Source organism: Streptomyces sp. NPDC006208 (assembly GCF_040613775.1).
GTDB lineage: Bacteria > Actinomycetota > Actinomycetes > Streptomycetales > Streptomycetaceae > Streptomyces.
In genome coordinates this window covers 1-55,862 of sequence record NZ_JBEXSW010000041.1, presented here as the reverse complement: position 1 = coordinate 55,862, position 55,862 = coordinate 1, and the positions used below count along the sequence as shown (strand labels likewise).

Here is a 55,862-nt window from a genome sequence, read left to right as displayed (position 1 = left end):
GTAACGAAAACGGCCCGGCCCGTGGCGGGCCGGGCCGGAGCCGGTCGTCAGGCGAGCGCCACCAGGTCGGCGTAGTCCGCGCCCCACAGGTCCTCCACGCCGTCCGGAAGCAGGATGATCCGCTCCGGCTCGAGCGCCTCGACCGCACCCTCGTCGTGGGTGACGAGGATGACCGCACCCTTGTAGGTGCGCAGCGCGCCGAGGATCTCCTCACGGCTGGCGGGGTCGAGGTTGTTGGTGGGCTCGTCCAGCAGCAGGACGTTGGCCGAGGAGACGACCAGGGTGGCCAGCGCCAGCCGGGTCTTCTCACCACCGGACAGCACGCCCGCCGGTTTGTCCACGTCGTCACCGGAGAACAGGAAGGAGCCGAGCGTCTTGCGCACCGCGACCAGGTCGAGGTCGGGCGCGGAGGAGCGCATGTTCTCCAGCACCGTGCGGTCCGGGTCGAGCGTCTCGTGCTCCTGCGCGTAGTAGCCGAGCTTGAGGCCGTGGCCCGGGGTGACCTCGCCCGTGTCCGGCTTCTCGACACCGGCCAGGAGCCGCAGGAGCGTGGTCTTGCCGGCGCCGTTGAGGCCGAGGATGACCACACGCGAACCCTTGTCGATCGCGAGGTCGACATCCGTGAAGATCTCGAGCGAGCCGTACGACTTGGACAGGCCCTCCGCCGTCAGCGGAGTCTTGCCGCAGGGAGCGGGCTCCGGGAAGCGCAGCTTGGCGACCTTGTCGGCGACCCGCACCTCGTCGAGCCCGGCGAGCAGGCGCTCCGCGCGCTTGGCCATGTTCTGTGCGGCGATCGTCTTGGTGGCCTTCGCGCGCATCTTGTCGGCCTGCGAGTTGAGGGCGGCAGCCTTCTTCTCGGCGTTCTGCCGCTCACGCTTGCGGCGCTTCTCATCGGCCTCGCGCTGCTGCTGGTAGAGCTTCCAGCCCATGTTGTAGACGTCGATCTGGGAGCGGTTGGCGTCCAGATAGAAGACCTTGTTGACGACCGTCTCGACCAGATCGACGTCGTGGGAGATCACGATGAAGCCGCCGCGGTAGGTCTTGAGATAGTCACGCAGCCAGACGATGGAGTCGGCGTCCAGGTGGTTGGTCGGCTCGTCGAGCAGCAGGGTGTCGGCGTCCGAGAAGAGGATGCGCGCCAGCTCGACCCGGCGGCGCTGACCGCCCGAGAGCGTATGGAGGGGCTGGCCGAGCACCCGGTCGGGCAGACCGAGCGCGGCGGCGATGGTGGAGGCCTCGGCCTCGGCGGAGTAACCGCCCTTGGTGAGGAACTCCGTCTCCTGACGCTCGTACTGCCGCAGCGCCTTTTCGCGGGTGGCTCCCTGGCCGGTCGCGATGCGCTCCTCGTTCAGGCGCATCTTGCGGATCAGGAGGTCGAGTCCGCGGGCGGAGAGGATGCGGTCGCGGGCCAGGACGTCGAGGTCGCCGGTGCGCGGGTCCTGCGGGAGGTAGCCGACCTCGCCGGAACGGGTGATGGTGCCGCCGGCGGGGACACCTTCACCCGCAAGGCACTTGGTGAGGGTGGTCTTGCCGGCTCCGTTGCGGCCGACGAGGCCGACACGGTCGCCCTTGGCAATACGGAAGGAAGCGGATTCGATGAGGACGCGGGCGCCTGCGCGCAGCTCGACTCCGGATGCGGTGATCACGGGGTAATACTCCAAGGCGGTATGGACGGCGGAGGGGACGGGTGGTCGACGCTGCGACGCCGTCTAATGCACAAGGAGAATTGCCATACGGCCCAGTCTAACGGGGCGGGGCAAGTGTTTTTCCGTGGCGGCCGTCACGTCCGGCGCCGCGAACACCGCCCCTGCGGCACCACTCTGCGGCACCTGATCGCCGCGATGTGCGCTCGCCCGTCCAATGGACCCGACCGTCCGACAAAAGGGGCATACAGCGCACAGCTGGTCGATACTCGGCGACAGGGCGGCTCGTTGCCCGCGCCGCGACGGCGAGAGCGTGGAGCAAGAGGTGGTGGCCCGTGCAGTTCGACGACGACGCCGATCTGGACACGTCCGAGGTCCAGGACGTACGGGGCAGCCGTGTCCCGGGAGGCAGGGCCACGATCGGCGGCGGGATCGCCGGCATCATCGCGGTGATCCTGGGGCTGTTCTTCGGAGTGGGGCCCGAGCAGCTCGGGCTGTCCTCCGGCGACCCCGAACCGGTGGCGACCTCGTCGTCGCAGGCGGAGGTCGAGCGGGCCTGCCGGAAGGGGGTGGACGCGAACACCCGGGAGGACTGCCGGATCGTCGCGGTGGTCAACAATGTCCAGGACTTCTGGCGTGCGGAGTTCCAGCGGCGCGGGGGGCGTTACTCACCGGCGCAGACGGTGATCTTCACCGGGCAGGTGCGGACCGCCTGCGGGACGGCGACCGCGGAGGTGGGGCCGTTCTACTGCCCTGCCGACCGGAAAGTCTATCTGGACCTGGGCTTCTTCGACGATCTGCGGACCAGGTTCGGGGCGACCGGCGGCCCGTTCGCCCAGGCCTACGTGGTGGCCCACGAGTACGGGCACCACGTGCAGAACCTGCTGGGCACCCTGCAGCGGGCGCAGGACGGACAGCAGGGCGCGGGCAGCAACGCGGTACGCCTGGAACTCCAGGCGGACTGCTACGCCGGGGTGTGGGCACACCACGCGGCGACCTCGCCGGACGACAAGACGGGCAGGCTGCTGCTGACCTCGCTCACCGACCAGGACATCCGGGACGGTCTGGACGCGGCGGCGGCGGTGGGCGACGACCGCATCCAGGCGAGGTACCAGGGCCGGGTCACCCCGGAGTCCTGGACGCACGGCTCGGCGGCACAGCGCCAGGAGTGGTTCCACAACGGCTACCGCACGGGCGACATGGCCCGCTGCAACACCTTCCGCTGACCACAGGGCGCCGGAGTGCCGCGGTGCGGCCGGGCGTTGTCAGTGGTGGGTGCCAGACTGAGTGCCGGATCTGAGACACAGATCACATGCGCGTCGTCGAGCAAGTTGAGGAGTGATCGGGATGACTCAGTCGCCGAGCATCTGTCCGACGCTGGTGTACGCGGACGCCAAGGCCGCCATCCGGCAGCTCACCGAGGCCTTCGGCTTCACCGAACATGCGGTGTACGAGGACGAGCACGGCGGTGTGGTGCACGCCGAGCTCACCTACGGCAACGGAATGGTGATGCTGGGCAGCAAGGGCACCGGCAGTGAGTTCGACAAGCTGATGAAGGGGGCAGGTCCGACGGGGGTGTTCGTGCATGTCGACGACGTGGACGCGCACCACAGCCGGGCCGTGGAACAGGGGGCGGAGATCGTGATGCCGCCGACCGACCAGGACTACGGGGCGCGCGACTACATGACCCGCGATCTCGAGGGCAACATCTGGAGCTTCGGGACGTACTCCCCGGGGGCGGCGGAGTCCCCGTAAGGTCTCCCCGCCCCTGCGTCAGGAGCCTCCGGTGTGCACCTGGAAGGCGGCCCGGCGCACGGCCTTGGCGAGGGCGGGGTCCGGGTGCGCGGCGGCCAGGGCCACCAGGACCTGGACGGTGCGGGGGTGGCCGCCGGTCCGGAGCTCGTCCAGGAGTGCCGGAACCGTGCCCTGGACGGCGGAGTCGAGGTGGCGAAGCAGCAGCTGGGGCTCACCGTGGTCGGCGACGGCCGCCGCGGTGTCCACCCACAGCCAGGTCGCCTCTTCTCGGGTGAGGACGTCGGCGGCGTCCTCGGGGTCGGCGCCTTCGTACTCGGCGAGCCAGAGCAACGCATAGGGGCGCAGGGACGGCTCCGTGGCGGCGGCCCGTACCTCGGCCTCCGCCGGGGCGCCGACGACGCGCAGCGCTTCGAAGGCGAGTCCGCGCAGCAGGGCGTCCTCGCCACGGGCGACGGCGAGGAGTTCACCGACCGCACTGGAGACGGTGCGGGCGGCGAGCCAGGCGCGGTATTCGGCGCGCGCCGGTCCGGGGGTGAGCCGGGCACAGCCGAGCAGCATGTCCGAGGCGGACTGCTCGATATTGCCCGCGGGGCTCTGGGCGGCGACGCAGATCTGCTCGAGCTTGACCCATACCGCCCAGTTGCCGAGGGGGGTGAGGGTGGCGGATCGGCCGGGCTCCAGGGTCAGGGCGCCGACGGCGGACAGGCCTTCCAGGGCCCAGTCGAGCAGTACGGCCACGGGGACGTCATCAGCCGGGCCGGTCTCCGGGGCAGCGGGTCCGGTGAGGGCGGGTCCGGCAGGGACGGGTCCCGTGAGGGCTGTTCCCGTGAGGGCGGTTCCGGCTTCGGGCGATCCGGCGTACGGGACCTCGCAGCGTTCCTCGCGCAGTTCCGCGACGCGCTGCTGCAGCAGATCGAGCAGGGCCGGTACGAGCACGGGGCCGTCCGAGAGCTGAAGGAGGGAGAGCACCTGGGGCACGGCCTCGACGACCTCGGCCACCGCGGTGGGCGCGATGTCCTCGGGAGCGGGGTGGACCAGCGACCAGGCGTCGAAGAGGGCGACCCAGCCGCGCAGCACGGCCATGTCGTCGCGGTCCCAGGCGCGCAGCCGCCAGCCGGGGCGCACGGTGTCGCCGTGCAGCTCGACCAGGCCGGCGAGACGGGCGCGGTCCCAGCCGGCCCGGACCTGGTGGGGTGTCAGTTCCAAAGCGGCCGCGGCACGTTCCCGCGCGCGGTCGGTGAGCGGGGCGGTGCTGGGGTCGCGCTCGACGGCCGCCCAGCGGGCGATGCGTACGGCGTCGGCGAGGACCGCCCTGGCCTGGCGGGCCAGCTCCGCCGGGGCGGGCGTGCCCTCGGGCGGCCTGGTGGCCGGCCGGGTGCGCCGGGTCGTCACGGCCCGTCGTGCAGTGGCCAGGGACCGCGGGCGGACAAGACGGAGTCTGGAGTTGCGCGCCAATTGCTCATCAGGCTTTCGGGACGTCACGGGGTGCAGTCTTCCCGTTGACGGCCCGAAAGCCCAAACGGAACCGGCGCGGCCGGGCCCGGCAGGCGCCCCACCGGGGACGAAAGGGACAAGAGGGGAGCGTACCGGTGCCTACATCAACGGGGTGAGGAAGCGGCGCAGGGCCTCCTCGTAGCGGGTCGGCCCGGCGTTCCACATGGCGGCATGCGGGGCGTTCGGGACCGGGTGAAGGCTGACCAGCTCCGGCCGCCGGGCGGCCAGTTCCTGGGAGGGCTCCCATGGGGCGATGATGTCGTCCGGCCCGTGGAAGATCAGCGTCGGCACTCTCAGGGCGTCCGGGTCGGCCGCTTGGAGCAGCCGGTCGCCGTGCAGTCCGGTCCTGCCCTGTGCCGCTCTGACCGCGAGCGGCAGCAGCACGGCGGGGGTACGGCGGGCGGCGGCCAGAGTGCGCAGGGTGGTCTGCCAGTCGAGCACCGGGGAATCCAGGACGAGTCCGCTGATCCGGTCGCGCAGCGCCGAATTGGCCGCGGCGTACAGGGCCATCGAGGCGCCCGTGGACCAGCCGTGGACGACGACACGCTCGGCGCCGTGACGAACGGCGTGGCGGACGGCCGCGTCCAGGTCGCGCCACTCGGAGTCGCCGAGATGACCGAGCCCGTCCGGCGGCCGGGGAGCGCCGGCGTCGCCGCGATATGCCAGGTCGAGGACCGGGAACTGGTAGGAGTGCAGGAACTCGAGGAGGTTCAGGGGGTGTTCGCGGGTGGTGCCCAGACCGTGCACGGTGATGACCCAGGTGGTACGGGCGCCGGGGACGAACCAGGCAGGCAGTGCACCCAGCTCGCCGGGGACGAGGACCTCGGCGTGGTCGATGCCGAGCGCGTCGGCCGGGGCACCGCTGTGCAGCTGAGGGGTGAGGCGGACCTTGTCGCCCCGCTCGAGGCCGTCACCGGTGACGCGTACCAGGCGGCGTACGACGGTGTCCGGGGCATGGGGGACATGGTCGAGCACCTGCCCCACGACGGCGTGGACGCCGGAGCCTGCGAGTCCGTAGGTGCCGGGACGGAGCGAGGCCAGGCTGCGGGTCAGCGTGATGCGGTCACCTTCGGTCTCGTGCACGGTGAGCCGGGGGTCGCCGGGCAGGGGCTTCCCGACCGGAGCCTTGAGCGCGGCGTTGCTCGCGTAGCGGCCGGCCGCTATCGCGGCCGCGCCGACGCCGAGCAGAGTGGTGACGGCCGCTGCCGTCGCTGTTGCCGCGCGCACCCGTCCAGTGTCGGCAGCCACGGGCCACGCTGCCAGTGGAGGGGCGTGCGGGACGGCGTACGGGTGTGCCGCGGTCACGGTGCCGGCGCCGGACGGCGTACCGCTTGACGGGCCTCTGCACGGTGCCGCCGCCCCTGGCCGACGGGCCCGGCGCGCCCCCGCCCCCTCCGCCCAGCACCACCTGCCGCAAAAGCCGCCACCCGGCGACAGACCCACCCCCACCCGGCCAGCGCCACCGACCGCGAGCCCGGTCACCGCCAGAAACCCCGGCAGCCGTCAGCAGCCCCGCCCCCTCCGCCCAGCGGCACCGCCCGCAGGGCCGCCTCCCGGCGACAGACCCACCCCCACCCGGCCAGGCGCACCCGACCGCGAGGCCGGTCACCGCCAGAAACCCCTGCAGCCGTCAGCAGCCCCGCCCCCTCCGCCCAGCACCACCTGCCGCAAAGCAGCCTCCCGGCGACAGACCCGCCCCTACCCCCTTTAGCGAACGCCCGGCCCAACGCCGGCCCCTCCGGCGAGCGCCATCGGCCGCAAGGCCCCCTCCCGGCGGGTGGCCCAACCCCGCCAGGGGCACCCGACCGCGAGGCGGTCACCGTCAGAAGCCCCGCCCGGCCAGGGGCACCCGGCCGCCGACAGCACCCCGGCCCCTCCGGCAACAGGCCCGACCCGGCCAGGCGCACCCCGCCCCTCGCGTCATGGTCGCCGGGCACCGGCCGAAATCGGCCGGGCCGGGTGCTGCACCACCTTCGGCCGTCGCACCGTCGCCGTCGGCGGCAACGCGGAAGCCGCCCGGCTCGCCGGCATCGACGTACGCCGCCGACCCCCACCTCGGTCCAGGCCCCCGCCGCGAGGCCGGTCGCCGCCAGTGGTCCCGGGCGGTGTCAGCGGGGCTGGCCGTAGCCCTTCAGCTGGTCGGACACCTCACTCAGCTGCCCTTCGGACAGCAGCGTGGGCGAGAGTCCCGGCACGGACGACGCGGTCAGCCAGAGGCGGCACATCCACTCCAGCTGGGCCGTGCGGTCGTAGGCCTGGTCGAGGGAGTCGCCGTAGGTGACGGTTCCGTGGTTCTGCAGCAGGCACGCGCTCCGGTCGCGCAGGGCCTCGCGCATGTTCCGGGCGAGTTCCTCGGTGCCGTACAGGGCGTAACGGGCGACGCGTACCGGGCCGCCGAGTGCGGCGGTCATGTAGTGGATGGGCGGGAGCTCGGGGACGAGGGTGGAGACCGCGGTGGCATGCACGGCGTGGGTGTGCACCACGGCGCCCGCGTCGGTATGACGGTAGACCTCGAGATGCAGCGGCAGCTCGCTGGTGGGCGCCAGGTCGCCGAAGAGTCTGCCGCCGTGGAGATCGACACCGACGGCGTCCGCGGGGGTGAGCCTGTCGTAGGGGACCCCGCTCGGGGTGACAAGGACGGTCTCCCCGACCCGTACCGAGACATTGCCCGAGGTGCCGACCACCAGCCCCTCGGCCGCCGTCCTGCGGGCGGTTGTCATGAGGTCCCGCCATGCCCGGTCGATCGCGTCCTGCGCGTCCCGCCGCCCCTGTTCCGTCATGTGACGATCCTCTCAGTCGCCGGCAGCCGGCGACCGTGTGCACCGGGGCACCACGATCGGCCGCACGGGGCCCGTTTCGAACGGATTCCACGGGCTTTCGGCGACCGCAGCCGAGCCCCACCTCCATAAGCGGAACCACTTCTACTCACTTGCAGACACTGCAACGCCGAGCCCAGTTCACCTTCCGTTCATCCAGGTTGCCTACGGTCGGCCAGCCAATGACGCCAAACGATTGCCTGGGTTAAATGGAACACATCACACTGCTGCTCGCGATCGTGATCGTGACAGCTCTCGTGTTCGATTTCACGAACGGTTTCCACGACACCGCCAACGCGATGGCGACGACCATCTCGACCGGCGCACTGAAGCCCAAGACGGCGGTCGCCATGTCCGCCGTGCTCAACCTCGTCGGTGCTTTCATGTCGGTGGAGGTCGCCAAGACGATCTCCAGCGGTCTCGTCGACGACTCAGGCATCACGCCGGAAGTCATCTTCGCGGCGCTCGTCGGCGCCATTCTCTGGAATCTGATGACCTGGCTGGTCGGTCTGCCCTCCAGCTCGTCCCACGCCCTCATGGGCGGTCTGATCGGCGCCACGGTCGCATCGGTCGGCTTCGGTGGCGTCAACGGAAGCGTCGTCGTCACCAAGGTGCTGATACCGGCCATCGCCGCCCCGCTCGTCGCGGGCATCGGCGCGATGGTGGCCACCCGGCTGACGTACAAGCTCGGCAAGAAGGCCGACGCCGGAGCCACCGCCAAGGGCTACCGCGCCGGCCAGATCACCTCGGCCGGTCTCGTCTCCCTCGCGCACGGCACGAACGACGCACAGAAGACGATGGGCATCATCACGCTGGCCCTCGTCGCCGGCAATGTGATCGCCCCGGGTTCCAACCCCCCGCTGTGGGTCATCGTCTCCGCCGGTCTCGCGATCGCGCTCGGCACGTACCTCGGCGGCTGGCGCATCATCCGCACCATGGGCAAGGGCCTCACCGACCTCCAGCCGCAGCAGGGCTTCGCCGCCCAGACCAGCGCGGCCAGCGTCATCCTCGCCTCCTCCAACCTCGGTTTCTCCCTGTCGACCACGCACTCGTGCTCCGGCGCGGTGATGGGCGCGGGCCTCGGCCGCAAGGGCGGGGTCGTCCGCTGGTCCACCGCGACCCGGATGTTCGTCGCCTGGGGTCTGACCCTTCCGGCCGCAGGCCTCGTCGCGGCGGGCTCGGAGTTCGTCACCCAGCAGGGTGACTGGGGTGTCGCGGCCGTCGCCGCCTTCCTGATCGCCTCCTGTGTCGCGATCTGGTTCATCTCCCGCCGCCAGGTCATCGACCACAACAACGTCAACGACATGGAGGCCGACGAGCCCGCGGGCGTCGTCACCACCGCCATCGCGGCCGTCATCCCGCCCCCCGCGGGGACCCCCGCGCAGGACATCAAGACCACCATCCCCGCCCCGGCCGCTCCCCCGGCCGAGCCGGCCGGCAGCCCGGCCTCGGTGTAAGGAATCAGCAGTATGAAAATCGACTGGGCAGCTCTCGGCTCCGTCTTCGGCGTGAGTCTCCTCGCCACCGTCGCTCTGGTGGGCCTGTTCACCCTGGGCGTCGTGGGCCTGAGCAAGCAGGAGGCCGCGGCCTCCGGCGGCGGGTCCGCGGCACTGGCCCGCACCGGCGCCTATGCCTGCTTCGCACTCTGCGCCGCGGCCGTGGCGTACGGGATCTATCTGATCGTCAGCTGACGGCAGCGCACATGCAGTGAAGGCCGGTCACGGTCCACCCCCGGGTGGACCGTGACCGGCCTTTCCGTCGTCGGCGCATGCCCCGCCACCCGCCTCGGCGCGGGGGTCGGTGTGGGGCGGGGTGCAGGGCCCGGTGTGGGGCTCGGCACACTGTCCCGCCGCAGGTCAAGGGTGAGTTGACGGGCGTTCGCGCGCGTGGTGGACTGCCGGGGCCATCTACGGCGGCAGCAGAGGAAGTCCGGTGCGAATCCGGCGCGGTCCCGCCACTGTCACCCGGGGAGCAGTCCCCGGGGAGCCAGGAACTCTCACCGCCGGTCACGTCGAACCAGGGCGCGGACCCTGAGTGAGGACTCATCGCCATGCCTGGCTGCGGTTCAGCCGTGTCCGACCGGTCCCTCCGCGGGCAGATCCACAGCGCAAGGGGTCGCTGAACCCATGCGTGCCGACCGTGTATTCGTGTACGGCGCCACCGCGGGCCTCGTCGTCGATCTGCTGCTCGGCGATCCCCGCCGGGGACACCCCGTCGCCGCCTTCGGGCGCGCCGTGGGCGCCGTCGAACGTGTCCTGTGGCGTGACCACCGGGGACGCGGCGCGCTGCACACCGCGGTGTGCGCCGGAGGTGCCGTCGCCGTGGGCGCGCTGGCCGCCCGGGCCGCGCGCCGTTCCCGTGCCGCGTCCGTCGCCCTGACCGCCGCCGCCACCTGGGCCGTCGTGGGCGGCACCACGCTCGGCCGCGAGGCGCGCGCCATCGGGGGCGCGCTCGCCGCCGGGGACGTCGAGGTCGCGCGCGAGCGGCTGCCGCATCTGTGCGGACGCGACCCCCATTCCCTGGACGAGCAACAGATCGCCCGTGCCGTGGTCGAATCCGTGGCCGAGAACACCTCCGACGCGGTCGTCGGCGCCCTGGTGTGGGGCGCGCTCGCGGGAGTGCCGGGTCTGGTGGGCTTCCGGGCGGTGAACACCCTGGACGCGATGGTGGGGCACAAGTCGCCGCGGTACCTCAGGTTCGGGTGGGCGTCGGCGCGCCTGGACGATCTGGTCGGCTGGCCGGGGGCACGGCTCACCGCCGGGCTCGCGGTCGCCGCCGGCGGCGATCCGCGCGGAGCCGTGCGGGCATGGCGGGCCGACGCCGCGAAGCATCCGAGCCCCAACGCCGGCCCGGTCGAGGCGGCGTTCGCCGGGGCGCTCGGCGTACGGCTGGGCGGGACCCTGTCGTACGGCGGCCGGACCGAGCACCGTCCGGTGCTGGGCGGCTCCGGGCGGCCGGTGGAGTTCGCGGACATCGAGCGGGCGGTGCGGCTGTCGCGACGGGTCGGTGTGCTGGCCCTCGCAGTGGGCGCGGGCGTCCGCCTGGCGTACGGAGCGGTGCGGGCCGCCCGCGCCGAGAGGGCGGGGCGCCGCGGTGCCGGGAAGGGGCGGGGATGAGCGGGAGCGCACACAGAGGCGGGGGCCTGCTGGTCGCGGGCACCACGTCGGACGCGGGCAAGAGTGTCGTCACCGCCGGTATCTGCCGGTGGCTGGTGCGGCAGGGCGTGAAGGTCGCGCCCTTCAAGGGCCAGAACATGTCGCTCAATTCGTTCGTGACCCGCGAGGGGGCGGAGATCGGGCGGGCCCAGGCCATGCAGGCCCAGGCCGCGCGCGTGGAGCCCAGCGCGCTGATGAACCCGGTACTCCTGAAGCCTGGCAGCGACCGCTCCAGCCAGGTGGTGCTGATGGGCAAGCCGGTCGGCGAGCTGAGCGCCCGCGGCTACCACGGAGGCAGGCAGCGCGAGCTGTTCGAGCCCGTCATGGCGTGCCTGGAGGAGCTGCGGGGCACGTATGACGCCGTGATCTGCGAGGGGGCGGGCAGCCCGGCCGAGATCAATCTGCGGCGCACGGACATCGTGAACATGGGCATCGCGCGGGCGGCCCGGCTGCCGGTGCTGGTGGTCGGGGACATCGACCGGGGCGGGGTGTTCGCGCAGTTCTTCGGTACGACGGCGCTTTTGGCGCCGGAGGACCAGGAGCTGATCGCGGGCTATCTGGTGAACAAGTTCCGCGGTGATGTGACCCTTCTGGAGCCCGGCCTGGACATGCTGCTCGGGCTGACCGGGCGGCGGACGTTCGGTGTGCTGCCGTACGCGCACGGGCTCGGCATCGACGAGGAGGACGGGCTGCGGGTGTCCCTGCGGGGCGCCGTGCGCGAGTCGGTGGTCGCACCGCCGGTCGGCGAGGACGTGCTCCGGGTCGCCGTGTGCGCGGTGCCGTTGATGTCCAACTTCACGGACGTGGACGCGCTGGCGGCTGAACCGGGCGTGGTGGTGCGGTTCGTGGACCGTGCCGAGGAGCTCGTCGACGCCGATCTCGTGGTGGTGCCCGGCACGCGCGGGACGGTGAAGGCGCTCGGCTGGCTGCGTGAGCGGGGGCTCGCCGACGCGATCGTGCGGCGCGCGGCGGAGGGCCAGCCGGTGCTCGGCATCTGCGGCGGTTTCCAGGCGCTGGGTGAACGCATCGAGGACGACGTCGAGTCGAAGGCCGGGGAGGTCGAGGGGCTCGGACTGCTGCCGGTACGGGTGCGGTTCGCGCCCGGGAAGACCCTGGCCAGGCCGGTGGGCGAGGCGCTCGGCGAACGGGTCGAGGGGTACGAGATCCACCACGGAGTCGCCGAAGTCCTCGGCGGCGAACCCTTCTTGGACGGGTGCCGGGTGGGATCCGTGTGGGGCACCCACTGGCACGGTTCGCTGGAGAGTGACGCTTTCCGGCGGGCGTTCCTGCGGGACGTGGCCGCGGCGGCGGGGCGTCGGTTCGTGCCCGCGCCCGACACGAGCTTCGGCTCGCTGCGCGAGGAACAACTGGACCGGCTCGGCGACCTGATCGAGGAGCATGCCGACACGGACGCGCTGCTGCGGCTGATCGACCAGGGCCCCCCGGCCGGGCTGCCGTTCATTGCGCCGGGTGCGCCGTGAGGCGGGGGCGGGCCATGCGTCCCGGGGGCGCCGCCCCCGTTCGCGGTGTCCCGGCATTCGCGGGCAACGCCGAGCCCGTACGGCCGTGCTCTTCACCGTCCCGGGCACATCCGCGCCACTGCCTCGCCGTCTCCCGGCGCGGCACCCCTGACACGCCCGATCACAGCACGTCCCTCGAAGGGGGTACTCGTTAATGGCATCGGTCCCTTACCCGTTCACCGCAGTCGTCGGCATGGACGACATGCGGCTGAGTCTGCTGCTCAACGCCGTCTCACCGGCCATCGGCGGTGTACTCGTCCGCGGCGAGAAGGGCACCGCGAAGTCGACGATCGTGCGCGGGCTCACAGCACTGCTGCCTCCCATGGACGTCGTCAGCGGCTGCCGCTTCTCCTGCGACCCGGCTGCGCCCGACCTCACCTGCCCTGACGGGCCTCACGAGGTCGGATCGGGGGCGAGAAGGCCGACAGCGATGGTCGAGCTGCCGGTCGGCGCGTCGGAGGACCGGCTCGTCGGTGCGCTGGACATCGAGCGGGCGCTGGCGGACGGCGTGAAGGCTTTCGAGCCCGGCCTGCTGGCCGGCGCGCACCGCGGGATCCTGTACGTCGACGAAGTCAATCTGCTCCATGACCATCTGGTCGACCTTCTGCTGGACGCGGCTGCGATGGGCGCCTCGTACGTGGAGCGTGAAGGCGTCTCCGTACGGCACGCCTCGCGCTTCCTCCTCGTCGGGACCATGAACCCCGAAGAGGGCGAGCTGCGGCCGCAGTTGCTGGACCGGTTCGGACTGACGGTGGAGGTCGCCGCGTCGCGGGACCCGGACCAGCGGGTGGAGGTCGTGCGGCGCAGGCTCGCGTACGACGACGACTCCGCCGCCTTCGCGGCGCGCTGGGCGGACGAGGAGGCGGCGCTGCGCTCCCGCATCGTGGCCGCACGGGAGCTGCTGCCCACCGTGCGGCTCGGTGATGTGGTGCTGCGTCAGATCGCGGCGACCTGTGCGGCGTTCGAGGTGGACGGCATGCGCGCGGACATCGTGATGGCCCGGACGGCGACGGCGCTGGCCGCGTGGGCGGGGCGTACGGAGGTCGCGGAGGAGGACGTTCGCCAGGCGGCGCTGCTGGCGCTGCCGCACCGCAGGCGGCGGGCTCCGTTCGACGCACCGGGCCTCGACGAGGACAAGCTCGACGAAGCGCTCGAGCAGTTCGGCGAGGACGAGCCCGACCCGGATCCGGAGCCCGATCCGGACCCCGGTCCGGACGGAGACGGCCCGGACGGTGGCGGCGGGCTGCCCCCGCAGAGCAGCGGCCCGGACGCACCGGCGGCGACCGAGCCGCCGCCCGCGGACCCTGCGGACGCGGACGCTCCCGCCCCGCTCCCCGGTGCCGGGAGCGGTGAGCAGCAGCCCGTACGCGCCGCGGAACCGTTCCGCACGAAGGTGCTGAGTGTGCCGGGCCTCGGGGAGGGCGCGGCCGGGCGCCGCTCACGGGCGCGTACGGAGCACGGCCGCACGACCGGCGCCCGCCGGCCCCAAGGCGCGCTCACCAAGCTGCATCTGGCGGCGACGGTGCAGGCCGCCGCTCCCCATCAGCGGGCGCGCGGGCGCAGCGGTCCCGGCCTGCTGGTCCGCCGTGACGACCTGCGGCAGGCGACCCGCGAGGGGCGTGAGGGGAACCTGGTGCTGTTCGTGGTGGACGCGTCGGGGTCGATGGCGGCGCGACAGCGGATGAGCGCGGTGAAGGGCGCGGTGCTGTCGCTGCTGCTGGACGCCTACCAGCGGCGCGACAAGGTCGGTCTGATCACCTTCCGCGGAAAGGAAGCGGAACTGGCGCTGCCGCCGACGTCGTCGGTGGACGCGGCCGCGGCGCGCCTGGAGCTTCTCCCCACGGGCGGCCGCACCCCGCTCGCGGCGGGCCTGCTGAAGGCACACGACGTCCTGCGCATCGAGCGCCTGCGGGACCCGTCCCGCCGCCCGTTGCTGGTGGTGGTGACGGACGGCCGGGCCACGGCGTCGGCGGGTGCCGGGGGGCGTACGCGCGTCGCCGCAGGCACAGCGGCGGCCGGCGTCGGCCTCGGTGCACCGGGGCTGCCGACCGGCGTCACGGGCACGGACGCGCTCGCCGTCGGCGGCGGCAACGGGCTCGCGGCATTCGCCGGCCTGTCGGCCGGACCTGCGGGAGCGATGCCCGGCGGACCGGGAGGCGTGGACCCGCTCGCGGCAGCGGCAGGCCTCGGCGGCCTGCTGCCCGCCCACGGGGAGCGAGGACCGGCGGCCGGCGTGACCGGGCGTGACCGGGTCACCCGGCGGGCCGCCACCGGCGCCGGGCAGCACGGCGACGCGTTCGCTCTCGCGCTGCGGGCCGCGCGCCTGCATGCCGCCGACGGGACCGCCGCCGTCGTCGTGGACTGCGAGGCCGGGCACGTAAGGCTCGGACTGGCCGGCACGCTCGCCGGGGAACTCGGCGGCACCGCCGTCACGCTCGACGAGCTGCGCGCCGATTCGATCGCCGGGCTCGTGAAGGACGTTCGCAGCGTTCAAGCAACCAGCAGGAGGGCCGCTTAATGCCACAGGGACAGCCGTCCGTCGTACCGGACGACGGGCTCACCACCCGCCAGCGCCGCAACCGCCCGCTCGTGTTCGTCCACACCGGCATCGGCAAGGGCAAGTCGACCGCCGCGTTCGGGCTGGCGCTGCGCGCCTGGAACCAGGGGTGGCCGGTCGGGGTGTTCCAGTTCGTGAAGTCCGCGAAGTGGAAGGTGGGCGAGGAGAACGCGCTGAAGGTCCTCGGCGCGAGCGGCGAGGGCGGCACCGTCGCCTGGCACAAGATGGGCGAGGGCTGGTCATGGATCCAGCGCGCCCCCGCCGAGGGCGAGCAGTCCAACGAAGACAAGGCCCGTGAGGGCTGGGAGCAGGTCAAGCGGGACCTCGCCGCCGAGACGCACAAGCTGTACGTGCTCGACGAGTTCGCGTACCCCCTGCACTGGGGCTGGATCGACACCGACGAGGTGATCGAGGTACTGCGGAACCGTCCCGGCACCCAGCACGTGGTCATCACCGGCCGCAACGCCCCCGAGAAGCTGATCGACTTCGCCGACCTCGTCACCGACATGTCCAAGGTCAAGCACCCGATGGACGCCGGTCAGAAGGGCCAGCGGGGCATCGAGTGGTAGCACGTCTCGTCATCGCCGCCCCGGCGTCGGGCAGCGGCAAGACCACGGTCGCGACAGGCCTGATGGCGGCCTTCGTGCAGGCGGGTCTCGCCGTGTCCCCGCACAAGGTCGGTCCCGACTACATCGACCCCGGCTATCACACGCTCGCGGCGGGCCGGCCGGGCCGCAATCTCGACGCGTATCTGTGCGGCACGGAGCTCGTCACCCCGCTGTTCGCCCATGGCGCGGCGGGCTGCGACCTGGCCGTGGTCGAGGGCGTGATGGGTCTGTACGACGGCGCCTCGGGGCAGGGGGAGCTGGCGTCCACCGCGCAGATCGCCAAGCTGCTGCGCGCACCCGTGGTGCTGGTCGTGGACGCGTCGTCGCAGTCCCGTTCGGTGGCGGCGCTGGTGCACGGTTTCGCGTCGTGGGATCCGCAGGTGCGCCTCGGCGGGGTGATCCTCAACAAGGTGGGCTCGGACCGGCACGAGGCGCTGCTGCGGGAGGCACTGGAGGAGTCGGGCGTCCCGGTGCTGGGGGCGTTGCGGCGTGCGGACCGGGTCGGCACCCCCTCCCGCCATCTGGGTCTGGTGCCTGTCGCCGAGCGCCGCGCCGAGGCGCTCGATGCGGTGGCCGCCATGGCGCAGCAGGTGCGGGCGGGCTGCGACATGGAAGGGCTGCTGGCGCTGGCGCGTTCCGCTCCCCCGCTGCCGGACGCACCATGGGCGCCGGTACCCGAGCGGGCGCCCGGCGGCCGGCGGCCGGTCGTCGCCGTCGCGGGCGGGGCAGCGTTCACGTTCTCGTACGCCGAGCATGTGGAGCTGCTCGCGGCCGCGGGCGCCGAAGTGGTGACGTTCGACCCGCTGCGGGACGAGCAGCTCCCGCAGGGGACGGCCGGTCTGGTCATCGGCGGCGGTTTCCCCGAGGTGTACGCGCCCGAGCTGTCCGCCAACGAGCCGCTGCGCAAGGCGGTCGCCGAGCTGGCGCACTCCGGTGCGCCGGTCGCCGCGGAGTGCGCGGGACTGCTCTATCTGGCCCGCTCGTTGGACGGCAGGCCCATGTGCGGTGTGCTGGACGCCGATGCGCGGATGTCGGGGCGGCTGACGCTCGGCTACCGGGAGGCCGTCGCGGTCGCCGACAGCCCGCTGGCCGCGGCGGGCACCCGCCTGCGGGGCCATGAGTTCCACCGCACGGTGCTGGAGCCGGGCGCCGGGCCGGTGCCCGCGTGGGGCATGGTGCGCCCGGAGCGCCGTGTCGAGGGCTTTGTGCAGCGGGGCGTGCACGCCAGCTATCTGCACACGCACTGGGCCTCGCAGCCCCGGATCGCCGACCGGTTCGTCGAGGCCTGCGCGGGGTGAGCGCCGACGTCGCGGCCGGGCCTTCACTCGGCGAGGCCGACCACCAGCCAGACGAAGCCCACGCCGCCCGCCGTGCACAGCAGCGTGGAGCGGGCGGGGTGTTCGTGGTGTGCCTCGGGCAGGATCTCGGCGGCGGCAAGGTAGAGCAGCGCGCCGCCGAAGAATCCGAGGTAGCTGCCGAGAAGTTCCTCCGGAAGTGTGAACAGCACGGTGGACGCCGCTCCCACGACGGGGGCGAGTGCGTCGGCGATCAGCATCACGACCGCCTTGCGCCGGGTGTTCCCGTACAGGCTGGTGATCGTGTACGTGTTGAAGCCGTCGGCGAAGTCGTGGGTGATGACGGCGAGCGCCACGGTCGCGCCCATCCCGCCGCCGACCTGGAACGCGGCGCCGAGCGCGATGCCGTCCATCAGGCTGTGCGCGACCATCGCCGCGGCCGCCGTCAGCCCGACCTGGGGCACCCGGTGCTCCAGGCCGTGTGCCGCCTGCCGTACGGCCAGCAGCCGTTCCACCAGGTGGGCCGCGAGAAAGCCGCCGACGAACAGCAACAGGGCCTGCGGCACGCCGAACACCGGCCGCCCCGCCGCCTGAATCGCCTCGGGCAGCAGGTCGAGACCGACCACGCCGAGCATCAGTCCGCCGGCGAGGCCGAGGACCAGGTGCCGGCGGTCGGTGACCCGGCCGGCCGTCCAGCCGCCGAACAGCGTCATCACAAACGCGCCGAGCGCGACGAACACCGCCATGCGCCCTTGCTAGCCGATTGACCCGGCCTGCCGCACATCAGCCCATCGCCGGTACAAGCCTTCCCTGTCGCCGTGTTGACCCGAGAGGAGCCCCGCCCATGTCCGATGCCGCCCGCCATGTCGTCGGGGTCGGCGCGTCGCGGGGCGTGCCGGTCGGCGAAGTGCTGGAACTGGTCATCGCGACGCTGGCCGAGGCGGGTCTTTCGGCCATGGACGTCGTCGAGTTGGCGAGCGTCGACACGAAGGGCCGGGAGCCGGGGATCGTGGGCGCGGCGGAGCGGCTGGGTGTGCCGCTGGTGACGTACAGCGCCGCGCGGCTGGCCGGGATCGCGGTGCCCAACCCCTCGGGCGCGGCTCTGGGCGCGGTCGGATCGGCGTCGGTCGCGGAGGCCTCGGCGCTCGCGGGCGGCGGCGAACTGGTGGTGCCCAAGCGGAAGTCGAGCCCGGTGGGCAGGCCGGCGGGGGCTACCTGTGCGGTGGCGCGCCGTGGGGTTCCGCAGCCGCCGCGCCGGGAGCCGAACACCGTCTCGGACCAGTCGCTTTCACCGGCCCCGCACCGCTCCGCCGACTCGTCCTGTCCCACGGGTCAGTACGGCGGGAAGGGGACTCACGGCCCGCTGGCGGGGACGGCGTCCGCTCCCCAGGACCCGTACCGCCCCTTGCGACTGTTCGATTCCGGTCGGGGCCGGTTATGGACGGGACTGGATCAAGCCGCACCGGACATGATGACCGTCGTGAGGGCCGCCTGAGCCGCCGGGCCGCCCTCCGAGGGCACGGTTGCGCCCGTGAGTGCTCCGTGCTCACCCGCCCCCACACCCAGGAGACCGCCATGACGAGCCCACCCAGCCCCACCAGACCCGCCTGCACGGATGGACACGATCTGCGCCACCACGGCGACGCCGAGGTACGGGACGGGGCACTGGGCCTGGTCGATCTCGCCGTCAATGTCCGCACCAACACCCCGCCCGCCTGGCTGCGTGAACGCATCGCGGGTTCGCTGGGCTCGCTCGCGGCCTATCCCGACGGGCGCCCGGCCCGGGCGGCGGTCGCCGAGCGGCACGGTCTGCCCGCGGAGCGGGTGCTGCTGACGGCCGGTGCGGCGGAGGCGTTCGTGCTGCTCGCGCGGGGGCTGGAGGTCCGCAACCCGCTGGTGGTGCACCCGCAGTTCACCGAGCCGGAGGCGGCACTGCTGGACGCCGGACACACGGTGGAACGGCTGCTGCTGCGCGAGGAGGACGGGTTCCGGCTGGATCCGAAGGCTGTGCCCGAGGAGGCGGACCTGGTGGTGGTCGGCAATCCGACCAATCCCACGTCCGTGCTGCATCCCGCGGACGACATCGCCCGGCTGGCCCGTCCCGGGCGGGTGCTGGTGGTGGACGAGGCGTTCATGGACGCGGTGCCGGGCGAGAGCGAGACTCTGGCGGGCCGGACGGATGTGCCGGGCCTGGTGGTGCTGCGCAGCCTCACCAAGACCTGGGGACTGGCCGGTCTGCGCATCGGCTATGTGCTCGCGGAGCCCTCGACGGTCACGGCGCTGGAGCGGGCGCAGCCGCTGTGGCCGGTCTCCACGCCCGCGCTGGCCGCGGCCGAGGCGTGCATGGGGCACGATGCGCTGGCGGAGGCCGAACTGGCCGCGCACTGCATCGCGACGGAGCGCGCCCATCTGCTGGCGGGTCTGGCCGAGTTCGACGAGGTACGGGTGGTGGAGGCGGCCCGGGGGCCGTTCGTGCTCGTACGGGTGCGGCGCGGCGCCGAGGTGCGCGAGCGGCTGCGCGGGCTCGGGTTCGCGGCGCGGCGGGGAGACACCTTCCCGGGGCTGGACGGGGACTGGCTGCGGCTGGCGGTACGCGACCGGGCGACGACGAACCGCTTTCTGCAGGCCCTGGACCAGGCGCTGTCGATGGTCGGCCACTGACGCGACGGACTTCCGGTGACGCGCCGCGTACGCGCGGGCGCCGGGCGAGGACGTCGCCGACGATCCGTCGCTCGTGAACGCACCACGTGCGCGCGGGCGCCGGGCCCTCCCCTCCCGCGAGGGCCCGACGCCTGCGGCTGCCCCGGGTCAGCGCCGGGCGCGGACGCGGGTCAGCACCGTCGCGGAGGCGCCCGCCGCGAGCAGCAGGGCGGCACCGCCCGCGAGATACGGGGTCGCCGAAGTGCCTCCGGTCTCGGCGAGGTTCTCCTTGGCCGGCTCCTCGCCGGACTGCACCTGCACGTCCTTGGCCGGCTCCTGCGAGGGCTGCTCGGCGGCCGGTGTCTCCTCGGCGGGGGCGTCGGGCGATACGCAGCCGGCCTCGGCGAGGGTGACCGTGCCGGTGACCTCGGCGACGTTCAGCTCAAGGGGGTTCACCGACACCTTGAGCTCGAGCGCCGTGGCTGCAGCGGTACGGGAGGTGGTCCGCGTCCGGGACAGTTCGAGGCTCACCTCGCCGACTTGCGGCACCTCGACCCTGGTGGGGCCGCCGGCGGAGAGCGTGACCTTCTTGCCGAGCACGGTCACCTTGCCGAGCACGTTCGAAGTGGCCACCGGTTGCCGGCCGGCCTCGCAGACCGCGGTCGAGGTGACCTTCTCGACCTCGATCAGGGAGAGCAGCGGCAGCCCGGGCACATGCAGCTTCGCATGGGCCAGATTGCTGTGTGCCTCGGCCACCTGCCGGTCCGCGCTCGCCTTGGCCGTCGCCACGTCCGCGCGCAGCAGCTGGACGGGCCTGCTCCCCTCCACACTGTCCAACCGCACGCTCAGGGCCGTCTTCCCGGCACTCTCGGGGGCCTGTACCTCGTTGAGCGTCGCCTTGAGCGGGACATCGACCGTCTTGTCGGCAAGGGACACATCGAGGGCCGTACGGAGCACGACCGCGCTCGCCCGCCCCTCGCCGCCGGTGGCGTGCGCCGGGGCGGCCACGGCGACGGGTCCGATGACCAGCGCGGCGGCGGCCGCGGCCGCGGCGCCGCGGCGGACAGGAATGCGCGAGGTGTTGCTGTTCAAGGTGGTCGAACCCCCACAGGAGACGCGGCGTCGCCGGCCGTGCCACAGGGACGTGTGGGACGGCGGTGACCGAGACACCGGAATCTTTACGCACTGAGAGTGAACTGACTGACACCTGGCGTGAGTTCACCTTAAAGTGGGGTTTCGGTACGCGTATTCGATTCGCGCGGTACAGGCGTTCCCCTGAGCATCACGGGTGAGCCCCTGAGGGGGTGTCCGGGGTGGTCCGCGCCGGAGTGCGCGCCTGCCCGCCACCCCCTCGGGAAAAGTGTTTCAACGAGCGGCACCACAGCAGGGTCACGCCCGGTCAACGGCGTGAACACCCCGCCCCGGTCAGCCGATCACCCGGCCGTTCAGGATCACCCGCCGTGGCCCGGCCAGCGCCCTGACGTCCATGCGCGGGTCGTCGTCGTAGACCACGAGGTCCGCCGGAGCGCCCTCTTCCAGTGCCGGGCGGCCCAGCCACGCGCGGGCGCCCCAGGTGGTCGCCGACAGCGCCTGGAGCGGCGGGATGCCCGCCTTGACCAGTTCCGCCACCTCGGCGGCCACCAGGCCGTGCGCCAGCGAACCGCCCGCGTCCGTGCCGACGAAGACAGGGAGACCCGCGTCGTACGCCGACCGCACGGTGTCGTAGCGGCGCTCGTACAGCCGCTTCATATGGGCCGACCACCGGGGGAACTTGTCCTGTCCGCCGGCCGCGAGGTCCGGGAAGGTGGCGATGTTGACCAGCGTCGGCACGATGGCGACGCCGCGCTCCGCGAAGAGCGGGATGGTCTCCTCGGTGAGCCCCGTCGCGTGCTCGATGCAGTCGATGCCCGCCTCGACGAGGTCACGCAGCGAGTCCTCGGCGAAGCAGTGCGCGGTCACCCGCGCGCCCAGCCGGTGCGCCTCGGCGATCGCCGCCTCGACCGCCTCGCGCGGCCAGCACGGCGTCAGGTCTCCCGCCTCGCGGTCGATCCAGTCGCCGACCAGCTTGACCCAGCCGTCGCCGCGCCCGGCCTCCCGGGCGACATGGGCGACCAGGTCCTCGGGCTCGATCTCGTGGGCGTAGTTGCGGATGTAGCGGCGGGTGCGGGCGATGTGCCGGCCTGCCCTGATGATCTTCGGCAGATCGTCACGGTCGTCGATCCAGCGCGTGTCGGAGGGGGACCCGGCGTCGCGCAGCAGCAGCGTGCCGGCGTCCCGGTCGGTGACCGCCTGCTTCTCGCTGGTCGCCGCGTCGACGGCGCCGTGATGGTCGAGCCCGACATGGCAGTGGGCGTCGACCAGTCCGGGCAGGGCCCAGCCGCGTACGGTGACGGCTTCGGCACGCGGGCGTTCGTACGAGATCCGGCCGTCCACGACCCACAGCTCGTCCCGCGCCTCGTGGGGTCCGACGAGCACCCGTCCCTTCACATGCAGCACCGCGTGATCGCTCATGTCGAGCACTGTACGAGGCGCTCGGCAGTCTCTGCCGGGGGCCCTGACACCGGGCGCCCGGGGTCCCCGGGCCGAAGCGCGGCCGACAGGAATTCACCACGTATCCTGTCGACGGCAGGGATGCGAATTCCGTAAATGCGGGGAGTGAATTCACGTGAACAGCTCCCCGCTTTCTGCTGCCCCGGTTCTCCGCCCCTAAACACAAGAATCCGCATGGATCGGCGCGACGATTCCGGCACGTGTCAATGTGATTACCGCCATGTGACAGACACCACACGGAGTCCATTTCGCACAGAAATATCCGGGCAGAACGGTGCGACTGAGCGACACCCGACCACGGCTCTCGCGCCTGCGCGATAACACACAGAGGCAGTCCGTCCAACCCCTTCCCCCGATGCAATTTTGAAATTTGCTCGGTAAATTCAATCCCCATGACCGCCGCACAAGCAGCCATTGTTCTGGACAGCCCGCGAGTGGAGGACGGAGCCGCGATCTGGCGCATTGCCCGCGACTCCGAGGTGTTGGACCTCAATTCCTCGTACAGCTATCTGCTGTGGTGCCGCGACTTCGCTGCGACCTCCCTGGTCGCCCGCGGCGCCGACGGCGAGCCGATCGCGTTCGTCACCGGTTACATCCGGCCGGAGCGCCCGCACACCCTGCTCGTCTGGCAGGTCGCCGTCGACCGCGAGCACCGTGGTCAGGGACTGGCCGGGGTGCTGCTCGACGCGCTCACCGCGCGCCTCGCCGACCGGGGCGTGCACACGGTCGAGACGACCGTCACCCCGGACAACACCGCCTCCGACCGGCTGTTCCGTTCGTACGCCGAGCGTCACAAGGCACCGCTGAGCCGCGAAGTCCTCTTCGACGGAGTGCTGTTCCCCGAGGGAACGCACCTGCCGGAGGTGCTCTACCGCATCGGCCCCGTCAACGCCTGATCCCGGATCCGACACCCCCCACCCAGGAGAGAACGCTGTGACCATCACCCCGCCCGCCCTGAGTGTCTTCGAGACCCTGGAGTCGGAGGTGCGCAGCTACTGCCGCGGCTGGCCGGCCGTGTTCGACCGCGCGCAGGGCAGCTACCTCCACGACGAGGACGGACACACCTACCTCGACTTCTTCGCCGGTGCCGGATCACTCAACTACGGGCACAACAACCCGGTGCTGAAACGCGCGCTGATCGACTACATCGAGCGCGACGGCATCACGCACGGCCTGGACATGGCCACCACCGCGAAGCGCGCGTTCCTGGAGTCGTTCCAGAACGTGGTGCTGCGGCCGCGTGATCTGCCGTACAAGGTCATGTTCCCGGGCCCGACCGGTACCAACGCGGTCGAGTCCGCGCTGAAACTGGCCCGCAAGGTGAAGGGCCGCGAGTCGGTCGTGTCGTTCACCAACGCCTTCCACGGCATGTCGCTCGGCTCGCTCGCCGTGACCGGCAACGCCTTCAAGCGGGCCGGCGCCGGTATCCCGCTGGTGCACGGCACCCCGATGCCGTTCGACAACTACTTCGACGGCCAGGTCCCGGACTTCCTGTGGTTCGAGCGCCTCCTCGAGGACCAGGGCTCCGGGCTCAACAAGCCGGCCGCCGTCATCGTCGAGACGGTCCAGGGCGAGGGCGGCATCAACGTCGCCCGTGCCGAGTGGCTGCGCGCGCTCCAGGAGCTGTGCCACCGCCAGGACATGCTGCTGATCGTCGACGACATCCAGATGGGCTGCGGCCGCACCGGCGGATTCTTCTCCTTCGAGGAGGCGGGCATCGTCCCGGACATCGTCACGCTGTCGAAGTCCATCAGCGGGTACGGACTGCCCATGTCGCTGTGCCTGTTCAAGCCGGAGCTCGACATCTGGGAGCCGGGCGAGCACAACGGCACCTTCCGCGGCAACAACCCCGCCTTCGTCACGGCCGCCGCCGCGCTCAACACCTACTGGGTCGACGGCCAGATGGAGAAGCAGACCCTCGCCCGCGGCGAGCAGGTCGAGCGGGCGCTGCTCGCGATCGTCGACGAACTGGGCGGCGAGGGCGTGAGCTTCCGCGGCCGGGGCCTGGTGTGGGGCATGGAGTTCGAGGACAAGAAGCGCGCTTCGGCGGTCTGCGCCCGCGCCTTCGAGCTGGGTCTGCTGCTGGAGACCTCCGGCCCGGAGAGCGAGGTCGTCAAGCTGCTGCCGCCGCTGACCGTCTCCTCGGACGAGCTGGACGAGGGTCTGCGCATTCTGGCCCGTTCGGTCCGCGAGACCGCCTGACCCGCCCGCAGAACCGGCTGACCCGCCCGACAACACCGAGAAAGGCTTCAACCCACCGTGATCGTCCGATCGTTCAAGGACATCGAGAACACCGAGCGCCATGTGAAGGCCGCTTCCGGCACCTGGGAGAGCAAGCGCATCGTGCTCGCCAAGGAGAAGGTCGGCTTCTCGCTGCACGAGACCGTGCTGTACGCGGGTACGGAGACGTCGATGTGGTACGCGAACCACATCGAGGCCGTGCTCTGCGTCGAGGGCGAGGCGGAGCTGACCAACGACGAGACGGGCGAGACCCACTGGATCGAGCCCGGAACGATGTATCTGCTGGACGGCCATGAGCGCCACACCATGCGCCCCAAGACCGACTTCCGCTGTGTCTGTGTCTTCAACCCGCCCGTCACCGGACGGGAGGACCACGACGAGAACGGCGTCTACCCACTGCTGACCGAGGAGGGCTGAGAGATGACCACCGCACCCGCACGCACCGACCTGTACCCGACCCGGGGCCCGCAGGAGCTGACGACTCCGCGCCGGGACCCGGTCGTGTGGTCGGCGCCCGGCACGCCGGGACCGATCGAGACCTCCGGCCTGATGGCCTTCGAGCGCGACGGGTTCCTCACCGTCGACCAGCTCATCGGCGAGGACGAGGTGGCGGTCTACCGGGCCGAGCTGGACAGACTGGTCAACGACCCGGAGATCCGGGCCGACGAGCGCTCGATCATCGAGCCCACCTCGCAGGACGTCCGGTCGGTCTTCGAGGTGCACAAGCTCAGCGAGCTCTTCGAGGCCCTGGTGCGCGACGAGCGGGTGGTGGGCAGGGCCCGGCAGATCCTCGGCTCTGACGTCTATGTCCACCAGTCCCGTATCAACGTCAAGCCGGGCTTCGGAGCTTCGGGCTTCTACTGGCACTCGGACTTCGAGACCTGGCATGCGGAGGACGGACTGCCGAACATGCGCACCGTGTCCGTCTCGATCGCGCTGACCGAGAACCTCGACACCAACGGCGGCCTGATGATCATGCCCGGGTCGCACCGGACGTTCCTGGGCTGCGCGGGCGAGACGCCGAAGGACAACTACAAGAAGTCGCTGCAGATGCAGGACGCCGGGACGCCGTCCGACGAGGCGCTGACCGCGTTCGCGGACGAGCACGGGATCCGGCTGTTCACCGGCCGGGCAGGGTCGGCCACCTGGTTCGACTGCAACTGCATGCACGGCTCCGGGGACAACATCACCCCGTATCCGCGCAGCAATGTCTTCATCGTGTTCAACAGCGTGGAGAACACGGCGGTGGAGCCGTTCGCGGCACCGGTGCCGCGCCCTGAGTTCATCGGCGCCCGGGACTTCACCCCGGTGCGGTGACAGGCAGTCGTCCATGCGGAAGGGGCCGGTCCTCCCCCGAGGAGACCGGCCCCTTCCGCATGCCAGGACGCGTCAGGCGGTCAGCACCGGGTAGTCGATGTACCCCTTGTCGTCTCCACCGAAGAACGTGGCCGGGTCCGGGGTGTTGTAGGGACCGCCGGCCCTGAGCCGCGCCGGAAGGTCCGGGTTGGCGAGGAACATCACGCCGTAGGAGACCAGGTCGGCGATGCCGTCCTCGATAAGGGCGAGCGCGCCGGGGCCGGTCGGCCCGTCCGTCGCCGCGTTGAGGACGATCGTGCCGGAGAAGTGCTTGCGCAGCTCGACGGTGAGTTCCCGCAGCTCCGGAGCGCCCTCGAGGATGTGCAGATAGGCGAGGCCGAGCGGCTCGAGCTGGTCGACGAGCGCGGTGTAGACGGCCCCGGGCTCGGGCTCGTCGATGTCGTTGTACAGGTTGGACGGCGAGATCCGCAGCGCGGTGTGCTCCGCGCCGATCGCGTCGGCGACGGCCTTGGTGACCTCGACGGCGAAGCGGATGCGGTTCTCGTCGGTGCCGCCCCACTCGTCGGTGCGGGTGTTGGTGTTGGGGGCCAGGAACTGGTGGATGAGGTAGCCGTTGGCACCGTGCAGCTCGACGCCGTCGAAGCCGGCCTCCACGGCGTTACGGGCGGCGGCGGCGAAGTCGGCGATCGTCGCCCGTACCTCCTCGCCGGTCAGCTCCTTCGGCGTGATGAAGTCCTTGGGGCCCTCGTGCGTGAAGACCTGCCCCGCGGCGGCGACGGCGGAAGGGGCGACCGGGACGAGTCCGTCCGGCAGCAGCACGGGGTGGCCGATCCGGCCCGCGTGCATGATCTGGGCGAAGATCGTGCCGCCGGCGGCGTGCACGGCGTCGGTGACCTCGCGCCACGCGGCGATCTGCTCGTCGCTGTGCAGGCCCGGGGTGTCGGGGTAGCCCTGGCCGACGACGGAGGGCTGGATGCCCTCGGTGATGATCAGGCCGGCCGAGGCGCGCTGGGCGTAGTACTCGGCGACCGAGGGGGTCGGTGACAGGCCGGGGCCGTGGGCGCGGCTGCGGGTCATCGGGGCCATGGCGATGCGGTTGGCGAGCTTCTTGCCGCCGAGCTGGATCGGGTCGAATGCGGTGGTCATGGGAACCCCCAGAAAGATTTATGTGGTCGGCCAAGTATTGGCTCGGGAGCCACTGTAACCCATTAATTGGCCGACCAAGGTAAAATGTGGAGATGGGCTGATCGCAGTAGCTTGGGGCAGCGGCCCGCACGCCCCCGGCCTCACCTGATCCACCCGCTGCTCCACAGGACCGAGGAGGTCACGATGACCGCCGTACCCCAGGCGCAGGGCGACCCCGTCTGCGACGCCCTGCCCCATGCCGCCCGCGGCGGCCCGGTCAGCCATGCACTCTCCCGGGTCGCGCGGCTCCACCGGATCGCGGCCGGCAAGCTGCTCAAGGACCTCGGCCTCTACCCCGGCCAGGAGTTCTTGATGATGCAGCTGTGGGGTGCGGGCCCCGTGCGCCAGTCCGAGCTGATCAAGGCTGTGGACCTCGATCCTTCGACGGTCACCAAGATGCTCCAGCGCCTGGAGCAGACCGGCCACGTACGTCGCCGCCCGGACCCGGACGACCGCCGCGCCGTCGTCGTCGAGGCGACGGAACGCAGCTGCGCGCTGCTCGCGGACATGTCGGCGGCCTGGACGGAGCTGGAGCAGCACACACTGGCCGGCCTCGACGAGAACGAGCGCCGGGAGCTGGCCCGGCTACTGGGCAAGGTCGAGGCAAGTCTGTGCACGGAGACTGCGGGCTGCCCCGACCTGAAGTGCTGAAGTACGTGGGGAAGCCACAGGCGGACACGTTCGTCGTCCGACCTCTGCCGCTTGGCCAAGCCCCAGACAGCGGATGGCTGACGGGAGGGAGAAGGCCACACGCCTCTCCCCCGGCCCGGTTTCGCGGCCCGCACCCTGCTCAAAGGGTGCGGGCCGCCGTCGTTTGCGCGGGGTCACTCAAGGGGGAGCGCCGGGGACAGAAGGGCTCCCCGACGTCCGGCCTGCCGTTGACGCGGGTCGCAAGATGCCGGCTGCGCTCGTGATCGCGGTGCCTAGCCGGCCAGGCGCTCCAGGACCCGGTCCACGTCGGCCGCCGAGTTGTAGAGGTGGAACGCTGCGCGCAGGTTGCCCGCGCGGTGGGCCACGACGATGCCCGCGCGGGCCAGCTCGGGCACGCGGTCCCCGAGCCCCGGTACGGCGACGATCGCCGAGTCGCCCGGCAGCGGCTCGTGCCCCAGATCCGTGAGTCCCGCCCTGAACTGCCGGGCGAGCTCCGTGTCATGGGCGTGGACCGCCTCGATCCCGATCTCCTCCAGCAGCGTCAGGGACTGCCCGGCCGCGTGGTACGCGAGGTAGGCGGGGGACTCGTCGTAGCGGCGGGCCGAGTGCGCGAGCTCCTCGATCGGGCCGTACAGCGTCTCGCTCTCGCCGGCGAAGGGCCCGGCATGAAGGGGCGGCAGTGACTTCTGCGCCTCCTCCGTCACGGTCAGGAAGGAGACACCGCGCGGGCAGAGCAGGAATTTGAACGCGCCGGTGATCGTGAAGTCCCACGCTCCCGCGTCCAGCGGCAGCCAGCCCGCGGACTGGCTGGCGTCGACGAGCGTACGAGCCCCGTGCGCGGCCGCGGCCGCCCGTACCGCTGCCAGGTCGGCGACCCGGCCGTCGGACGACTGCACGGACGAGAAGGCCACCAGCGCGGTGCCGGGCCGTACCGCCTCGGCCAGCGCCTCCAGTGGCGCGTAGCGCAGCTTGAGGTCGCCGCGCACGGCGAACGGCGTGATCACGGAGGCGTACTCGCCCTCCGGGAACAGGACCTCCGCACCAGGTGGCAGCGAGGCCGCGATCAGTCCCACATGCACCGCGACCGAGCCGCCGCAGGCGACCCGGTCCTCGTGCACTCCGGCGATCCGGGCGAAGGACCCGCGTACGGCGTTCATCACGGCGTAGTCGCCGGCGCCGCCGGGCCGCCCGGCGGCCAGCTCCTCGGCGAGGGTGCTCACCGCCCGCACGGCCCGGCGCGGCAACCGGCCGCAGCTCGCCGTGTTCAGATACGTCGTCGTGGGCGGGAACTCGACATCGACCAGTGCCTGAAGCATCGTCATGAGATCACCCTGCGGTCCGGCCTCGCCCGGGGTCAATCGCGAATTGCTGCGGTCCACTGTTCAGCGCCGCTCAACAGTCCGCCGCCGTCAGGCCGTGGCCTGCGGTACCTCGCACGCGCCGTCGGCGTCACAGGCGGCCGCGTCCGTACCGATCGGGGTGATCACCCGGCCCTGCCATGCCTGCTCCAGTGCCTTGGTGAAGACCTCGGCGGGCTGGCCGCCCGAGACCCCGTAGCGGCGGTCCAGTACGAAGAAGGGCACCCCGGTCGCGCCGAGTTCCGCGGCCTCGCGCTCGTCGGCGCGCACCGCGTCGGCGTACGCCGTCTCGTCGGCGAGAACGTCCCGGACCTCCTGCTCGTCCAGACCGGCCTCCACCGCGAGCGTGACCAGAACCTCCGGGTCGAAGACGGACCGCTCCTCCGCGAAATTCGCCCGGTAGGCGAGGTCCAGCAGCTGGTCCTGGCGGCCACGGGCCTTGGCCAGGTGCAGCAGCCGGTGGATGTCGAAGGTGTTGCCGTGATCACGGCCCTCGGTGCGGTACGTCAGTCCCTCGGAGCGCGCGTTGGAGGCGACGTGCTCCTCCATGGCCCGCGCCTCGTCGAGCGTGCGGCCGTACTTCTTGGCCAGCATCTCGACCACCGGAGCTGTGTCGTGCTTGGCCCGGCCGGGGTCGAGCTCGAAGGAGCGGTGGACCACCTCGACGTCGTCGCGATGGGCGAATGCCGCGAGTCCCTGCTCGAAGCGTGCCTTCCCGATGTAGCACCAGGGACATGCGATGTCGCTCCAGATCTCGACGCGCATCTTCTTCATCACTCCAGGGTCGTCCGTTGCGCGGAGGCCGCCTCCGCCATGGCGTGAACGCGCACGGGGACCGCGTCATTCCGCCGCGGACGGCAGTGTGAGGTGCGGCACGAACCGGCCCAGGCACCGGGGGCGGGCGCGATGCAGGGTCCGTGCGGGTTCCCGGAATCACGGACCTGGGGGCGGCGGACGGGGTGGTGGCGACCTCGACGCAGTCGCGCGGTGACCGGGTCCCGGTCGTCCGGGACCCGGCGGAGGGGGAATCGGGACGCAGGCTGCTGCCGGCCGGGGCGCTCGCGGACCGGTGGGGCGTGAACGCCGGGCTGCCTCCCTGCAGGACGGTCCGGGCGGAACCCGATCCGTCGTCGCTGTGACCGGCACCCGGAGAGCCGGGATGCGGGGTTCCGGGAGATCCCGACCAAAGAACCCTCGGTAGAGAACCAACCAACCGGACCAAACCCGCGCGAGTCACCCACACGGGTGATCTGCTCCAACTGGGCTGGCGCATATGCCACTTCGCGAAGCAGGCTCGGCACGACAACCCCATACAGGCGACGGCACCCGGCCGGGACTCGCAATCCCGATCGAGGGCCTGACCACCCGAGGAAGTTGAGGCTTCCCTGATGGCTGAGCAGCAGCTCAACGCGCCCCCGCGCGCGCTTTCCGTCGTTCACGAAACGACGACCGGCGTGATCCAGGTGCGCGAGCACCAGCCCGACCGGTACACGATCGCCGGCAACCACCTTGCGCAGCATGCCGAGTTGTCGCTGACCGCGATCGGGCTCGCGACGTACATCCTGTCGCTGCCCGACGGGTCGCAGGTGGACATCAGGACGCTGGCGGAGAGGTTCCCCGAGGGCAGGGACCGGATCACGGCGGCACTGAAGGAGCTCGAGGAACACGGCTACCGTGCAGCAGGTCCTGGTGCGTATGCCCAGAGGGCGGCTGGTGACGCGGACGTACGCCTTCGACGACCCCGAGGCTCGGCCTGACGGTCCTGTGGCCTGCGCCCGTCGGGTCGCGCAGCAGGCGGCCCGGCGGCGCCGGCCGCCACCAGGTCGGGTACGCCCACGGGGCCGGGCGACGAGTGTCGTGAAGCGGCGTGCGAACCCGGCCCGGGAGAGTCCGGCGCGGCAGCCCAGGTCCTCGGCCGCCCAGGGGCGGACCGGTCCAGGCCTCAGCCGGGAAGTACACCCTTCACCGCGGTCAGCGGGACGACCTCGGAGGACGGCGGGGCGGACGCGGTGACCGGCTTGCCGAAGTCCGACAGGGTCATCGTCACCTCGGACTTGACGCTGCTGGTGAACGACAGGCGCACGCGTACGGCCCGCCCCTCGCCGTCGACCCACGCGTCCGCGAAGACGGGGATCTCGCTGCCGAGCAGATCGCGCATCTCGTCGGCCTTGCTCCGCGCGCTCTTCGCCAGTCGAAGCGTGAGCGTCGCATGGTCGATCGTGCCGCGGTAGTGCGTGGCCGGTACGCCGTTCACCTTCTCGTCGCCGAGCTTCGAGACCCGGCGCATCGCGGCCACCTGCTTCAGTGTGTGCTCGGGATCGTTGAGCGGCGCGCGCAGCATGTAGTGGCCCTCGGCCTTGTCACGGGGCATCGACCCCCACGTGTCCTCCAGCCCCTGCACGCCTCGCAGGTAGACGTTCCCGTCCGCGAAGACCTCGTCGAGATGGCTGATGGCCCCGCCCGGTAGGTCGACGGCGAGCCTGCCCTTGTCCGCGGCCAGGTCGAATCCGCCGGCCACGGTGATGGTGTAGGTCTTGGTGCCGTCGCCCGTCTCGATCTTTTTCTCGATCCGGGCGGTGGTCCGCCCCGTCGCGGCGATCGCCGTCCGTACCGCCCGCCCGTGGTCCGCGGCCGGGGCGGACGACTTTCCGGCACCGTCCGCGGCGTCCTCGTCCGGGTCTCCTGAACAGCCCGCGCACAGCAGTACGGCAGCGCAGAGCAGCGTGATGGAACGTCGCAACGAGTCTCCCCCGAGGAATCACGGTGTTCTCAACGGCGCATCCCCGCCCTTGCGGCGGCACGAGCCGTCCCCCGTGTCTGCTGCCATCCTAACGGGGAGCGATCACAGGGCAGTTCCGATTTTCCGTCAGGGGCGGGGTGGACCGTGCCGTTGCTCAGGACCCGTCGCGCAACCCCGCAGGCCAGCTCGGGCGGTACTCGATGCGGTCGAAGGTCACCACACACCCCTCCCCCACCGGCGACTGGGCCCCGAATCCGACCAGTGCCGCGCCCGCCTGCTCCTCGTCGCCCAGCGCGAAGATACGCACGAAGGTCCACTGCTCGCCGTCGGTCGACGCGTGGAAGGCGAACGCCTTGCCGGTGCGGCTGACCCGCAGCCACACGCTGTCGCCCTCCACCACGAAGGAATTGGCGTCGTCGGAGTGACCGCGGGTGACGACCGTGCACACGGTGGGCCTGTCCGGGGACAGCTCCAGGCAGAGTTTGGCCCACTCCCTCTCACCGACGTGCACATAGAGCACGCCGGCGTCGAAGGCGGTTGCGAAGCCGACCTTGGCCCGGGCGAGCAGCTGGAAGTCGCCCTCCGGTGCGCCGAGCAGGCGTGGCGCGTCGGAGGCCGGGTCCAGGGCGTGGCCGGTGGGAGGGACGAAACGGTCCTGCCGGGGCCCGGCCCAGGCGGTCAGTACGCCGTCCTCGTGCGTCCAGTCGGCCTCGGGCCCGTACGCCCGCAGAGGGAAGGGAAGTTCGGGCAGTTTCACATCCATGCGGTTCAGTGTTCCAGGCGCCCGTCCACGCGGCGCGGAAGTCCGAGCGGGTTGTCGTCGCGCAGCTCGGGCGGCAGCAGTGCCGCAGGGGTGGTCTGGTAGGTGACCGGGCGCAGCCAGCGCTCGATCGCGGTGGCGCCGACCGAGGTGGAGGTGGAGGTGGTGGCCGGGTAGGGGCCGCCGTGGTGCTGGGCGGGTGCGACGGCGACTCCGGTGGGCCAGCCGCCGACGAGGACACGTCCGGCGAGCGGGGTGAGTTCGGCCAGCAGCTCGGCGCCGCGGCCCTCGCCCGCCGCCTCGGCGCCCGAGAGGTGCAGGGTGGCGGTGAGATTGCCGGTCAGACGCCGGAGTACGGCGGTGATCTCGGCGCAGGAGTCGTAGCGCGCGACCACGGTGACCGGGCCGAAGCACTCCTCCAGCAGCAGATCGTGGTCTCCCGCCCCGGCCAGCAGCCGCGCCGGGACGGTGAGGAACCCCGCGCTGACGGTGTGGTCCCCACCCGCCCCTGGGGTGACGGGTGCGTCGACGTCCGCGAGTGCGGCCCGTGCGCGCACCCCGGTGACGAAGGCGTCGCGCATCCTGCGGTCGAGCATCACCCCGGGTTCGGTCTCGCTTATGGCGCCGGTCAGGGCCTTGACGACCCGGTCGCCCGCGTCGCCTGCGGGGGCGAGGACGAAGCCGGGCTTGGTGCAGAACTGGCCTTCGCCGAGTGTCATGGAGCCGGCGAGGCCGGTGCCGAGCTGCTCGGCGGCCTCCTCTGCGGCGGCCTCGGTGATCACGACGGGGTTGAGCGAGCCCAGTTCGCCGTGGAAGGGGATGGGGGCGGGGCGTGCGGCCGCGGCGTCGAACAGGGCGCGGCCGCCGCGTACGGAACCTGTGAAGCCGGCCGCCGTGACCAGCGGATGCCGTACGAGTTCGACGCCCGCCTCGAAGCCGTGGACGAGGACCACGACGTCCTCGGACAGTCCGGCCCGATGAGCGGCCCGGCGCAGGACCGAGGCGCACAGTTCAGCGGTGGCGGGATGGTCGGGGTGGGCCTTGACCACGACGGGGCAGCCTGCCGCGAGGGCACTGGCGGTGTCGCCGCCCGGTACCGAGAAGGCGAGGGGGAAGTTACTGGCCGCGTAGACGGCGACGACGCCGAGCGGGACCTTGTAGCGGCGCAGATCCGGCCAGGGCGGGGTGCGGCCGGCATCCGCGTGGTCGATGCGGATGTCGAGAAAGGCTCCCTCGTCCACGACATCGGCGAAGGCGCGCAACTGGGCGGCGGTGCGGGCGAGTTCGCCGTTCAGCCGGACCGGCCCGAGAGCGGTCTCGGCGTCGGCCGCCTCGATGACATGGTCGCGTGTTTCCTCGAGCAGCTCGGCGGCGGTGCGCAGCAGGCGTGCGCGTGCGCCGCGGTCGGCGAGCGCGGGTCGGGCCGCGTGCGCGGCGCGGACGGCCCGGTCGACCTCCCCGGATGTGGACTCCACGGCGACCTGCTCCCGCGGCTTCCCGGTACGGGGGTCGACACTCCAGACTGGTGCTGCTGCCACCGCGGCTTCCTTCCAGGTCCACTGCCCATGTCTACCGCCGGGTCTGCTGACCCGGTCCGCTGCCCAGCCACCGGAGCGTTCGGTATTCTGAACACAGTTCCCGGTGGTGAATATCTGTGGGGACTCTATTTCCGGGCGTTCTGCGCGGTCAAGAAGGGGCGAAGGCGATGTCAGCGGTCGATTCCGGTGGGGCACAGGTCAAGTCCGCGGTGCGGACGGTCGAGTTGCTCGAATACTTCGCCGGGCGCCCCGGCATGCACTCGCTCGCCGCGGTCCAGGAGGCCGTGGGTTACCCCAAGTCCAGCCTCTACATGCTGCTGCGCACCCTGGTCGAGCTCGGCTGGGTGGAGACGGACGCCACCGGCACCCGGTACGGCATCGGCGTCCGGGCGCTGCTCGTCGGCACCTCCTACATCGACGGTGACGAGGTCGTCGCCGCCGCCCGGCCCACCCTGGACCGGCTCTCCGACGACACCACGGAGACCATTCACCTCGCCCGGCTGGACGGCACCAATGTCGTGTATCTGGCCACCCGGCAGTCTCAGCACTATCTGCGCCCCTTCACCCGCGTCGGACGCAGGCTGCCCGCCCACTCCACCTCGCTCGGCAAGGCGCTGCTGGCCACCTACAGCGACGAGCAGGTACGCAAGATGCTGCCCGAGACACTTGCGCCGCTGACCGAGCACACGATCACCGACCGCGAGAAGCTCATCGAGGAACTGCATCTCGTCCGCGAGCAGGGCTATGCGGTGGACCGCGAGGAGAACACCCTCGGGCTGCGCTGCTTCGGTGTCGCGATCCCTTACCGCACCCCCGCCCGCGACGCCATCAGCTGCTCGGTTCCGGTGGCCCGGCTCACTCCCGCCCATGAGCAGATGATCAAGGATGCGCTGTTCGACGCCCGGGACCGGCTCGCCCTCGCCACCCGGAGGCTCTGACCCCGATGGCCACCACGTTCATCACGCTGCGCGAGGTGCACGACACCGACCTGCCGGTCTTCTTCCGGCACATGAACGACCCCGAGTCGAACCGGATCGCTGCCTTCACCAGCGAGGACCCCTCGGACCGGGCCGCCTTCGAGGCCCACTGGGCACGGATCCGGGCGTCCGAGGACGTCATCCGCACCGTGCTCGCCGACGGCGTGGTCGTCGGCCACACCGCGGTGTACGGGCCGCCCGATTTCCGCGAGGTCACCTACTTCATCGACCGGGCGTACTGGGGGCGGGGCGTGGCAACGGCCGCGCTGAGCGGCCTGCTCGACGTCGTACCTACGCGTCCGCTGCACGCGCGGGCCGCGGCCGACAACAAGGGATCCATACGCGTCCTGGAGAAGTGCGGATTCACCGTCACCGGCCACGACCGGGGCTTCGCGAACGCCCGCGGCGAGGAGATCGACGAACTGGTGCTCACCCTCGTGCGGTGAGAAGCGGTACCCCTCCTCCGCCGCACGGCGGAGGAGGATCGTCGTTGCGCAGGAGGTGCGCGGGCGCCCGCGCGACGAGCGTGGACGCCATGACACCGACACCGCTCTCCGCCGCCCCCGACGAGCTGCTTCCCGTACGGTCCCGCCCCTGGCGCTCCGCGCTGCGCGCCCTCGCGATCGCCGCCTGCGTTCCCTATCTCTCCCTCAAGGTCGCCTGGATCACCGGCAGCCGGATCGGCATCCCCGACGGCAGCATGCTGCTGGACCACCCCCGGCTGGTGCTCGTGGCCAACAGCGTCACGGTGGTGATGGACACCGGGGTCGTGGTCCTCGCCCTGCTGCTGACCCGGCCCTGGGGGCTGCGCGTGCCGGCCTGGCTGCTGGGTGTGCCGGCATGGGGAGCGACCGGGCTGCTGCTGCCCATCATGACCGGCTTTCCGATGCAGTTGCTGGCCACCGCCCTCGGAGGCACCACTGCACAGGACTCGTCCCAACGGCCGTTCCTCGACGAGTGGGTGTTCGGGGTGGTCTACGGCGGATTCATCCTCCAGGGCCTCGCTCTCGGCGCCCTGGCCGTGCTCTATGCCAGGGATCGCTGGGGGCACCTGTGGCGCGGGACGATGTGGGAACTGCCGTCGAGGGCGACCGGCCCTGCCGTGCGGACCTGGGCCGTACTCGGCTCGCTCATCGCGCTGTTCCCGGCCCTCATGCATCTGCTGTGGGCCGCCGGATCGACCGTGGCGCTCTCCCCCGGCCGTGCCGCCGAACGCACCACCGACTTCTACCTGCTTGAGGGCGTCCGGTTCGCCTTCGTGGCCGTGGCCTGCGCGGGGGCTCTGATGCTCGCGTTCCGCCGCCGCCCCTGGCTGCCGGTGAGGCTCCCGCTCGCCATGGCCTGGGCCGGGGCGAGCACGCTCGGCGCCTGGGGCGGCTGGCTGCTGCTCACCTCGCTGATGCCCGTGGCCGATGCCGCGAACGATGCCTCGTGGTTGATGACGCTGACCTACGCTGGTGAGATGATCTCCGGCCTCCTGCTGACGGCGGGCGTCGTGTGTGTGCTCCGGCGGCGCGGCGCGTGACGAGGTCCGGTGCTTTCTGGGGAGTGGCCGGCCGGGCCCTGTTCGGGGTCCGGGCCAGGCTCCGCTGGGTTCATCTGGTGCTCGGCGGGGCACTGTTGATGCCGTTCTGGCTGGTGGGCACCGTGGTGGTGGGGCCCGTTGTCGGCGCGGACGGCGTGTTCTCCGAGTCGCCTGCCCTGCAGTTCGGCGCGTACGCCGTCGCCCTGCCGCTCGCGGCGACAGCGGCGGCCCTGTTCCCGCTCACCCGACCGCTGTCCGTGAGTGTGGCCCGAGCACTGACGGGGGTGCCGGCAGAGCGGTTCGCGGAGGGGCCCGCGCGCAGCAGGGCGGCGCGGGTACGGACCTCTGCCTGGTTCACGCTCCATGCGGGGCTCGGCGCCCTGGTCAGCGGGGCTTCCCTCGCCCTGCCGCCGTTCGCGGTGAGCCTGATGCTGGTGCCGTTCTTCCCGGGACTGCGGGACTCGCTCCGGTTGTCCGGCCACCAGGCATGGCAGCTGGCCCTGCTCCCGGTCGCCGGAATCGGAATGCTGCTCGCGCTCGCGGCCTGCTCGGCGGCGGCCGGGGCCCTGCTCGCCCGCCGGGCGCCGCTGCTGCTCGGCCCGACCCCCGCGGACCGGCTGGCGGCGGCCGAACGACGGGCCACCGAACTCGCCGAACGCAACCGTCTCGCCCGCGAGTTGCACGACAGTGTCGGCCATGCCCTCAGCGCCGTCACCCTGCAGGCGGGCGCGGCCCGCAAGGTGCTGGACACCGATGTGGAGTTCGTGCGGGAGGCGCTGGCCGCGATCGAGGAGACCGCGCGGCGCACCGTGGGCGAACTGGACTCCGTACTGGGCCTGTTGCGCCAGGACGACGACGCGGGCGGCCCGCCGGTCACCACCGGCCCCGCCCTGGACGCGCTGGACGGTCTGCTGTCACGCAGCGGCGTGCCGGTCGCGCTCAACGTCGACGGCGAGCTCGCGGCCGTGCCCGCTACCGTCTCCCGCGAGGCGTACCGCATCGTCCAGGAGGGGCTGAGCAACGCCCTGCGGCATGCCGGGCGGTCCCCCGTATCCCTGTGGATCACCGTGCACGGCAAGAAGGTGGAGGTCACGATGGAGAATCCGCTGCCCGACCGGGCACCGGTCGAACGCCCGGGCGGCGGCCGCGGGGTGCGCGGTATCACCGAGCGGGCCGCGCTGCTCGGGGGGCGGGCCGAGGCCGGCCCCGACGGCGCGGTGTGGCGGCTGTCCGCGCGGCTGCCCCTGGACGGCCGGCGATGAGCGCGATCCGGGTGGTGCTCGCCGACGACGAGCGCATGGTCCGTACGGCGCTGCGCGTCATCCTCGACGCCGAGCCCGACCTCGAGGTCGTCGGCGAGGCGGCGACGGGCGCGGAGGCGGTGTCGGTGGTACGCGAGCTGCGCCCGGACGTGGTCCTGATGGATGTGCGGATGCCGGAGATCGACGGGATCCGGGCGAGTGAGCAGATACTGGGCACGCTGGCGGAGCCTCCGCGGATCGTGGTGGTGACGACCTTCGAGAACGACGCGTACGTGTACGAGGCGCTGCGCGCCGGAGCGGCCGGGTTCCTGCTCAAGCGGGCCGCCGTGGAGGAACTGGTGCAGGCGGTCCGGCTGGTCGCGCGCAGTGACTCGCTGCTCTTCCCCGCGGCCGTGCGCTCGCTGGCCGCCGAGTACGGCCGCCGCGAGCCCGCCCCGGCCCCTGCGTGGGCCGCGCGGCTGACCGAGCGGGAGGCGCAGGTGCTGCGGCTGATGGCGACCGGCCTGACGAACGCGGAGATCGCCGGCCGGATGGGGGTGGGTCCCGCGACCACCAAGACGCATGTGGCATCGGTGCTGGCGAAGACGGGCGCCCGGGACCGTACACAGGCGGTGATCGCGGCGTACGAGACGGGGTTCATCTCGCCCCGCTGACCGGGCCGCCGCGTGCCGTTCCGGCCCCCTCCGAGATGAGAAAGTCCTGAGAAGGGCGGAGGCGGGGAACGGCCGTCCGGCGGCGCTCGTCGTCATGAGGGATGAACAAGACGATCAGGCGCGCCGCCGTCTTCAGTCTGCTGCTGGTGCTCGCCCTGCTGGTGCGGGCGACCTGGGTGCAGGCGTACGAAGCCAAGGCCCTCGCCAACAACGAGCACAACCAGCGGAATGTCATCGCGCGGTACGCGCAGCCGCTCGGCGGCATCGTCGTGGCCGGCTCCGAGGTCACCGGATCGAAGCGGACGAAGGGCAGCGATCTCGCGTACAAGCGCACCTACACCGACGGTGCGCTGTACGCGGCCGTCACCGGCTACAGCTCGCAGGCGTTCGGCGCTACCCAGCTCGAAGGCATCCACTCCGGGGTGCTGGACGGGACCGACAACCGGCTGAAGAACCCTGTGGACGTGCTCACCGGCAAGCAGCAGCAGCCCGGCGATGTGGTGACCACCATCGACCCCTCCGTCCAGGAGGCCGGTTTCACGGCACTCGGCGACACCAAGGGCGCGGCCGTCGCGATGGACCCGAAGACCGGCGAGATCCTCGGCATGGTCAGCACCCCCTCGTACGACCCCTCGGCCATCAGCTCCACGACGGACGGCGACGCATGGAGCGAGCTGCTGGCGGACAAGGACCAGCCGCTGCTCAACCGGGCGCTGCGCCAGCCGCTGGCGCCCGGCTCGACGTTCAAGCTGGTGGTCGCGGCGGCCGCGCTGGAGGACGGTCTGTACGACTCGGCCGACGAGAAGACCGAGAGCCCGGACCCGTACCGGCTGCCCGGCTCGACCCGGGCCCTGGAGAACGAGAACCCGTCCGCGCCCTGCGAGAACGCCAGCATCCGCACGGCCCTGCAGTTCTCCTGCAACAACGTCTTCGGCAAGATGGCCGTCGACCTGGGCCAGGAGAAGGTCCGCGCGATGGCCGAGAAGTTCGGGTTCAACGACGCGGAGCAGGATGTGCCGGTCCGGGCGACGGCCAGCCTCTACCCGTCGGGGATGGACGAGGCGGGGACGGCGCTGACGGGTATCGGCCAGTTCGACGTGACGGCGACCCCGCTGCAGATGTCCATGGTGTCGGCGGCGCTCGCCAACGACGGCGTGCTGGCCACGCCGCACATGGTCTCCAAGGTCGTGGACGCGGACGGCGACACCCTGGAGTCGTACGGAGACGGGGACGGTCGGCGGATCGTGTCGTCCTCGACCGCCGAGCAGCTGCGCAGCGCGATGGTGACGGTCGTCGAGGAGGGCACGGGCTCCAACGCGCAGATCTCCGGCGCCGAGGTCGGCGGCAAGACGGGCACGGCCCAGCGCGGCGAGAACAACAGCAAGTCGCCGTACGCCTGGTTCACGGCATACGGCAAGGACCCGGACACCGGCAAGGAGGTGGCGATCGCGGTGGTCGTCGAGGACTCGGGCGCGGCCCGCTCCGAGGTCAGCGGCAACGGGCTGGCGGCGCCGATCGCGCAGAAGATGATGAAAGCGGCGCTGGACTGATCCCGGGCAGGGCCTGTTCACCGGGGCGGGGCGCGCTGTATGCAGGGTCTCGCGAAGGTCGTCATCCCCTGCGTCCCGAGGAATTCCGTGCGTACCCTGCCCCGTTCCCCGTCCGGCTGGACCATGGCGGTCTTCGGTGTCCTGGCCGCCGCCCTCGGCTTGCTGGGGCTGATCGCCCCCGATGCCCTGATCGCCGCCATGGGCTTCGACTCCACAGCTGAATCCCGCCGCGCGGAGGGAGACCACACGCTGGTCTTCGTGACCGCGTCATCGATGGCCGCCGTCAATATGGGCGTCTACTACGTCCTGGCCTCCCTGGCCGACTGGAAGCCCTTCTTCCGCTGGACCGTCCCCTTCCGCCTGCTGACCTGCACGGTCTTCACGCTCACGGTGCTCAGCGGCCGCGCCCCGTCGGGCATGATCGGCGTGGCCGTGTGGGAGGGCCTGGGCGCGGTGGTCACCGGCGCGGCCCTGCGGTACGAGGCGAAGCGCGACGTCCGGGAGTAGGGCTTCGTGGGGGCTTCGTTGTCGGTGGCCGCTGCCAGAATGCACGCCATGACAGCCTCCGCCACCGACTGGTCGCAGCTCACGCACGCGTACGGCTCGGCCGGGAACATACCCGGCCTGTTCGCCTGCCTCGGCCGCGGCCGGGAGCAGGACAGCGAGGTGTGGAGCGACCTGTGGTCGGCGCTGTGCCACCAGGGCTCGGTGTACGAGGCGAGTTACGCGGCGCTGCCGCAGCTCACCGACATCGCGAGGGGCCGCGCTCCGGGCGAGCCGGTCGACGCGGTGCTGATGGCGGGCCTGATCGTCGCCGCCGCGGACGCGGACCGCCGCGAGCGGCACGGCGCCGAGATCGCCGAGCTGCTGCCGGTCGCCCGCGCCTGTCTGGCTCAGGTCCCAAAGGACGACGCCGCCGGCTTCGTGTATCTGCTGCAGTGCGTGCTCGCGTTCGAGGGAGTGCCCGTCTGGTCCGAGTGCCTGGAGGGCGTGTTCCAGGAGGAGTACGAGCTCGACTGCCCGGAGTGCGCGGCGGGGATGTTCGTCGCGTTCGGCTCGTACGGCTGCTTCGCCGCCGCGGGCGACCATGTGACCGAGGAGGATCCGGCCAAGGCGGCGCTGTACCCCGCGGACCCGGCCGGGCTGACCGGGGTCGCGCGGCGGCTGCACACCATGGCCCGTGAGTCCGGGCAGCAGAAGGTCGCCGAGGGGCTGACGTATCTCTTCGGGCGCGCGACCTGCCCCGAGTGCGAGTGCACGTTCTCGGTCGCCGAACGGGTCGCGCAGATGTACGGCTGAACGGCTCGAGGGACTGGCCGTGGTCCCGTGCGGCGCGGCCCGCGCCGCGCTGCGGGCCGTCTCCGGTGCGCGGAACGCTACTTGACGCCGAACAGCTGCTCGACGGGGTCGATGGCGAAGTAGACGAGGAACAGCGCCGCAGTGCCCCACAGCAGCCAGTGCACCTCACGCGCCTTGCCCAGCACGGTCTTGATGACGACGTAGGCGATGAAGCCCGCGCCGATGCCGTTGGTGATGGAGTACGTGAACGGCATCACGACGATCGTGAGGAAGGCGGGGATGGCGACCTCGTACCGCTCCCAGTCGATGTGCCGCACCTGTGCCATCAGCAGGAAGCCGACGGCGACCAGCGCCGGGGCGGCGGCCTGGGCGGGGACGACGGTGGCGAGCGGGGTGAGGAAGAGCGCGAGGGCGAACAGCGCGCCGGTGACCACGGAGGCGAGCCCGGTGCGGGCGCCTTCGCCCACGCCGGCCGCCGACTCGATGTACGAGGTGTTGGACGACGCTGAGGCCGCACCGCCCGCCACGGCGGCGGCGCCGTCGATCAGCAGGACGCGGCCGAGGTTGGGGACATCGCCTTTCTCGTCGAGGAGGCCGGCCTCGTTGGAGACGCCGACGACAGTGCCCATGGTGTCGAAGAAGTCGCTGAGGAGCAGCGTGAAGACGAGCAGCACGATGGTGATGACGCCGACCTGCTCGAACGCGCCGAAGAGGCTGAAGGCTCCGACGAGACCGAATTCGGGTGCGGCCACGACGCTCTCGGGTACGGCAGGGACGGTCAGTCCCCAGGCACGCGGGTCGATGGTGGCGATCTCGTTGACGACGATGGCCAGGACGGTCGTGACGACGATGGAGACGAGGATCGCGCCGCGCGTCCTGCGGGCCATCAGGGAGATGGTGAGCAGTACGCCGATGCAGAAGACCAGGACCGGCCAGCCGGACAGCTGCCCGTTCAGGCCGAGCTGAACGGGGACGGTGCCCTGCTCGCCGGGGATCCGGGTGGCGAAGCCCGCGTCGATGAAGCCGATGAACGCGATGAACACGCCGATGCCCACGCTGATGGCCTGCTTGAGCGATGGGGGGATCGCGTGCATGACGGCCTCACGCAGCCCGGTGACGACCAGGACGCAGATGAGCAGGCCCTCGATGACGATCAGGCCCATCGCGTCGGGCCAGCTCATCAGGGGCGCGATCTGGAAGGCGACGACGGCATTGAGACCGAGGCCGGCGGCGACGGCGAGGGGCAGATTGCCGCCGAGGCCCATGATCGCGGTCATCACGGCGGCCACCAGGGCGGTGACGGTGGCCACTTCGACGTCGGAGAGCCTGTTGCCGAACTTGTCGGTGGTGCTGCTGAGGATGATCGGGTTGAGGACCAGGATGTAGGCCATCGTGAAGAACGTGGCGAAGCCGCCTCGGATCTCACGGGCGTAGGTCGAACCCCGGGCGCTGACCTGGAAGAAATGGTCGATCTTGGCTGTCATTGCGCTCCTCGGTGGCTCGATCCGGGCAACGAGTAGCTGGATTGTGCCCCCGGGAAGGCCACTTCAGATCACGCGAGTGTTACGCATGGTGATCCTTCTCGTGGCAGGCAGGCACTCTCGGCTGCTGCGTTGTTGAGGGGAGAGTGGCAGCGGCCTGGCTGCGTGACCAGCACCCGGCCCATTTCTCCACCGGACGTCCAGACCCCCGCCTCCAACTCCTCCGACGAGACGCGACTCACCCATTCGGAGCAATCCAGCTGCACCCCAAGTCGCGATTCACCCGATTGGAGTGGTCAATGGTGGTGGGCTGACGCGAGACCTCCGTTCCACCACGCAAGGGGACCTCCGTCCCATCGGACAAGGAATGGCCGGGCTACAACCGCACTCACCGCGAGAGGTTGACGCCATGGGAACCATCGGCTCCACCGACGCCCTCACAGATGTTCACTCCGGCGACCCGTATCCCGTCTATGAGCGACTGCGTGCGACGGAACCGGTGTACCTGTGCGGGACCGGCTCCTACCTGCTGACCCGTTACACGGACTGTCAGCGCGTTCTGACCGAACGCGGGTGTTTCCTGGCGCCGGGCGCGCACAGGCCCTCCGGTGGGAAGGCGCACCGTGCGGCGCCCGTGCTGTCACGCGTCATGAGCTCACAGAACCCACCGCGGCACACCAGAATGCGCACCGCGGTGGCCAGGCGATTCGTCGAGCATGTGCGACGTCAGCAGCCATGGCTCGGCGGACTCTGCGACCGGCTGCTCGCCCCTGTGGTGGAGACCCTCCGCCACGGCGTCGCCGACATGACCGCACTTGCCGAGGCCGTTCCCCGCGACGCGATCATGCACTTGCTGGGATTGCCTCAGGCCGATCGGGACCTCGTGTCGACGCTCGTCGCCGACATCTTCCCCACCTCAGGGCCGTTGCCCGGACTGGACTGTGGTGGCGCCGCGGCGATGCGGCAGCTCACCGACTACCTCCAGGCGGAAGTGGTCCGGCGGCGCCGTGCGCCTGGCGATGATCTGACGTCCGAACTCGTCCGCGCGCACACCGACTGTCCTGAGGCCCTGCCTTATGACGAACTGGTCAGCATTCTCACGGGACTCATGGTCGCCGGGTACCCGCAGATCGCTGCGGGGATCGAGACCGGGATCGTCCTGATGATGCGCCACCCCGAGAGTGCGGTCTTCCTGGACGGCCCTGCCGGCGCTCGGATGTTCGTCGACGAGGTGCTCCGCCACGACGCGCCCGTACAGTTCACGCCCGCCCCCCGGATCCCCACGAGGGCGGTGGTCCTCAGCGGTGTGACGGTACCCGCGGGAGCGCAGGTCTGGCCGGTGCTGGGTGCCGCCAACCGGGATCCCGGCATGTTCCCCCGGCCGGATGAATTCCGGCCGGGGCGCGACGGGGCACGTCACTTGAGCTTCGGCGGAGGTGCGCACCACTGCCTCGGCGCCGAACTGGTGTACCTGGAGATGTCGATGGTGCTTCGGCGGCTACGGCGGCGCCTCCCGGATCTCGCGCCTGCGCAGCAACCTGTGCAGCGTCTCGGACGGTTGCGCGGGTTCACTTCTGTTCCCGTCGTACGCATGGAGCGCTGATGGTGACGACCGGTGGCGGTCCCCGTCCCGACGGACGCGCGGACAGCGTGGACGTCTTCCTCGAGAGTGCCGCCTGCTCCACGTTCCTCGACGCCGCACTTCGTGTCTATGGAGCGATCAGGCCGGGCTTTCCCTACCCCTGCTTCGGCGTGCTCGTCGGTTGCCTGCGGGGCGACAGCGCCCGCGTCGAGCGGGTCGAATTCGGCCGTAACGTCCGGGCCACCGACAGCGCGGCCCTGGGAGAATTCTCGGAATCCATAGTTCCTTGTTTCGGAACGGCCTACGAGAACCCCCATCGTGGCTACTGGTGCGATTCCGCCGATCTGCTCCATATCATGCGGGACGCCGAATTGGACGGACTCGACATTCTCGGGTCGATACACCTCCACCCCGACTGGCACAACATCGACTCTCCGGGCGGCAACGGGTCGCCGCTGAGCGAGCACCCGACGCGGATGGACAAGTACGTCTTCGTCAATACCGGGTGGCCGATCAATCTCATTTGCTACCTGGAGCGGCGGAACAGCAGCATCTATCACTCATGGGGCGCTTGGACTCCACGTACAGCCGACCCCTCGGACCCCCACTGCGACGCGTTGCCGGTACGCCTGGCGCTGCCCGGTCACACACGAGTTCACCGGCCACAAGCGACTCCGCGGTACAGGGAGGACCCGTGAATGCCGAACAGGCCGACAGAGCCGTCTCTTGCCGCATGACCCACGACCGGACGACCGCCGACGGCGTCACCGATCTCATGGAGCAGAAGGGCTACGTCAACGCCCCGTATCCGCTGCTCGCGCAGCTCCGGGCCGAAGGGCCTGTACGGCGCGTGGTGTTCGCCGGCGCTCCCGTGTGGCTGGTCACACGCCATGAGGACATCCGGACAGCGAGCAGGGATCCACGGTTGAGCAACGATCCGCGGCGCTGCAACAGGGCGGCGCAGTCCGTGCCGTGGGTGTTTGCCGGCGAAACCTATACCGTCACGCGCAACATGCTTCGCAGCGACCCCCCGGACCACACCAGACTGCGTGCGCTGGTGGCAGGTGAGTTCACACCGGGCCGTATCGAAGCCCTGCGTCCACGCATACAGGAGATCACCGACGAGCTCATTGCCCCGTTCCTTCCGCTGGGGCGCCTCGATGTCATCGCCGACTTCGCAAAGCGTCTGCCGCTCACGGTCATATCGGAGGCACTGGGCGTACCTGCCGAGGGACGGGACACCTTTGCGCGGCTGGCCGGCGTCTACGTGGAGATGAGCGAGGGCGACGACAGCCGCATGCCGCATGCCGCCTCCGAGATGCGGGACTACCTCACCGGACTTCTGAAGGCGAAGAGGAATGGCCCCGCCGGCTCCGAAGATCTGCTGGGGCGGCTCCTCGAGGCCGATCACGAGGAGGACGAGGTGATCAGTATGTCCTTCCTCCTCCTGGTGGCCGGTTTCGAGACGACCGCCAATCTCATCGGCAGCGGTGTGCTGGCGTTGCTGGAACACCCTGAGCAGCTGGAGTTGCTCCGTAGGGAGCCGCACCTCATGTGGCAGGCGGTCGAGGAGATCCTGCGCTACAACGGCCCCATCAAAATGGCGCCCGTCCTGAGGTTCACGACCTGCGACATCCAGATCGGAGAAGTGACCGTTCCCGGGGGCGGAGAAGCCGTGCTGCTCTCCTACGGCGCCGGTAACCGGGATCCGGACCGCTTCGCCGAGCCCGACCGGTTCGACATCCTCCGCGACAGCCGAGGACACCTCGCGTTCGGGCACGGAATCCACCACTGCCTGGGCGCGCCGCTCGGCCGAGCGGAAGGCACGATCGCGCTCCGCACCCTCCTGGAACGCTGCGACGAACTGGCGCTCGCGGTCGATCCCTCCGAATTGACCTGGGGACACAGCCGGTTCATGCGTGGGCTGACGAGCCTCCCGGTCACCTTCCGGCCCGGTCTGCGAGGTACTACGCCATGACAGATCCACGACCCCGCGCACTGGTGACAGGTGCCTCCCGGGGCATCGGGGCGGCCATCGCCCGCGCACTCGCACCCACACACGATGTGCTGCTCGGCGGCCGCGATGCCAGGTCTCTGGAGGCGCTCGCCCGCGACCTGCCGGGAAAGGCCCGTCCATGGGTGGCCGATCTGGCGAACCCCGGAGGAATCGCCCAGGCCACGGCGGACATCGATCGTCTCGACGTTCTTGTGCACAACGCCGCCGTCGCCGAACCCGGCACGATCGCCGATGCCTCACCGGAGGTGTGGCAACGCATCTTCGCGGTCAACCTCTTCTCGGCCGCCGAACTCACCCGGCTGCTTCTGCCGTCCCTCCGCCAGGGCCGGGGACATGTGGTGCTGATCAACGCGGGTTCCGGACTCCGGATCAAGTCGAACCGCGGCCCCTACGCCGCCAGCAAGTACGCGTTGCGAGCGTTCGCAGACGCCCTTCAGGCCGAGGAGAAACCCAACGGAGTCCGAGTGACCTCGATTCACCCGGGCCCGACCGACACAGAGCTGCAGCGCAAGGCAGCTGAACGGGCGGGCCAGGAGTACCGCCCCGATCAGTTCCTTCGGCCGGAATCGGTCGCCGCCGTCGTGGTGAACGCGGTACGGGCGCCGGCGGACGCGACGGTGACCGATGCCGTCATCGATTGACCACTGCCCTCCGCCGACCGGTGCGCCCCGCCGCACGCTCTCGCGGTACCGGGCGAGAGCTGTGGGCCGACGGAGCGTCCGGAACACCTCGCGTCAGGCGATCGACGCCAGCGCCGCGGCGACCGCCTCCAGGTCCCTGTCCGACGCCAACCCGGCATGGTAGAGGCGTAGTTCGGTGGCGCCCGAGTCGGCGGCGCGACACGCGTCCGCCGCGAGGGTGGAGGGGGAGCCGCCCATGCCGCTGACGATCGTCAGGTTCGCGGCCAGCACGGACGACCCGCCCGCCTGTGCCGCGAACGGCTCCAGCAGGTGCGGCCCGCCCGCGCACGGCACCACGACGCCGTCCGCCGCCGACAGGACGTGCGCCGGGTCGACGCCGGCGTTCGCCCCGCAGTGGTGGGCCACCGGATCGGCGTGCAGCAGGACCTGGAAGGCCTCGGGCGCCGCCGTACGCACCGCAGCGATCGCCGACTCCTGGAGCGTCCGGGCGGTGTGTGTACGGAAGTCCAGTGTGGCCGTGGCCAGTTCGGGGCCGATCAGCCGGTCGATCGAGGTGTCCGGCGGGACGGCCCCCTGCCACACCGGGTCCAGCGCACGCCGCACGGACGCCGCCAACTCGCCCGGGTCCGCGCCTGCCTTGCCGTACCCGTCCCGGCAGGCCGGGCAGAAGCACAGGGACATCAGATACTGCGCCGCGTCGCCGAGATCCACGCCCGCGGTCTTGTCGTGGGCGTGCAGATGGGCGAGCCCGTACCAGCCGCAGGACTCCAGTTCGGTACCGAGCGCTCCGGGCCGGGCGGCCGCTTCGGCGGCGAGGCCGGTGAGAAATGCGCGCACGGCGGGCTGCGCGATGCAGGGGGCCCAGGGGTAGCGGTCTCCGTAGGCATTGACCACCGAGGTGCCGGGATGTTCGGCGCCGAGGCGGGAGTTGTGGGCGAGGACCACCCAGGTGTGGACCTCGAGTCCGGCGTCCGCGAGGGCGGCCGCGGCCGCGCCGTACGCGTCGCCCGGGGCCCAGTCCCCCGCGCCGTACGGGCGCAGCTCCCTGCCCGCCCAGTGCGCGGGGTCCGCTGGGTAGAGCAGGCCGGCGTGCGAGGCGGTGACGATCCGGTGCCGGGGGTGGCGCGGGGTCAGGGCCCGCGTGGAGTGGTAGGCGGAGGCGAGCGTGACCTGCTGGACACCGAGGCCTGCGATACGCGACGCGGCGTCCGGATCGCCGACCACGTCCCACGGATACAGGAACGCGGACGCCTTCATGCGCCGTCCTCCAGCAGCGCCCGCCCGCGCTCGATGAGCCTCGCGAGCTCCTCGACATGCGCGGCCTCCGGCTCGGTCAGCGGCGGCCGCACCTCGCCGACGTCGAGGCCTTCGAGCCGTACGCCCGCCTTGACGAGCGAGACGGCATACCCGCGGCCCGCGTTGCGCAGTTCGACGAGCGGCACGAAGAAGCCGTCCAGAAGACGGTTCACCGTCTTGTCGTCGCCGGAGGCCAGCGCCCGGTGGAAGGCGAGCGCGATGTCGGGGGCGAAGGCGAAGACGGCGGACGAGTACAGGGTGATCCCGATGCCCCGGTAGGCGAGACCGGTGAGCTCGGCGGTGGGCAGCCCGTTGAAGTAGAGGAAGTCCTGCTCGGGGGCGTCGCGGCGGACGACGCTGACGATGCGCTGCATCAGGTCGAGATCGCCGTGACCGTCCTTGAGACCGATGATCCCTTCGGCCCGGGCGAGCGCGACGACGGTCTCGGGGGTGAGGACGGCGTTGTCGCGCTGGTAGACGATGACGTCGAGCGAGGTGGCCGCCGCGAGCGCTGTGTAGTGGGCGACGAGCCCTGCCTGGCCGGCCACGACCAGATAGGGCGGCATGGCGAGCAGCCCGTCCGCGCCCGCATCCTCGGCGATCCGGGCGTACTGGGAGGCGAGCGCGGTGCCGTAGCCCGCGCCGGCGACGACGGGCACCCGGCCTGCGCTCTCCTCGACGGCGGCACCGACGCAGGCGCGGAACTCCTCGGGGGTCAGGGCGTGGAACTCCCCCGTGCCGCAGCAGGCGAACACCGCGGCCGCACCGGAGTCGATGCCGTGTCTGACATGGGTGCGGAAGGCGTCCAGGTCGAGACCGCCGTCCGGTCCGTACGCGGTGACGGGGAAGAACAGCGGTCCTGGGACCCGGGTGAGCCGGGCGGCGAGCGGGTCTGAGGTCACGGGCGCTCCCTGGGCCGTGCGACGGACCCATCAGCCCGTGCACAATTCTGATCGACGTCCATATCTCTGAACGCCGTCACGCTATGGCAGCCCTACTGTGCAGGTCAAGGCGACCACCCCGGAGTCACGGCGCGTATTGGCGGTCGCCGCACCGCACTTGACGCCCTCCGGGCCACTCCCTAGCGTGTCCACACATGTGAATTACGTCCAGAACAAGAGAACACCGCAAGGAGATCCGCCCATGCCCGCTGCCCGCACCGTCCTGCTCACCGGCGCAGCCGGCGGCCTCGGCACGCTGATGCGCGGACTGCTGCCTGCGTACGGCCACGAGCTCCGCCTCCTCGACGCCAACCCGATCGAGGGAGCGCCGGACGCGATCACCGCAGACCTCGCGGACAAGGAGGCGCTGCGCGAGGCGGTACGGGGCGTGGACGCGATCCTGCATCTTGCGGGCATCTCCCTGGAGGCCTCGTTCGACAGGATCCTTCGCGCGAACATCGAAGGCACCTACAACCTGTACGAGGCGGCCCGCGAGGAGGGCGTCCGCCGCGTCGTCTTCGCCTCCAGCAATCACGCGGTCGGCTTCGTCCCCCGCCCCGCCGGCGAATCCCCCCTCGCCCCTCAGGCGCTCATCCCCGTCGAGACCCGCCACCGCCCGGACACCCTCTACGGCCTGTCCAAGTGCTTCGGCGAGGACCTGGCCCAGCTGTACTGGGACCGGCACGGTCTGGAGACCGTCTCCGTGCGCATCGGCTCCTGCTTCATGGAGCCGACCTCGGTGCGGATGCTGTCGGTGTGGATGAGCCCCGGCGACGGCGCACGGCTGTTCCACGCGGCCCTCAGCGCCCCGGAGGTCGGTCACAGCATCGTCTACGGGTCGTCGGCCAACACCAGGCTGTGGTGGGACCTGTCGACCGCCCGGGCCCTGGGCTACGAGCCGCAGGACGACTCGGAGCAGTACGCCGGGAAACTGATCGCGGAGCAGGGCGAACTCGACCCGGAGAATCCGGAGCACGCCTTTCTCGGAGGCCACTTCGCCACCGACCCGCCGCAGTGGCCGCACTGATCGCGACCCGCCCTGTCACCGCGCAAATTCAGGTGACCTGCCGGCCACGCACCCGCCAGGATGGGGCGATGGCCAGACCCTTCGGTTTCAGTTACGCCCAGCACGGCGACGGCACGGTCGTCATCACCCACCGCGGCCGGGCCGCGGGCACGCTGCGCGGTTCCCGCGCGGAGAAGTTCCTGGCCGAGGTGGCATCGGGTGACGCGCAGCTGGTGATGGCCCGGTGGACCGGGGCCTACAAGTTCGGCAACGAACGCACGGCCAGGAACCATCCCCGCAACAGATGACCAAGGTAAGGGAACGGTAAAGCGCCCTGGCTCGTTACCTCTGGCATGACAGCTATGACCCCCGGCTCGAACATCCCCCTGACCGCCGCGCGGGTGGCGGTGGACGTCGCCGCCCCGGTGCGGCTCGACGTATCGGGCCTGCTGCTCACCGCCGACGGCAAGGTGCGCTCCGACGACGATTTCATCTTCTACAACCAGCCGGCGGGCCCCGGCGTCACGTATCGCTCCGGAGGCGGCAGTGCGCCCGACGCGATCGTGGTGGACACCGCGGCCGTTCCGCCCGGCATCGAGAAGATCGTCGTCACCGCGAGCCCGGACGCCGCCGGACAGACGTTTCAGGGCATCGAACCGACCGCCACCATCCGCAACGCCGACGACGGCAGCGCACTCGCCACGTTCACTCCCCCGCAGCTCGGTGCGGAGACCGCTCTCGTGGTCGTGGAGATCTATCTCCGGGGCGGCGTCTGGAAGGCCCGTGCGGTGGGCCAGGGGTACGCCGACGGGCTGGCGGGCATCGCCACGGACTTCGGCGTCTCGGTCGAGGAGGAGCCCGCGGCGGCACCTGCGGCAACGCCTCCGGCTGCGGTGAGCCCCGACCCGCGGATCGCCGCGGCGGCGCCGCCTCCCCCGGCAGCGCCCCCGGCCGCCCCTGCGCCCGGCACCGGAAAGATCAATCTGGACAAGGGACGGGTGAGCCTGCAGAAGAACCAGACGGTGTCCCTGGTCAAGGGCGGCCGTCCGCTGCTCTCCCAGGTCAAGATGGGGCTGGGCTGGGAGCCCGCCTTCCGCGGTGCGGACATCGACCTCGACGCCTCGGTGATCGCCTACGGCCCGAGCCGCAACCACCTGGACAGCTGCTACTTCGGCAAGCTGTCGATCCTGAACGGCTCGATCAAGCACTCCGGTGACAATCTGACCGGCGAGGGCGCGGGCGACGACGAGGTCATCGTCGTGGACCTCGGCCGGCTCCCGGCCGACGCGACGGGCCTGGTCTTCACGGTCAACTCGTTCTCCGGCCAGAAGTTCACCGAGGTCGCCAAGGCCTACTGCCGGCTGCTGGACGCGACGACCGGCGAGGAACTGGTCCGCTTCGACCTGACCGGCGCGGAGCCGCAGACCGGCGTGATGATGGCGAAGCTGATCAAGCAGTTCTCGGGCGAGTGGGAGATGACCGCGCTGGGCGACTTCGTGAAGTCGCGCACGGTCCGCGGCATGGTCAAGCCCGCCGCACAGGCACTGTGAAGCGTCCGCCGGGGCCCGTCACAAAGGGACGACGGGCCCGGCGGAGGCTCTCCTCAGAGCTTTGCCAGCTTGGCGAAGGGGCTGAGGATACGGCCCTGCCTGCCGGAGAAGTCGACAAGCACGGCGGCGTTGTCTCCTTCCACAGCGAGGACTCTGCCGAGACCGAACTGATCATGCGAAACCCGATCGCCCGCTTCGTAGCGCTCGATCGGCGGCTCTGGCGCGGCCGGACGGTTGAAGGGACTGGAGGGCAGATGGCGCCGGGATCCGGCTGACTTAGTCATTACCTGGAGTATGCGCCTTCAAGGCGTCCGAAAGCCACGTCCAGCCGTCTCTCATCTCCAGGGCCAGTCCGCTGCCCGGCCCTGTTCGATCAACGGCACCATCCGAAAAGCGTCGTCGGACAGGCCCCCGAAGGTGTGCCGGTTCCCCGTGCCCGACGGCGCATGACCGGCCCGGTATCCCGCCAGATTCCAGGTGTAGACCGGGATGTGCGCCGGTACCGGCTCCGTGGGACTGCCATGGCGGCTGTGCGCCGCCTGCTCGTCGGTCACGATCAGCACCCGGTCGTGGCCGCGGTAGTGCGCACGTACGGCCGCGGTGGTGTTGGTGCCGCCAAGATTGCCGAAGCGCTCCAGCACCCTGAGCACCGACTCGCCCCGGGTGTACGGCACAGCCACATGGCCCGTGCCGAACTGCACCAGGTCGGCGCCGGCGGCCCGCATCGCCACTGCCGTGCCGAAGATCGCCGCCGCGTCGGCGCGGTTGAGCTCCGACCGGTCCGAGAGCGGCGACCACATCGAACCCGAGCGGTCCACCAGGACCAGGGTCCGGCCCGGCAGGGCGGGCACATTGGCCAGCGAGTGGCCGAGTGCCTGCTCCAGCGGGTAGGCCCAGCGCAGCGACGGAGCGTGCTGGTACGCGGCGAGATAGCGGAAGGGGAACTGGCGCGAGGCCGCGACCACCGCGGGGTCCGAGATCTTCGCCGCAACCTGAGCGGCAACCTCGTCCGAGACCCCTGCCTGGTCGAAGTTGCGCAGATTACGGACAAGCGCCATAGCGCCCATGGACGGGATGACGGCCTCCCAGGCCGCCGCGTCCATCGGACCCTGCAGCCAGCCCGCCAGCGCCTCCCAGGTCATGCCCGCCTCGGCCAGGCGCTCCGCGCCGCCCGGCGAGGTGATCACGGCACGCCGCTCCTGGACCGGCACCGCCATCAGCTCGCGGTGCGCGGTGAGCACCGGGATCGCGGCGGGCGGCTCGGCCGACTCCGGGTGGTGCCTGCGGTCGAGCGCGTACTGGAACAGGGCGCCCTGCCAGGACCTCTGCGGGTCGGGCGAGGCGTGCACGAGGTTGAGGACGTCGCCGAAGCGGTAGCCCTTGCTCGCGGTGTCGTACTTCAGCAGCGACTTCCCGCTGTACAGCCGGCGTACCGCGTCCGCGATGCCCCGCTTGACGGGCTTGGGCACGTTGCGGCCGTACCGCGAGGTCCAGTAGCCGAGCAGCTCACCGGGCTCATCGGCGCGCAGCAGTACGGAGGCGATGACCTGCCGGTTGCGGCTGCCGTCGGTCGCCCCCGCCTGGAGGCGGGCCTTGACGAACTCCGCGGCGCCGACGAGCGAGGCGGTCCGCATGTGGGCCTCGCCGCGCAGCCAGCCGAGCAGACCCGCGGTCCACTGCGGGTCCGCGACGGCGAGCTCACGGACGAGCGCGGTGAAACGGCTGTCGCGGTCGCTGCCCGACTCGTAGAAGGTCCGCTGGGACACGAAGTTGGCGACCGCGAGAAGAAAAAGCTCCGAACGCGCATCCCGCTCGACACCGGCACCGCCCTCGCGGGTGAACAGAACGCGGCCGGTCGAGCCGATGTACGAGTACTCGGCGGCCTCGTCGCGGGCCGCACGGCTGTTGAAGCGCGTCATCTGAATTCCCCGAATTCGCGGGGGAAGCACAGCAGGGGGACGCCCGAGATCGAGACGGCGACGGCATAAGTCAGATGCTCTACCCGATTGAGCTACCGGCCGCCGCCGGGCGGGACTTGAACCCGCAACCGTCCGATCCGAAGTAGCCGTCGCCTGCGCACCGGGCGTCCCACGTGCCGAGCCTCCCGAGATCGAAGATGGCAGCGGCGTGTTTTCGTTGGAGGAAGTAGCCGCGGCCGGCGCACCGGGAGGTGCAGTTCGTGGTTCAGACTCTAGGAACGAACTGCCGGGCGCGCCAATGTATTTACGCGCGCCCGGCTTTCGGTGTCAGTGACGGTGCCGGCGCTTCCAGGGGCCGGTGATCGCGAGCTGGATTCCAGGGGTCTGGATGCTGGCGTACAGCGTCCGCCCGTCCGGCGAGAAGGTGACGCCCGCGAACTCGCTGTAGTCCGGGTCCTCCGCGGTGCCGAGGTTCAGCTCGTTGCGGGCGATCGGGTAGGTGCGGCCGCGGTCGGTGGCCCCGATCAGATGCTGGACGCCTTCGCCGTCCTCGGCGAGGATCACGCCACCGTAGGGCGAGACCGTGATGTTGTCCGGGCCGTTGTAGGCACCGTCCTGCGACGGGTCCGGGTTCATTCCGAACAGCACCTTCAGCGTCAGGGTCCGGCGCCGCGGGTCGTAGAACCAGACCTGTCCGTCGTGCTGCTGCGGGCTCTCCTCGCGGGCGTAGGAGGAGACGACGTAGGCACCGCCGTCACCCCACCACATGCCCTCGAGCTTGCGGCCGCGGGTCACCTCGCTGTCGGTGAACTGCTTGCGCACCGAGACGGTCCTGGCGTCGCGGTCGGGCACCTCCGTCCAGTCCACCCCGTACACCGTGCCGATCTTCGTGGCACGGGAGAGGTCGTCGACGAACCGGCCGCCGGAGTCGTAGCAGGTGGCCGCCTGCAGCACACCGGCGTCGTCGGCGAGCTTGCGCAGCTGTCCGCGGCCGTGCTTGAAGCCGTGCGGCGGGACCCAGCGGTACAGCAGGCCGTTGGGTGTGTCCGCGTCCTCGGTCAGATACAGGTGGCCACGCTTGGGGTCGACGACGACGGCCTCGTGGGCGTACCGGCCGAGCGCCTTGACGGGCTGCGGGTTCCGGTTGGCGCGGCGGTCGCAGGGGTCGACCTCGAAGACATAGCCGTGGTCCTTGGTCGCGCCGTTCTTGCCGGCCCGGTCCTCGGTCTCCTCGCAGGTCAGCCAGGTGCCCCAGGGAGTGGAGCCGCCCGCGCAGTTCTGCACGGTACCGGCGATGCCCACCCACTGGGCGACCTCGCCGCTGCGGCGGCTCTCGACGACGGTGCAGCCGCCGGGCGCCGCGGGGTCGTAGACGAGACCCTCCGTGAGCGGCACCGGGTGGGCGACGGTGGAACGCGCTCCCTTGAGTTCGTGGTTGACGACGAGCAGCGTGACACCGCGCGGCCCCTCGAACGTGGCGGTGCCGTCGTGCTTGCCGGGGGTGAACTCGCCCGACTCCAGGGTGGTGACCCCGGCACGGGTGAGGACGCGGTACGAGAAGCCGGCGGGCAGGGCGAGGATGCCGTCGGGGTCGGGGACGAGCGGCCCGTAGCCGGGCTCACAGCCGTGGCCGCGTCCCTCGGTCTGCTCGGCCTCCTCGGCCGCGAGTGCGCCGGGCGCGGTGGCCAGCGTGCCGACGGCACCGGTGAGGGCGACACCCGCACCGGTCAGAGCGGTCTGTCTGGTGAAATCCCTGCGAGTGAGCGACATCGGGGTCTCCTGAAGGCGCGTCCGGGCCGGCTGATGATTGCGCCACCCTCGCGCGCCCGCCTGAACGGCACTTGAACCGCGGGCTACGCCTGTACGACCCTCGGACGGGCAGCGGACCGGCCCGACGCCCGCACGGCCCGCGTGCGGGCCCTCCGGGGTGGGGGTTCCCTCGCGGACCCGCCTCGGACAGGAAGCGGACCCGGCCACGCGGCCCGCACGCCGCCCCGTGCAAGGCCCTGGCGCCAGGTACCTCGCAGGCCGCCCTTCGGGCGGGCAGCCCGGCCCGACGCCCGCCACCGGCACACGGCCCCATGGGGAAGCCCCGCGGTACGGCTTCCTCGTCAGGCGCCCCTCGGACAGGCCGCGGACCGGCCCCACGCCCGCCGCGACCGCACGGCCCGCGTACCGGGCCCTCAGGGTAGGGGCGCCCGCCACCGGCACACGGCCCCATGGAGGAGCCCCGCGGTACGGCTTCCTCGTCAGGCGCCCCTCGGACAGGCCGCGGACCGGCCCCACGCCCGCCGCGACCGCACGGCCCGCGTGCGGGGCCCTCAGGGTGGGGGCGCCCGC

51 protein-coding genes, 1 pseudogene and 1 riboswitch are annotated in these 55,862 nt (G+C 71.4%); of the genes and pseudogenes, 33 read left to right on the top strand and 19 right to left on the bottom strand.

Annotated elements, in window-relative coordinates; translation table 11 throughout:
* Nucleotides 1-47 precede the first annotated feature (47 nt).
* A complete protein-coding gene (locus ABZ208_RS28975; RefSeq protein ID WP_356912392.1) occupies nucleotides 48-1,646 on the bottom strand; it encodes an ABC-F family ATP-binding cassette domain-containing protein in 1,599 nt (532 codons plus the stop codon).
* A 332-nt stretch (nucleotides 1,647-1,978) separates the two neighbouring features.
* On the opposite strand from ABZ208_RS28975, the gene ABZ208_RS28970 reads away from it, so the two are divergent.
* Both ABZ208_RS28970 and ABZ208_RS28965 read left to right on the top strand, forming a co-directional pair.
* Nucleotides 1,979-2,869 (top strand): neutral zinc metallopeptidase, encoded by an 891-nt coding sequence (locus tag ABZ208_RS28970; RefSeq protein ID WP_356912391.1) that lies wholly within the window; start codon nucleotides 1,979-1,981, stop codon nucleotides 2,867-2,869.
* A 121-nt stretch (nucleotides 2,870-2,990) separates the two neighbouring features.
* Complete coding sequence (locus ABZ208_RS28965; RefSeq protein WP_356912390.1) at nucleotides 2,991-3,398, top strand: VOC family protein; 408 nt, start codon at nucleotides 2,991-2,993, stop codon at nucleotides 3,396-3,398.
* 18 nt (nucleotides 3,399-3,416) lie between these two features.
* On the opposite strand, the gene ABZ208_RS28960 is transcribed toward ABZ208_RS28965, so the two are convergent.
* The 3 genes from ABZ208_RS28960 to ABZ208_RS28950 form a co-directional block, all read right to left on the bottom strand.
* The gene (locus ABZ208_RS28960; RefSeq protein ID WP_356912389.1) at nucleotides 3,417-4,790 is read right to left on the bottom strand and encodes a hypothetical protein; all 1,374 of its coding nucleotides are present in this window, start codon (nucleotides 4,788-4,790) and stop codon (nucleotides 3,417-3,419) included.
* Between the two features lie 201 nt (nucleotides 4,791-4,991).
* Nucleotides 4,992-6,119 carry an alpha/beta fold hydrolase gene (locus tag ABZ208_RS28955; RefSeq protein ID WP_356912388.1) on the bottom strand — a complete coding sequence of 376 codons (1,128 nt, stop codon included), beginning with the start codon at nucleotides 6,117-6,119 and terminating at the stop codon, nucleotides 4,992-4,994.
* A gap of 881 nt (nucleotides 6,120-7,000) precedes the next feature.
* Nucleotides 7,001-7,672 carry a class II aldolase/adducin family protein gene (locus tag ABZ208_RS28950; RefSeq protein ID WP_356912387.1) on the bottom strand — a complete coding sequence of 224 codons (672 nt, stop codon included), beginning with the start codon at nucleotides 7,670-7,672 and terminating at the stop codon, nucleotides 7,001-7,003.
* A gap of 245 nt (nucleotides 7,673-7,917) precedes the next feature.
* Here ABZ208_RS28950 and ABZ208_RS28945 point away from each other — a divergent pair, with 245 nt between their 5' ends.
* From ABZ208_RS28945 to ABZ208_RS28915, 7 genes are all read left to right on the top strand, one after another.
* The gene (locus ABZ208_RS28945; RefSeq protein ID WP_356912386.1) at nucleotides 7,918-9,165 is read left to right on the top strand and encodes an inorganic phosphate transporter; all 1,248 of its coding nucleotides are present in this window, start codon (nucleotides 7,918-7,920) and stop codon (nucleotides 9,163-9,165) included.
* 12 nt (nucleotides 9,166-9,177) lie between these two features.
* Nucleotides 9,178-9,399, top strand: coding sequence for a hypothetical protein (locus ABZ208_RS28940; RefSeq protein WP_328402132.1), 222 nt, complete (start codon nucleotides 9,178-9,180; stop codon nucleotides 9,397-9,399).
* A 229-nt stretch (nucleotides 9,400-9,628) separates the two neighbouring features.
* Nucleotides 9,629-9,704, top strand: a riboswitch (cobalamin riboswitch).
* A 130-nt stretch (nucleotides 9,705-9,834) separates the two neighbouring features.
* A complete protein-coding gene (locus ABZ208_RS28935; protein ID WP_356912385.1) occupies nucleotides 9,835-10,824 on the top strand; it encodes a cobalamin biosynthesis protein in 990 nt (329 codons plus the stop codon).
* Complete coding sequence (locus ABZ208_RS28930) at nucleotides 10,821-12,344, top strand: cobyric acid synthase (RefSeq protein WP_356912384.1); 1,524 nt, start codon at nucleotides 10,821-10,823, stop codon at nucleotides 12,342-12,344. The genes ABZ208_RS28935 and ABZ208_RS28930 overlap by 4 nt, the downstream gene beginning before the upstream one ends.
* Nucleotides 12,345-12,537: 193 nt before the next feature.
* Nucleotides 12,538-14,901, top strand: a complete 2,364-nt coding sequence (locus tag ABZ208_RS28925; RefSeq protein WP_356912383.1) for a putative cobaltochelatase — start codon at nucleotides 12,538-12,540, stop codon at nucleotides 14,899-14,901.
* Nucleotides 14,901-15,509 carry a cob(I)yrinic acid a,c-diamide adenosyltransferase gene (gene cobO / locus ABZ208_RS28920; protein WP_356912382.1) on the top strand — a complete coding sequence of 203 codons (609 nt, stop codon included), beginning with the start codon at nucleotides 14,901-14,903 and terminating at the stop codon, nucleotides 15,507-15,509. The genes ABZ208_RS28925 and cobO overlap by 1 nt, the downstream gene beginning before the upstream one ends.
* Nucleotides 15,503-16,846, top strand: a complete 1,344-nt coding sequence (locus tag ABZ208_RS28915; RefSeq protein ID WP_356912381.1) for a cobyrinate a,c-diamide synthase — start codon at nucleotides 15,503-15,505, stop codon at nucleotides 16,844-16,846. The genes cobO and ABZ208_RS28915 overlap by 7 nt, the downstream gene beginning before the upstream one ends.
* A gap of 23 nt (nucleotides 16,847-16,869) precedes the next feature.
* Here the strand turns inward: ABZ208_RS28915 and ABZ208_RS28910 are convergent, their stop codons facing one another.
* On the bottom strand, nucleotides 16,870-17,589 hold the full coding sequence (locus tag ABZ208_RS28910) for a ZIP family metal transporter (protein ID WP_328402120.1): 720 nt from the start codon (nucleotides 17,587-17,589) through the stop codon (nucleotides 16,870-16,872).
* Between the two features lie 98 nt (nucleotides 17,590-17,687).
* On the opposite strand from ABZ208_RS28910, the pseudogene ABZ208_RS28905 reads away from it, so the two are divergent.
* A pseudogene (locus ABZ208_RS28905) lies at nucleotides 17,688-18,077 on the top strand (cobalamin biosynthesis protein); the annotation flags it as partial.
* Between the two features lie 341 nt (nucleotides 18,078-18,418).
* Nucleotides 18,419-19,504 (top strand): Rv2231c family pyridoxal phosphate-dependent protein CobC, encoded by a 1,086-nt coding sequence (cobC, locus tag ABZ208_RS28900; RefSeq protein WP_328402119.1) that lies wholly within the window; start codon nucleotides 18,419-18,421, stop codon nucleotides 19,502-19,504.
* A gap of 147 nt (nucleotides 19,505-19,651) precedes the next feature.
* On the opposite strand, the gene ABZ208_RS28895 is transcribed toward cobC, so the two are convergent.
* Both ABZ208_RS28895 and ABZ208_RS28890 read right to left on the bottom strand, forming a co-directional pair.
* On the bottom strand, nucleotides 19,652-20,575 hold the full coding sequence (locus ABZ208_RS28895) for an SCO1860 family LAETG-anchored protein (RefSeq protein WP_356912380.1): 924 nt from the start codon (nucleotides 20,573-20,575) through the stop codon (nucleotides 19,652-19,654).
* Between the two features lie 333 nt (nucleotides 20,576-20,908).
* The gene (locus ABZ208_RS28890) at nucleotides 20,909-21,994 is read right to left on the bottom strand and encodes an amidohydrolase family protein (protein WP_356912379.1); all 1,086 of its coding nucleotides are present in this window, start codon (nucleotides 21,992-21,994) and stop codon (nucleotides 20,909-20,911) included.
* A gap of 431 nt (nucleotides 21,995-22,425) precedes the next feature.
* Between ABZ208_RS28890 and ectA the strand changes: the two genes are divergently transcribed.
* The 4 genes from ectA to thpD are packed head-to-tail and all read left to right on the top strand — an operon-like array spanning nucleotide 22,426 to nucleotide 25,591.
* Nucleotides 22,426-22,929 (top strand): diaminobutyrate acetyltransferase, encoded by a 504-nt coding sequence (gene ectA / locus ABZ208_RS28885; protein WP_328402113.1) that lies wholly within the window; start codon nucleotides 22,426-22,428, stop codon nucleotides 22,927-22,929.
* A gap of 37 nt (nucleotides 22,930-22,966) precedes the next feature.
* Entirely contained in the window at nucleotides 22,967-24,235 is a 1,269-nt protein-coding gene (gene ectB / locus ABZ208_RS28880) for a diaminobutyrate--2-oxoglutarate transaminase (protein ID WP_356912378.1), read from the top strand.
* 57 nt (nucleotides 24,236-24,292) lie between these two features.
* A complete protein-coding gene (locus ABZ208_RS28875; protein ID WP_328402109.1) occupies nucleotides 24,293-24,691 on the top strand; it encodes an ectoine synthase in 399 nt (132 codons plus the stop codon).
* Between the two features lie 3 nt (nucleotides 24,692-24,694).
* Nucleotides 24,695-25,591 (top strand): ectoine hydroxylase, encoded by an 897-nt coding sequence (gene thpD, locus ABZ208_RS28870; protein ID WP_356912377.1) that lies wholly within the window; start codon nucleotides 24,695-24,697, stop codon nucleotides 25,589-25,591.
* A 72-nt stretch (nucleotides 25,592-25,663) separates the two neighbouring features.
* On the opposite strand, the gene ABZ208_RS28865 is transcribed toward thpD, so the two are convergent.
* Nucleotides 25,664-26,737 (bottom strand): alkene reductase, encoded by a 1,074-nt coding sequence (locus ABZ208_RS28865; RefSeq protein WP_356912376.1) that lies wholly within the window; start codon nucleotides 26,735-26,737, stop codon nucleotides 25,664-25,666.
* Nucleotides 26,738-26,920: 183 nt separating this feature from the next.
* On the opposite strand from ABZ208_RS28865, the gene ABZ208_RS28860 reads away from it, so the two are divergent.
* Nucleotides 26,921-27,427 (top strand): MarR family winged helix-turn-helix transcriptional regulator, encoded by a 507-nt coding sequence (locus ABZ208_RS28860; RefSeq protein WP_356912375.1) that lies wholly within the window; start codon nucleotides 26,921-26,923, stop codon nucleotides 27,425-27,427.
* A gap of 272 nt (nucleotides 27,428-27,699) precedes the next feature.
* Here the strand turns inward: ABZ208_RS28860 and ABZ208_RS28855 are convergent, their stop codons facing one another.
* Nucleotides 27,700-28,749: an aminotransferase class V-fold PLP-dependent enzyme gene (locus ABZ208_RS28855; RefSeq protein ID WP_356912374.1), complete on the bottom strand. Its 1,050-nt coding sequence runs from the start codon at nucleotides 28,747-28,749 to the stop codon at nucleotides 27,700-27,702.
* A gap of 87 nt (nucleotides 28,750-28,836) precedes the next feature.
* Nucleotides 28,837-29,550 (bottom strand): DsbA family oxidoreductase, encoded by a 714-nt coding sequence (locus tag ABZ208_RS28850; protein ID WP_356912416.1) that lies wholly within the window; start codon nucleotides 29,548-29,550, stop codon nucleotides 28,837-28,839.
* Between the two features lie 152 nt (nucleotides 29,551-29,702).
* Here ABZ208_RS28850 and ABZ208_RS28845 point away from each other — a divergent pair, with 152 nt between their 5' ends.
* The gene (locus ABZ208_RS28845) at nucleotides 29,703-29,924 is read left to right on the top strand and encodes a hypothetical protein (RefSeq protein ID WP_356912373.1); all 222 of its coding nucleotides are present in this window, start codon (nucleotides 29,703-29,705) and stop codon (nucleotides 29,922-29,924) included.
* Between the two features lie 249 nt (nucleotides 29,925-30,173).
* A complete protein-coding gene (locus ABZ208_RS28840; RefSeq protein WP_356912372.1) occupies nucleotides 30,174-30,542 on the top strand; it encodes a helix-turn-helix domain-containing protein in 369 nt (122 codons plus the stop codon).
* Between the two features lie 185 nt (nucleotides 30,543-30,727).
* Here ABZ208_RS28840 and ABZ208_RS28835 read toward each other — a convergent pair whose 3' ends face one another.
* The 3 genes from ABZ208_RS28835 to ABZ208_RS28825 all read right to left on the bottom strand — a co-directional run bounded on the left by ABZ208_RS28835 (nucleotide 30,728) and on the right by ABZ208_RS28825 (nucleotide 33,823).
* Nucleotides 30,728-31,525 carry an LppX_LprAFG lipoprotein gene (locus ABZ208_RS28835; RefSeq protein WP_356912371.1) on the bottom strand — a complete coding sequence of 266 codons (798 nt, stop codon included), beginning with the start codon at nucleotides 31,523-31,525 and terminating at the stop codon, nucleotides 30,728-30,730.
* A 154-nt stretch (nucleotides 31,526-31,679) separates the two neighbouring features.
* On the bottom strand, nucleotides 31,680-32,288 hold the full coding sequence (locus ABZ208_RS28830; protein WP_356912370.1) for a DUF1349 domain-containing protein: 609 nt from the start codon (nucleotides 32,286-32,288) through the stop codon (nucleotides 31,680-31,682).
* Between the two features lie 5 nt (nucleotides 32,289-32,293).
* Nucleotides 32,294-33,823 carry an aldehyde dehydrogenase (NADP(+)) gene (locus ABZ208_RS28825; protein ID WP_356912369.1) on the bottom strand — a complete coding sequence of 510 codons (1,530 nt, stop codon included), beginning with the start codon at nucleotides 33,821-33,823 and terminating at the stop codon, nucleotides 32,294-32,296.
* A gap of 167 nt (nucleotides 33,824-33,990) precedes the next feature.
* Here ABZ208_RS28825 and ABZ208_RS28820 point away from each other — a divergent pair, with 167 nt between their 5' ends.
* The 8 genes from ABZ208_RS28820 (at nucleotide 33,991) to ABZ208_RS28785 (ending at nucleotide 41,089) form a co-directional block, all read left to right on the top strand.
* Nucleotides 33,991-34,761, top strand: a complete 771-nt coding sequence (locus ABZ208_RS28820; RefSeq protein ID WP_356912368.1) for an IclR family transcriptional regulator — start codon at nucleotides 33,991-33,993, stop codon at nucleotides 34,759-34,761.
* Between the two features lie 5 nt (nucleotides 34,762-34,766).
* Nucleotides 34,767-35,246, top strand: coding sequence for a GNAT family N-acetyltransferase (locus ABZ208_RS28815; RefSeq protein WP_356912367.1), 480 nt, complete (start codon nucleotides 34,767-34,769; stop codon nucleotides 35,244-35,246).
* An 89-nt stretch (nucleotides 35,247-35,335) separates the two neighbouring features.
* Entirely contained in the window at nucleotides 35,336-36,325 is a 990-nt protein-coding gene (locus tag ABZ208_RS28810; RefSeq protein WP_356912366.1) for a hypothetical protein, read from the top strand.
* Nucleotides 36,322-37,587 (top strand): histidine kinase, encoded by a 1,266-nt coding sequence (locus tag ABZ208_RS28805; protein WP_356912365.1) that lies wholly within the window; start codon nucleotides 36,322-36,324, stop codon nucleotides 37,585-37,587. The genes ABZ208_RS28810 and ABZ208_RS28805 overlap by 4 nt, the downstream gene beginning before the upstream one ends.
* Nucleotides 37,584-38,240, top strand: coding sequence for a response regulator transcription factor (locus tag ABZ208_RS28800; RefSeq protein ID WP_356912364.1), 657 nt, complete (start codon nucleotides 37,584-37,586; stop codon nucleotides 38,238-38,240). Before ABZ208_RS28805 ends, ABZ208_RS28800 begins: the two co-directional genes overlap by 4 nt.
* Nucleotides 38,241-38,341: 101 nt before the next feature.
* A complete protein-coding gene (locus tag ABZ208_RS28795) occupies nucleotides 38,342-39,790 on the top strand; it encodes a penicillin-binding transpeptidase domain-containing protein (protein ID WP_356912363.1) in 1,449 nt (482 codons plus the stop codon).
* Nucleotides 39,791-39,913: 123 nt separating this feature from the next.
* A complete protein-coding gene (locus ABZ208_RS28790) occupies nucleotides 39,914-40,297 on the top strand; it encodes a hypothetical protein (RefSeq protein WP_356912415.1) in 384 nt (127 codons plus the stop codon).
* Nucleotides 40,298-40,345: 48 nt separating this feature from the next.
* Nucleotides 40,346-41,089 (top strand): hypothetical protein, encoded by a 744-nt coding sequence (locus tag ABZ208_RS28785; RefSeq protein ID WP_356912362.1) that lies wholly within the window; start codon nucleotides 40,346-40,348, stop codon nucleotides 41,087-41,089.
* Between the two features lie 77 nt (nucleotides 41,090-41,166).
* On the opposite strand, the gene ABZ208_RS28780 is transcribed toward ABZ208_RS28785, so the two are convergent.
* A complete protein-coding gene (locus tag ABZ208_RS28780; RefSeq protein WP_328402077.1) occupies nucleotides 41,167-42,573 on the bottom strand; it encodes an NCS2 family permease in 1,407 nt (468 codons plus the stop codon).
* Between the two features lie 406 nt (nucleotides 42,574-42,979).
* On the opposite strand from ABZ208_RS28780, the gene ABZ208_RS28775 reads away from it, so the two are divergent.
* The 4 genes from ABZ208_RS28775 to ABZ208_RS28760 are packed head-to-tail and all read left to right on the top strand — an operon-like array spanning nucleotide 42,980 to nucleotide 46,810.
* Nucleotides 42,980-44,173, top strand: a complete 1,194-nt coding sequence (locus ABZ208_RS28775; RefSeq protein ID WP_356912361.1) for a cytochrome P450 — start codon at nucleotides 42,980-42,982, stop codon at nucleotides 44,171-44,173.
* On the top strand, nucleotides 44,173-44,850 hold the full coding sequence (locus ABZ208_RS28770) for a hypothetical protein (RefSeq protein WP_356912360.1): 678 nt from the start codon (nucleotides 44,173-44,175) through the stop codon (nucleotides 44,848-44,850). The genes ABZ208_RS28775 and ABZ208_RS28770 overlap by 1 nt, the downstream gene beginning before the upstream one ends.
* Nucleotides 44,847-46,130 carry a cytochrome P450 gene (locus ABZ208_RS28765; protein WP_356912359.1) on the top strand — a complete coding sequence of 428 codons (1,284 nt, stop codon included), beginning with the start codon at nucleotides 44,847-44,849 and terminating at the stop codon, nucleotides 46,128-46,130. The genes ABZ208_RS28770 and ABZ208_RS28765 overlap by 4 nt, the downstream gene beginning before the upstream one ends.
* Nucleotides 46,127-46,810, top strand: coding sequence for an SDR family oxidoreductase (locus ABZ208_RS28760; RefSeq protein ID WP_356912358.1), 684 nt, complete (start codon nucleotides 46,127-46,129; stop codon nucleotides 46,808-46,810). Before ABZ208_RS28765 ends, ABZ208_RS28760 begins: the two co-directional genes overlap by 4 nt.
* A gap of 93 nt (nucleotides 46,811-46,903) precedes the next feature.
* Here the strand turns inward: ABZ208_RS28760 and ABZ208_RS28755 are convergent, their stop codons facing one another.
* Together ABZ208_RS28755 and ABZ208_RS28750 are read right to left on the bottom strand one after the other, a co-directional pair.
* Nucleotides 46,904-48,067 carry a hypothetical protein gene (locus ABZ208_RS28755; protein WP_356912357.1) on the bottom strand — a complete coding sequence of 388 codons (1,164 nt, stop codon included), beginning with the start codon at nucleotides 48,065-48,067 and terminating at the stop codon, nucleotides 46,904-46,906.
* A complete protein-coding gene (locus tag ABZ208_RS28750) occupies nucleotides 48,064-49,008 on the bottom strand; it encodes a 5-dehydro-4-deoxyglucarate dehydratase (protein WP_356912356.1) in 945 nt (314 codons plus the stop codon). The genes ABZ208_RS28755 and ABZ208_RS28750 overlap by 4 nt, the downstream gene beginning before the upstream one ends.
* Before the next feature lie 241 nt (nucleotides 49,009-49,249).
* Between ABZ208_RS28750 and ABZ208_RS28745 the strand changes: the two genes are divergently transcribed.
* The 3 genes from ABZ208_RS28745 (at nucleotide 49,250) to ABZ208_RS28735 (ending at nucleotide 51,603) form a co-directional block, all read left to right on the top strand.
* A complete protein-coding gene (locus ABZ208_RS28745; protein ID WP_356912355.1) occupies nucleotides 49,250-50,074 on the top strand; it encodes an NAD(P)-dependent oxidoreductase in 825 nt (274 codons plus the stop codon).
* A 68-nt stretch (nucleotides 50,075-50,142) separates the two neighbouring features.
* Entirely contained in the window at nucleotides 50,143-50,361 is a 219-nt protein-coding gene (locus ABZ208_RS28740) for a hypothetical protein (RefSeq protein ID WP_356912354.1), read from the top strand.
* A gap of 45 nt (nucleotides 50,362-50,406) precedes the next feature.
* Nucleotides 50,407-51,603: a TerD family protein gene (locus tag ABZ208_RS28735; protein WP_356912353.1), complete on the top strand. Its 1,197-nt coding sequence runs from the start codon at nucleotides 50,407-50,409 to the stop codon at nucleotides 51,601-51,603.
* A 53-nt stretch (nucleotides 51,604-51,656) separates the two neighbouring features.
* On the opposite strand, the gene ABZ208_RS28730 is transcribed toward ABZ208_RS28735, so the two are convergent.
* From ABZ208_RS28730 to ABZ208_RS28720, 3 genes are all read right to left on the bottom strand, one after another.
* Entirely contained in the window at nucleotides 51,657-51,887 is a 231-nt protein-coding gene (locus tag ABZ208_RS28730) for a hypothetical protein (protein WP_328402060.1), read from the bottom strand.
* 51 nt (nucleotides 51,888-51,938) lie between these two features.
* Entirely contained in the window at nucleotides 51,939-53,522 is a 1,584-nt protein-coding gene (locus ABZ208_RS28725; protein WP_356912352.1) for a TROVE domain-containing protein, read from the bottom strand.
* Between the two features lie 327 nt (nucleotides 53,523-53,849).
* Nucleotides 53,850-55,292, bottom strand: coding sequence for an alkaline phosphatase PhoX (locus ABZ208_RS28720; protein ID WP_356912351.1), 1,443 nt, complete (start codon nucleotides 55,290-55,292; stop codon nucleotides 53,850-53,852).
* Nucleotides 55,293-55,862: the final 570 nt, after the last annotated feature.

Excerpts from the sequence above, each read along its gene's own strand:
- ABZ208_RS28850 (WP_356912416.1), bottom strand. The coding sequence starts at position 29,550 with ATGCGCGTCGAGATCTGGAGCGACATCGCATGTCCCTGGTGCTACATC.
- ABZ208_RS28820 (WP_356912368.1), top strand. The coding sequence starts at position 33,991 with ATGTCAGCGGTCGATTCCGGTGGGGCACAGGTCAAGTCCGCGGTGCGG.
- ABZ208_RS28785 (WP_356912362.1), top strand. The coding sequence starts at position 40,346 with ATGACAGCCTCCGCCACCGACTGGTCGCAGCTCACGCACGCGTACGGC.
- ABZ208_RS28775 (WP_356912361.1), top strand. The coding sequence starts at position 42,980 with ATGGGAACCATCGGCTCCACCGACGCCCTCACAGATGTTCACTCCGGC.
- ABZ208_RS28935 (WP_356912385.1), top strand. The coding sequence starts at position 9,835 with ATGCGTGCCGACCGTGTATTCGTGTACGGCGCCACCGCGGGCCTCGTC.
- ABZ208_RS28815 (WP_356912367.1), top strand. The coding sequence starts at position 34,767 with ATGGCCACCACGTTCATCACGCTGCGCGAGGTGCACGACACCGACCTG.
- ABZ208_RS28945 (WP_356912386.1), top strand. The coding sequence starts at position 7,918 with ATGGAACACATCACACTGCTGCTCGCGATCGTGATCGTGACAGCTCTC.
- ABZ208_RS28780 (WP_328402077.1), bottom strand. The coding sequence starts at position 42,573 with ATGACAGCCAAGATCGACCATTTCTTCCAGGTCAGCGCCCGGGGTTCG.
- ABZ208_RS28860 (WP_356912375.1), top strand. The coding sequence starts at position 26,921 with ATGACCGCCGTACCCCAGGCGCAGGGCGACCCCGTCTGCGACGCCCTG.
- ABZ208_RS28965 (WP_356912390.1), top strand. The coding sequence starts at position 2,991 with ATGACTCAGTCGCCGAGCATCTGTCCGACGCTGGTGTACGCGGACGCC.
- ABZ208_RS28755 (WP_356912357.1), bottom strand. The coding sequence starts at position 48,067 with ATGAAGGCGTCCGCGTTCCTGTATCCGTGGGACGTGGTCGGCGATCCG.
- ABZ208_RS28730 (WP_328402060.1), bottom strand. The coding sequence starts at position 51,887 with ATGACTAAGTCAGCCGGATCCCGGCGCCATCTGCCCTCCAGTCCCTTC.
- cobO (WP_356912382.1), top strand. The coding sequence starts at position 14,901 with ATGCCACAGGGACAGCCGTCCGTCGTACCGGACGACGGGCTCACCACC.
- ABZ208_RS28740 (WP_356912354.1), top strand. The coding sequence starts at position 50,143 with ATGGCCAGACCCTTCGGTTTCAGTTACGCCCAGCACGGCGACGGCACG.
- ABZ208_RS28830 (WP_356912370.1), bottom strand. The coding sequence starts at position 32,288 with ATGGATGTGAAACTGCCCGAACTTCCCTTCCCTCTGCGGGCGTACGGG.
- ABZ208_RS28865 (WP_356912376.1), bottom strand. The coding sequence starts at position 26,737 with ATGACCACCGCATTCGACCCGATCCAGCTCGGCGGCAAGAAGCTCGCC.
- ABZ208_RS28790 (WP_356912415.1), top strand. The coding sequence starts at position 39,914 with ATGGCGGTCTTCGGTGTCCTGGCCGCCGCCCTCGGCTTGCTGGGGCTG.
- ABZ208_RS28720 (WP_356912351.1), bottom strand. The coding sequence starts at position 55,292 with ATGTCGCTCACTCGCAGGGATTTCACCAGACAGACCGCTCTGACCGGT.
- ABZ208_RS28810 (WP_356912366.1), top strand. The coding sequence starts at position 35,336 with ATGACACCGACACCGCTCTCCGCCGCCCCCGACGAGCTGCTTCCCGTA.
- ABZ208_RS28795 (WP_356912363.1), top strand. The coding sequence starts at position 38,342 with ATGAACAAGACGATCAGGCGCGCCGCCGTCTTCAGTCTGCTGCTGGTG.
- cobC (WP_328402119.1), top strand. The coding sequence starts at position 18,419 with ATGACGAGCCCACCCAGCCCCACCAGACCCGCCTGCACGGATGGACAC.
- ABZ208_RS28890 (WP_356912379.1), bottom strand. The coding sequence starts at position 21,994 with ATGAGCGATCACGCGGTGCTGCATGTGAAGGGACGGGTGCTCGTCGGA.
- ABZ208_RS28760 (WP_356912358.1), top strand. The coding sequence starts at position 46,127 with ATGACAGATCCACGACCCCGCGCACTGGTGACAGGTGCCTCCCGGGGC.
- ABZ208_RS28735 (WP_356912353.1), top strand. The coding sequence starts at position 50,407 with ATGACAGCTATGACCCCCGGCTCGAACATCCCCCTGACCGCCGCGCGG.
- ABZ208_RS28910 (WP_328402120.1), bottom strand. The coding sequence starts at position 17,589 with ATGGCGGTGTTCGTCGCGCTCGGCGCGTTTGTGATGACGCTGTTCGGC.
- ABZ208_RS28725 (WP_356912352.1), bottom strand. The coding sequence starts at position 53,522 with ATGACGCGCTTCAACAGCCGTGCGGCCCGCGACGAGGCCGCCGAGTAC.
- ABZ208_RS28840 (WP_356912372.1), top strand. The coding sequence starts at position 30,174 with ATGGCTGAGCAGCAGCTCAACGCGCCCCCGCGCGCGCTTTCCGTCGTT.
- ABZ208_RS28745 (WP_356912355.1), top strand. The coding sequence starts at position 49,250 with ATGCCCGCTGCCCGCACCGTCCTGCTCACCGGCGCAGCCGGCGGCCTC.
- ectA (WP_328402113.1), top strand. The coding sequence starts at position 22,426 with ATGACCGCCGCACAAGCAGCCATTGTTCTGGACAGCCCGCGAGTGGAG.
- ABZ208_RS28940 (WP_328402132.1), top strand. The coding sequence starts at position 9,178 with ATGAAAATCGACTGGGCAGCTCTCGGCTCCGTCTTCGGCGTGAGTCTC.
- ABZ208_RS28925 (WP_356912383.1), top strand. The coding sequence starts at position 12,538 with ATGGCATCGGTCCCTTACCCGTTCACCGCAGTCGTCGGCATGGACGAC.
- ABZ208_RS28930 (WP_356912384.1), top strand. The coding sequence starts at position 10,821 with ATGAGCGGGAGCGCACACAGAGGCGGGGGCCTGCTGGTCGCGGGCACC.
- ABZ208_RS28800 (WP_356912364.1), top strand. The coding sequence starts at position 37,584 with ATGAGCGCGATCCGGGTGGTGCTCGCCGACGACGAGCGCATGGTCCGT.
- ABZ208_RS28855 (WP_356912374.1), bottom strand. The coding sequence starts at position 28,749 with ATGACGATGCTTCAGGCACTGGTCGATGTCGAGTTCCCGCCCACGACG.
- thpD (WP_356912377.1), top strand. The coding sequence starts at position 24,695 with ATGACCACCGCACCCGCACGCACCGACCTGTACCCGACCCGGGGCCCG.
- ABZ208_RS28950 (WP_356912387.1), bottom strand. The coding sequence starts at position 7,672 with ATGACGGAACAGGGGCGGCGGGACGCGCAGGACGCGATCGACCGGGCA.
- ABZ208_RS28770 (WP_356912360.1), top strand. The coding sequence starts at position 44,173 with ATGGTGACGACCGGTGGCGGTCCCCGTCCCGACGGACGCGCGGACAGC.